The following is a 54,627-nucleotide window of genomic DNA, read 5'->3' as shown; positions in this document are numbered from 1 at the left end:
GACGCCGGCCGCGGTGCCGGCGTGGCTGTCCGGGGTGGCGTGCGCACTGGGCCCGGTGGCCGACGGGCTGGGGCGGGTGCCGGCCGCGGTGCGGGCGGCCGCGGCGGTGGCGGCGGTCCTGCCCGCGGACGCCGACGGCCCGATGCGCGCCGCGGATGTGTGGGGGCCGCTGTCAGCGGCCCGGCTCGGCGAACTGTCCGGCGTGGTCGCGGACGACGTCCTGCACGCGCTGCACGCGCTGCCCGGCCACGAGCGGGAGCGCCTGGTGGAGACGTTCCTCGTCTACGCGAGGGCGGGGTCGGTGGCCGAGACCGCGGGGGCGCTGTACTGCCACCGCAACACCGTGCTCAACCGGCTGGCCCGGCTGGAGGAGCTCACCGGCCGCCGCCCGGCCCGCCCGGCCGACGCCGCCGTCCTCCTCCTCGCCCTGGCCTGCGACGCAACCTGAGACGTCCGCGGGGGCAGGCCCCTCCCCCGCCCGCGGCGCAGCAGTGGCGCCGCACTGTTCGGCCCGCCCCGCGGCTCGGGGCGCCCCGGCCGGCAGTGCCGATCGCCAGAGCTCAGCCCCCGGCCCTGACCCCCGACAACGCACGGAGGCCGCGGATGGACGCAGCCCCGCTCGCGCTGCGGACGGAGCAGCAGAGGCTCCGGGCCGCCCGGCCGGGCCGCGCGCGGGAGGCCCATCCCGCGTGCGGAGCGTCCCGCGCCGCGGGGAGATGCCGCCTGGCCGCCCTCCCCACCGCCTGCGCGGAGAAGCGGCTGCACCGTCCAGCCCGCCCCTGGCGGCAGGGTTCCCTCGGCCAGCGGCGCCTGGCCCGCACCGCGGCACCTCCCGGTTCTGGGCTGCGAAGACCCCTGCGGCGCGCCCGGCGCACGCTGGCCGGCGCTTCTCCCCGGGCCCGTGCGGCGGCGGCCCCTTCGGGCTAGGCCGTTCAGTCGGCAGACGTCCCCGCGGACGCGCCGGTGCGGTCGGCCTCCGCAATGAGCCGGTCCATCACGCCGTGCAGGACGTCGGTCTGCGGGGTGGGGAGGCCGGCGATGGCCGAGAGGTAGAGGCCGTCGCCCACCAGGCGGATCGTCTCGGCAAGGACCGGGTCGCCGATCTCGTCGTGCAGCATCCGCGACCACTCGGCGAAGATCCGGACCACCAGGGCGCGCGCCTCGTCGGTGATCCCCTCCTCGCTGCGCAGCGCGGCGATCACTGCCCAGTAGACCTCGGCCTCGTCCGGGGAGGACGGCAGCGACGTGCGGAGGAAGGTGCGCACGATGCCGTCGGGTCCGGAGCGGGCCTCCTCGAACTCCGCGTCCGCCGCCGCGGACAGGCGCCGGATCAGCCCGTCCATCAGCGCGGACTTGTTCGGGAAGTGGTAGAGCAGGCCGCCCTTGGAGACCCCGGCTGCGGCGGCCACGCCCTCCAGGGTGACCGCGGAGAAGCCGTCCTCGATCAGGATCGCCTGCAGTGCGTCGAGGATGCGGTCGCGAGTGGTGGTGGCGTTCACGTTGCCTACTGTACCGGCCGGACGGTACTGTACCGTCTGGACGGTTCAGTAGACAGAGCGTCCACCGGCGGGAATCCCGAATGCCGCCGCGCCGTTCCATCGGCGGCCCCCGCACGGGGGCGGGGCACCCGGAGCACGCAGGGCCTGCGTTGAGCAGGCGGCCCGCTGCTCCCGGCGGATGCACCGCAGGGCCGGCGGCCGCCATCTGCGCGGCAGCGGCCAGTCCGCACGCGCAGCGCCCGCCGGCCGGACAACCCGAAACGACCCGAAGCAGAGGGACCATGACTTCCGCAGTGGCGCACACCGCCGACGCACCCCCGAAGGCGGGGGCCCGCGCCTGGGCCGGGCTGGGCGTCCTTGTCCTGCCCGTGCTGCTGATCGCGATCGACATGACCGTGCTCGGCTTCGCGGTGCCCTATCTCAGCGAAGACCTGGCGCCCTCCGGCGGCCAGCTGCTGTGGATCATCGACATCTACGGCTTCGTCCTCGCCGGCCTGCTCATCACGATGGGCGCGCTCGGCGACCGCATCGGCCGGCGGAGGCTGCTGCTGCTCGGCGCGGCCGGCTTCGGCGGCGCCTCGCTGATCGCGGCGTTCGCGCCCACGCCGGAGATCCTGATCGTGGCGCGTGCCCTGCTCGGCCTGGCCGGGGCGACGCTGATGCCGTCGACGCTGTCACTGCTGCGCAACCTCTTCCTGGACGACCGGCAGCGCATGATCGCCGTCGCCGTGTGGGCGTCGGGGTTCTCCGCGGGCAGCGCGCTCGGCCCGATCGTCGGCGGCTGGCTCCTGGAGCACTTCCACTGGGGCTCGGTGTTCCTCATCAACATCCCGGTGATGGTGCTGCTGCTGGTCCTGCTGCCGCTGCTGGTCCCGGAGTCGCGCGACCCCGCGCCGGGCCGGCTCGACCTGGTCAGCGCCGCGCTGTCGATGGCGGCCATGCTCCCTGCCGTGTACGGCGTGAAGAAGATCGCCGAGCACGGCTTCGCGCCGCTGCCGCTGGCACTGCTGGCGTTCGGTGTCGCGATCGGCGCGCTCTTCATCCGCCGCCAGCTGCGCCTGGAGCACCCGCTGATCGACGTCCGGCTGTTCCGCATCCGCCGGTTCAGCGTCGCCGTCGCCACCAACCTCATGCTGGTGTTCTCGATGGTGTCGTCGCTGTTCTTCCTCACCCAGTACCTGCAGCTGGTGCTGGGGCTCAGCCCGATCACCGCGGGGTTCGCGCTGGTTCCGGGGCTGCTGCTGTCGATCGTGGCGGGCTTCGTCGCGGTGTCGGTGGCCCGCCGGCTCAGCCTCGGCTCGGTGCTGGTGATCGGCCTGGCGCTGGTGGCGGCCGGCTTCGCGCTGGTCACACAGGCGCCGACCGAGGGCGGCGCGGTGCTCATCGCCGTGGCGTTCCTGCTGATCGGCGGCGGGATCGGGCTGGCGGAGACGCTCACCAACGACGCGATCCTCTCCGCGGCTCCGCCCGCGCGGGCCGGCGCGGCGTCGGCGATCTCGGAGACCGCCTACGAGCTGGGCGGTGCGCTGGGCGTGGCGCTGCTGGGCAGCGTGGTGACGGCCGCCTACCGGATCGGGCTGTCCGACGTGCCGGGCGTGTCCGGTGCCGACATGGCCGCGGCCCGGGAAACGCTGGGCGGCGCGGTGTCGGTGGCCGAGCAGCTGCCCGCAGAGGCGGGCGCGGCTCTGCTGTCCGGCGCGAAGACGGCCTTCACCGACGGCATGCACCTGACCAGCGCCATCGCCGTGGCCATCGTGGTGGCGGCCGCGGTCCAAGCGGCCTACTTCCTGCGCCGCGACCGCGGGGCGGCCACGGCGCCCAGCCGCACCTATGAGGACGCGGCGGCTCCGGCGGGCCGCGCTGGCGCCGACGGGCAGCCGGCGGCGGAGCCGCGGCGGACGGCGAGGCCGCAGCGGACTCCCCCGCCGCGCAGGCCGCGGCCGCGCCGAGCAGGTCCGGCAGTCCCGGCGGAAGCGGCGGGGCCGGCTCCGAGAGCTGATCGGCCGCCGCGCCGGACCGAACCCCCTGACCGGAATGCCCCTCCGGCCAGGGGGTTCTTCTCTGCGGGGGGCAGGGCAGCCGGCGCGGCGCCACCGGGGCCCGCGGGGCGGCGGGGAACTCCGCCAGCGGGCCGAGCGCCCCCACACGGGCGCTGACCGGTGCGACCCCGACCAGCCCGGACGGTTTCCGCTGCCGTCGCGGGCCGGTGTCCCGGCACGTTGATCACAACCGACACGCCCTGACAAGGCCTTCGATAGTACGAGGGCCTTCTGGTTCCGGTGCGGGCTGCGAGATCAACACCGACCCCGGGAGCCCCTCGTGCCCCGCCGAAACGCGCCCCTGAACCCCCACCGGGCGGCTGGGATTCGCCCGCTGCATCCTCCGGGACGGATGGACCCGTCGCCTGCTGCAAACAGGTCCGCCGCCGCGGGGCCAGGCGACGGCATGCAGGACCGGTCCCCTCGGCCGCACCGCAAACCCGCCCGCACCAGACCGAGACCGACAGCACGTGGTCCGGCCGCGCCAGGAGCACCGCCCGGGCCCGGCCCGTCTGGCCGCCCGAACCTGCCGGGCCGCCTCCACCGCCCACCGCATCCCGGACCGCCACCGTCCGGGGCACCGTCGGGTCGGCGTGCCGCTCCGAGCGCGACCGCCCCGGCGCGCTGGCCCACACCGGCGTCAAGAGCCCGCCCGCATCCCCAGCGGCGGACGGCGCGCTCCGGCCGGGCCGCCTACCCGGCATCCCCGGACCGGTACAACCACCGCCGGCCCCGCACCGGGATCGGCGGCCGAACACGCGGCGAGCGCGCATGGGGTTCTGCGGCCGATCGGGCCGGCGGTGCAGGCGAGCGCCGGGGGCCGCGCCAGGCGCCGGCTGGCCGCGGCGCCCTTGGCTGCGACCGCTCAACTACGGTGTGCGGACGCCGGCCGGCCGGTGCTGCCGGAGCCGGCACCGGGGTCAGAGCGGCGCCGTCGGAGCCGGCAGGAGCGCGTCGATACGGCCCTGCAGGTCGAGCGTGCGCGCGAACGCCGACAGCTCGCGCGCAAGGGCGGCCTCGACGGCGCGCTCCCCCGCGGCCAGCCCGATCCGGCGCCCGGCCGGGGCGTCGCTCACCCCGAGGATGCGCACGCCCGGCGGCAGCGCCGCACCGGCGAGCCAGCTCTGGGCGAGCACCGCGCACCGGTCGCCGGCGGCGGCGTAGGCCAGCAGGGCGGGCAGCGAGTCGGTGGCGACCTGCGGCTCGGCGGCGGCCGCGGCGCAGTCCGGCGCGCCTTCCAGCACCCGTGCGCCCGCGGCGTCGGTGGTGAGCCGGCACAGCGGCGCCCCGGCCAGCTCGCCCGCGGAGACCCGGCCGCGTCCCTCGAACCGGCCGGGCCCGGCCAGCACCACCGGGCGCTCGGTGTAGAGCGGCACCGCGGATCGGGCGCTCCCGCGGTGCACCAGCAGAACGGCGCAGTCCAGGCTGCCGTCGGTGAGGCCGGCCTCCAGTTCGGCGGCGGGCCGGGTGCCCAGGCTCAGGCCGACGCGCGGGTGGCGGCGGCGGAACTCCGCGGTGAGCAGCGCGGCCGCCGGTGCGGCGCTGGGCAGCGCGCCGATGCGCAGCAGGCCGCTGCGGCCCTTGCGCATGGCACCGACGTCGGCATCGAGGAGGTCGCGCTCGCGCAGGATCCGGTAGGCCCAGCGGAGGACGCGCTCGCCTTCGGGGGTGAAGCCCTCGAAGCGGTGGCCGCGGCGGACGATGCGGATGTCGAGCTCGGCTTCGAGCTTGCGCACGCCGGCGGACAGGGCGGGCTGGGAAACGTGGCAGGCGCCGGCGGCTCGGGCGAAGTGCCGCTCCCGGTCCAGCGCAGCGAGATACTCCAGCTGCCGAATCAGCATCGCCGCTCCCGGGGCCGCCGCGGAGCACCGGGGCCGGAGCCAGGGGTGATCCGGCCCCGGTGCGGGGCGGGCGTCCGTGGGCCGACCGCTGCGGGTTCAGCGCGGCCGCCCGCCGGCCTTTCGGAATGAGAGGCCGGTCACATTCTGGCGCCTGCCGCCGCCGTGCGCCAGCGGTTGATCCGCTTTGCCCGCCGCACCCGGGATCGCGGCGCTACTCGGCGTCGGCGGGCTCCTGGGTCTGGGAGATCTCGTGGTAAAGGCGGCGCGTGGTGTCGGTGTGCTCGCGCATGAGCCGGGCGGCTTCGTCGCCGTCCCCCGCCTCGATGGCGTCGACGATGCGGGCGTGCTCGCGCCAGGAGTCGCGGCCGCGCTGCACGGCGACGAGCCCGTGGTACCAGCGCACCCGGCCGGCAACCTGGGCGGCCAGGTCGGAGAGCACCGCGTTGCCGGACAGCTCGGTGATCTCGCGGTGCAGTTCGGCGTTGAGGGTCACCAGCTGCTCGGCGTCGCCGGCGCTCCGGCTCGCCTCACCCTGGGCGCACAGCGAACGCAGCTGCGCCACGCCCTGCTCGCCGGCGTTCGCCGCGGCCAGCCGCGCCGACTCGCCCTCCAGCAGGCCGCGGACCGCGAGCAGCTGCTCGGCCTCGTCCTCACTGGGGTGGTGGACGAAGGCGCCGTAGCCGGGGCGCAGGTCCACCCAGCCCTCGTTGCTGAGCCGCTGCAGCGCCTCGCGGATCGGCTGGCGGGACACGCCCAACCGCTCGGCCAGTTCGTTCTCGACCAGGTGCTGGCCCGGGGGGAGCCGCCGCAGCGTGATGAGTTCGAGCAGCGTCTCGTAGACGCTCTCGCGGAGCGGCACGGGCCGGCGGACCGGATTGGGCAGCAGGTTCTTGTCGAGCGGACTTGGCGCCATCGTGGTGGGGTTTCCGTCTTCCTCGGCGGTGGGTCGGGCGGCCGGAGCACCGGCGTGCTCGCCGCTGCGGTCGCGTGGGGAGCAGTCTATTGGCGCGGTGCGGCCACGGCGTGCGCCCTGGCGCGCCCGCCGTTTCCGCACACGTGTGCGCAACTCTCAGCGAGGCAGCCGCAACAGCCCGACATCGGGCCCGCTCCAGCCGGGCGGCAGGACCGCGTAGGCGTCCGCAGCGGCCGGCGCGCGCAGGCTTCCGGGCCGATCACGGCCGACGGGGACGGCACGGTCCCCCTCCAGCCGCACGGCCACCAGGCGGGTGTCTCGGGGGTGGGCGCACACGCTGGCGTCCTCGGCCGCGGCGCCGTCCCAGCGGGCCCGGGCGGGAGCCGCGATGGCCGGGTCCGGCCGCCCGCCGAGCGCGCACAGCACCGGCACCAGAAGGGTCAGCGCGGCGGCGAGCGCCGCGTTCGGATTGCCGGGCAGCCCGATGACGGGGGTGCCGCCGGCGTGTCCGGGCAGCCGGGCGAGAAGCTGCGGGTGGCCGGGGCGGCAGGCCACGCCGTCGACGTCGGTCTCGGCCCCGAGGCGGACGAGCGCGGCACGCAGGTGGTCGGCGGGCCCCCGGGAGGACGCACCGCACACGGCGACCGCGTCGGCGGTGGCCGCGGCCTCGGCCAGCGCCCCGGCGGTCCCTGCGAGACCGTCGCGGAGCCGGACCGGGGGCAGTGCCCGGGCGCCGGCCCACGCGGCGAGGCCGGGCAGGATCGGCCCGATGGCGTCGCGGACCCGGCCCGGCTCCGGCACTCCGGTGGCGACCACCTCGTCCCCGGTGACCAGCACGGCGACGCGCGGGCGGCGCACCGTGAGCGTGTCGTGGCCCAGCCCGGCGGCCAGGCCGAGCACCGCGGGGGTGACGGGTGTGCCCTGCTTGAGCACGACGTCGCCGGGGCCGGTGTCCTCGCCGGCGCGGCGGATGTGCCGGCCGGGAGCGACACTGCCGGAGACGGCGGGTGCGCCCGGCGGCGCGCCTCCGGCCGCACCGGCGGCCCGGGCGTCTTCGACCGGCAGCACGGCATCGGCACCGGGCGGCACCGGCGCGCCGGTGGCGATCTCGACCGCGGTGCCCGGCGCGAGGCCCTCGGCCGCAGGGCGCGCTCCAGCGAGGATCCGGCCGGCGACCCGCCACGGGCCGGGGCCGGCCACTGCGTAGCCGTCCATCGCGGCGGTGTCGCAGTCCGGGATGCCGACCAGGGCGGGGACGTCGGCAGCCAGCGTGGCCCCGAGGGCGTCGGCGAGCGGCACCGCGGCCGCCTCCGGCGGGCACCGCCGCTGCCCGACCGCGCGGGCGAGGGTGCGCGCCCGGTCCCACGGTGTCGGCGTCTGCTCACTCCGGCCCATCGCCGCTCCCTGTACCGCGCCTGCTTCCGTCGGCGCCGTGCACGGCGGGCGCCCAGCGCCGTCGCCCCCTGTATATCTCTGCGCCGGTCCGCGCGCCCGGCGACCCGCCCGCACCGCCCGGCGGTGCCGGACGGGCGCAGCCGCGCCGATCGGCGCATATTGCATACAGAATACTCCGCACCCGCCGACCTGTCGACGGCCCCGCCACCGCCAATTTGCCACCTGCGGAGATTCCGCTAAAGTTCTAACCGCAGCACGGCAGCGGGAACCGCGAGAACCACGGCGCCCGCACCGGCAGCGCGGACGTGGCTCAGCTGGTAGAGCATCACCTTGCCAAGGTGAGGGTCGCGGGTTCGAATCCCGTCGTCCGCTCGGAGATCAGGCGGCTTCTGGCCCGCGGCGGAGTGGCCGAGTGGCTTAGGCAAGGGACTGCAAATCCCTGTACACGGGTTCGAATCCCGTCTCCACCTCGCAGCACCCGGGCGGTTAGCTCAGTTGGTTAGAGCGCTACCTTGACACGGTAGAGGTCACAGGTTCGAATCCTGTATCGCCCACCCCGTACGACCAGTTCAGGGCATGTACCGGAAACTTCCGGCACATGCCCTTCGCTGTGTCTGACCATCGGTTGGCACTGGCGGCGGACGTCACCAAACGGCCCTGACCGTCCAGATGCGGCACCACATGGCCTGCACCCCGAGGGCTGGCCAACGTGCGTGGAACGCGGTGGCTCGGCGGTCACGAACCGGCCCAGAGCACCGATGCGCCCGACGTGCACGGGGAACCCGGCGGTGCGGGCGGGTTCTCATCCCTGATCATCCTGGCCGCAGCAGCAGTCGAGGGTCTCCGCGCATTTCCTGGTTGCCGCGGTCACCGTGCGAGTGGGCGGCTCCGCTGGCCCGGAGGCGACTACCAGAACGCCGAGGCACGGGGATGCCGACCCGCGCGGGCGGCCGGCCCGTCCCCCTCATACGCAGCGCAGCGGGGTTCCGCGGCGAGATCGGACCGGTCGCGGTGCGCGATCGACTCGGTCCACATGCGCGCCTTCAAATAGGGGGCCCGGCCGACCCGAAAGTGACCGATCCGGGAAAGGACGGGTCGAAGGTCCGTCCGTTCACCGATCGGAGCGGATTGCCGCTTTCGATGGCAATCTCGGGTGCGGACCGGCACGACAGCCAGTGCCCCGTGCGACTATCGTTGGCGCCCGAAGACGGGCCCGCGCGGGAGAGCGATCGCATGACCCAGGACGAGCACCCGGAACACGGTACGCCTGAGCAGTCCTCGGCACGCGTGCTGGACATGCTCTTCGCCGTTGATCTGAAACGCCTGGTACGCGCCTCGCAGGACAACGATCACGACACCGTTTCCGAACTCAGAGAACGCTACGTTTCGGAGTAACCGAATACGGTCATTCCCTGGGAAAGAAAACCCCTGCGTGTTACCGTAAGCAATCCAGTCCCGCATCATTTGTTGGACAGGAGAATCGTGAGGCTCACGTTACTCGACAAGGACGGCAAGTCCGTCGACAAGCAGTGCCCTTCTGTCTATCTCGCCGATTCCGGGGAGTTCGTCATCCAGGGAGCCGAGGTGACCGGCGAGGACACGTCCGCCCTGCAGAACCCCCTGCCCGGAGAGACCGCGGTCCGGATCAGCCCCGAGATCGTTCTTCGTGCAGTCGAGAAGTACCAACAGGGCGGAGCTTCGTGACCGAATCCCCCAAAGGTCGCCCTGCTGACTGGAATGAAGTCGAACAGCTGTTCCGTGGTTTCCGCTACACGGCATTCCGGTTGGAAACGCTGCAGACATACGCAGCCGCGTATGAAACAGCGGCATTTCGCGCGTTTCTCGCTCTCGACGAGGGTGCGATGCCGAAGAAGCAGACCGGTTGGGAAGCTGAGGTCAGAGCCGGCATCGCCGCGGGGCGGCGCTATGACCGGGTGCACGTGGTCACCGAGCCGCTGTCGGACTACATACGCTTCGCGTGCGCGTGGGGGTACCGCCGCAACGTCACCGCGGGCGAGAACATCGGCATCCTGGCTGTGCCTGAGGGAGACTGGCCCCACGGATTGCCGCAGCTGGACTACTGGCTGTTCGACTCGCACCGCCTGGTAGTGATGCGCTACGCCGACGACGGCGCGCTCAGTACCGAACTCGTCGAGGACCCGGAATGGGTCGTGGCGGCCAACATGTGGCGCGACCACGCGATCCAGCGGTCGATCCCGTTCGGCGAGTACGAGACCAGGTTCGACACCTACATGCGTCCCCGCTGACGCGCGGACATGCCCGGTAGCAACGAGTGTGCGGATGGCTCCCCCACCGGGGGAGGCACCCGCAACTACGCGCAGGGGAGTCCCGAGACCGTCGTGCAGGCAGGCGCCATCCACGGCGACGTGCACGTGAGCGCCGCCGCGGCAGCGCAGGCCCCGGTTCCCCGGCAGCTTCCCCTGGCGGTCTCGGGCTTCGTGAACCGCGCCGCCGAACTCGCCGGTCTCGACGCCCTGGTGTCCGAGGACGCCCCAGCTCGGCACTCCAGTGGCGCGGTGGTCATTTCCGCGATCGGAGGCGCGCCCGGCATCGGGAAGACCGCGCTGGCGCTGCACTGGGCGCACCGGGTGCGTTCCCGCTATGTCGATGGGGACTTGTATGTCAACTTGCACGGCCACGGGCCCGGTCCGCGGCTGGACGCCTCCCACGCCCTCGACTCGCTCCTCCGGGCCCTGGACGTGGCTCCCAACCGGATTCCCGATGACCTCGACAGCAGGGCGGCGCTCTACCGGTCCCGCCTCGACGGCAAACGCGTACTCGTTCTCATCGACGACGCGGTCTCCCCCGAGCAGGTGCGTCCGCTCCTGCCCGCTTCGCCCACGTGCCTGGTGCTCATCACCAGCCGCAGCGCCCTTGGCGGACTCGTTGCGCGCGAAGGCGCCCAACGCATATCCCTGGACACACTCACCACCGAGGAGTCGCTCAGCCTGCTGCGGGGCCAGCTGGGCCAGCAGCGCGTCGACGCCGAGCCCGGGGCGGCCCGCTCGCTGGTGGCACACTGCGCCCATCTCCCGCTGGCGCTGCGCATTCTGTCTGAACGGCTCATCGCCCGTCCCGGCTCCGCGCTCAGTGACGCCGCCGCCGAACTGGACTCCGAGAACGAACGGCTCGACGCGCTGGGCACCACCGATGATGAGCTCAGCAACGCCCGAGCGGTCTTCGCCTCCTCCTACACCGCCCTCCCCGCTGAGGTGGCGCGGATGTTTCGCATCCTCGGTGTGCACCCGGGATCCGATCTGGGAGCAGCCTCCTGCGCCGCGGCCGCGGGCATGCCCGTGAAGCAGACCCGTGCGCTGCTGGACCAGCTCGCCGGGGCACACCTGCTGCACCGCCTCGGCCACGACCGTTTCCGACTGCACGACCTGTTGCGGCTGTATGCGGCCGAACGCTTCCACGCCGAGGAGCCCGCCCAACGCCACACCGAGGTCATCAAGCAGCTCGCCCGCTGGTACCTGGCCAGCGCGCGCAACGCCGTTGACCTGGTCTTCCCCCACTTCCGCAGCGTCTGGATCCCCGACGTTCCCGCGCCTCCCCCCGCTTTCGCCACCGCCCAGGCCGCCCTGGCATGGTTCGACCGGGAGCGCCCGACTCTGCTCGCCACCCTGCGCGCCGCCGCCGACCATGAGCTCTATGATCTGGCGTGGCGCCTCCCCGCCACCGCCTACGGCTTCTTCGTGCGCCGCCGGCACTGGCACGAATGGCGCGAACTCCACTTGATCGGACTCGACTCGGCCCGCGCGCTGGGCCATCGCCACGGCCAAGCACGCAACCTCCTCGGGCTGGCCGACGCCGAGTCCCTGCTCGACAACACCGAACAAGCCCGCCAGCACTACACGGCGGCGCTGGAGGCAGCCCGCGAGGTCGGGGACGACTGGACCCAGGGCTTCGCGCTGCGCCAGCTCGGCGAACTGCGCTGGGAGCAGGAACACGGCAGCGCGGCCACGGCACTTCTCGGCCAGGCGATCGAGGCGTTCGACGCAGCCGGCGAGCGCCGCGGTGCAGGCATGGCCCTGCTCAGCCTGAGCGACTACGAGTGCCGCCTCGGCCACCACGACACCGCCGCGGAGCACTGCGCCAGGGCGCTGGCACTCTTCACCGACATCGCCGATACCTGGTCAGTGGCCTGGGCGCGGTGCTACCGCGCGAACACCTTGAGCGCGGCGGGCCGGCACCGCGAGGCCATCGAGGATTACCAGAGGGCGCTGCCTGTCTTCATCGATCTGGCCGACCTCGACACCGAAGCCATCACTCGTATCAGCCTCGCCCGAACCCACCGCTCGCTCGGCGAGACCGGCCAGGCACGCACCCACCTCGGCGCCGCCCTCGACCTGCTGCGCTCCGTCCACGACCCCCGCGCCGCCGGCATCGAATCCGAACTGGCCCACCTGGCATGAGCCGCGCGGGGCGGCCATCGTGCGTGCCACACCCTGCGGAGGACCTGCCGCGCACCGCCGCCCTCGGCTGCCCCGGCGGGCAGTTGCCGCCCGCCGGCTCCGGAACCGTCCAGGCGCGGGTATGCCGTTCTGTTCTGCGATGAGGTGAAGGGCTGCTCCCCCAGCGCTGCTGGATCCTTCGTCCCTGCCAACGGGCTGCTCACCGTATGCGTACGCGCTGCCGACGCCCTCATCGGCGCTCCGGAGTCCGCGCATCAGCAGCTCATAAGCCCCGATCAGCGCGAACGGGGGCCGGGCGTGGATGATCCGCGACCGCGCAGCGGGGCCGGCGACTGCGATGGTGGCGGGCAGTGAGGTGACGGAGCCGAGGATGAGCAGGCTCCACGGCAGCATCCCGCCCCTGCTCCCCCGGCGGGCGTCGCCGAGCAGGGGCATCGACGCACCGACGACCATGCCGTCGGCCGAAAGGGGGAACAGGGCGGCGTGCCGCTCGGGTTCGCCGTGGCGCAGGGCGAGGTCGTACATGCGGCTGTGGCTGACGACTGCGGCGATACCGGCGAGCATCGGCACGGCGGCAGAGCGGGACGGTCTGCGCCCTTCGGCATGCGGTGCTCAGGCGTGCCCTCCGGGTTCACTGGCGCTGCACGGTGTGCACGCGGAGGGCGGCCAGGGCGCCGGCTGCGGCGGTGGCAGCGGTCCCGCCGGAGAGGGTGAGCCAAGCGGCTGCCTGCCCGGGGTGCCCGGGCAGGGCGAGCAGCGGCCACGCGGGCGGGAGTGCGAGCAGCGCCGGTGTCCAGGCCGCGGGCATCGCCCACGCCGCCACCGGGAGCAGGACCGAGACGGCACCGGCGGCCTTGATCACCACTAGGGCTTCGACCTTGTTTCCTGCCAGCGCTGCTGTGGTGAGGACGATCAGCGGCGCCTGGGCCGCCGCGAGCAGTACCGCGGCCAGGGCCTGCGGCAGCGGCCACGGGTCCGGTGCGAGGCCCGAGAGCGGGACCGCGGCGGCCAAGCCGAGCAGTGCGAGCGCGGCCGCGCTCGCTGCGCGCAGGCCGAGGTAGGCGCCCGCGGGAAGCGGGGAGACGCGCAGCACGGCGAGCGTGTGCTCGTCGGCATCGTCGATGACGCGGAGCGCCGTCGCGGCTCCGGCCATGACGGGGACGTGCAGCAGCACGACGGCGGCGAACACCGCTGGTGCCGCGGGGGCGGGGTCGAGGCCCCATGCGGCTTCGGCGAAGGCGGCGGCCGGCGGGTAGCCGAGGCGCAGCAGCAGCGCCAGCAGCAGGGGCCCCACCGCGATGGCGGCCAGCAGCGGGTCGCGTGCGGCGCCCAGCAGATCGAACCGGGCGAATGCCGCGACCGCTCCACCGCGCCGGCGCCGGGGTGCCGCCGGGCCGCGCACGGCCCTGCAGCGCCGGTGCGCGGAGACCGCCGTCCCCGCACGCGCCTGCTCTGCGGGCACGGTCCGGTAGGCGGCCCAGGCACATGCCGCGGCGGCGCAGACCAGTGTCCAGGCCGCGGCCGGCGCGGCCGCAGGCGGGGGCGGCTCCCCTGCGGCGCCGATCCGGATCAGCTCGGCTGCGCCGGTGGTGGGAACCGCGGAGACCAGCCACCCGGGGGCGGCGCCGGCCAAGTGCAGCGCAGGCAGGGCGACCAGCGGGACGACCCATGGCACCGCGGCGAAGGCACCGCCCAGCAGCGTGCGGGAACGGGAGCCGGCGCCCAGGCACACCGCCACCAGGATGACCGAGGCCAGCGCCACTCCTGTACCGACCAGCGCGGCGGAGCCGAAACGTTCTCCGGCAGTTCCAGCAGGCGCGGCGGCCGCCGCGATCGGCAGTGCCATCGCGCACGCAAGCGCGGTGAGGACGCCGACCCGCGCCGCCACCGCCTCGGCGGGGTGCAGCGGCGCCGCTGAGCGCGCCCCCTCCGTCCCTTCGATGCGTTCGAAGAGCGTGAGCGCGACCGCGATGAGCGCGCCGAACCCCGCGGTGTCCAGGAACAGCACGAACGGGGCCGCTGCGCGGGCAGCCGGGTCGGGAAGCACCGCCAGGCCCACCGACCACAGCGCTGCGAGCGCCGCCGCCAGAAGCACGACCCGGTAGCGCAGCGCGATGCGCGCCTCCAGTGCTGCAGCGGCACCGAACCGCTTGAGCGGCCCCGCCGCGTTCACAGCCGGACCCGGGTGACCTCGGCGAAGACCTCGTCCAGGCCGACTTCGCGGGTGTGCAGGGACAGCAGCGCCCCGGCAGCGATGATGCGGGCCAGCTCGGCGGCATCGCCTGAGCGGGCGGGGTCGAAGACCCGGCTGCGCCGGACGCCGCGCTCGGAGTAGTCGGCCTCGATACCGGGGCTGCCGTAGCGCAGCTTGAAGGCGGCCGGGGTGTCGACTGCGGCGATGCGGCCGCCGGCGACGAAGGCCACGCGGTCGCAGAGCCGCTCGGCAGTGGCCATGTCGTGGGTGCTCAGCAGCACCGCGGCTCCGCGGTCGGCCTCCGCGCGCACGACCGCCCGCATCCGGGCGGCGCGGACCGGGTCCTGCCCCGAGGTGGGCTCGTCGAGCAGGAGGAGGCGCGGCCGGTTGATCAGGGCGCGCGCGAGGTTCAGCCGCATCCGCATGCCCTTGGAGAGGTCCGCTGCGCGGCGGTCCGCCTCGGCGCCGAGGTCCAGCCTGTCCAGGAGTTCGCCGGGGTCCCGCACTGCTCCGCGGTACAGGGCGGCGAAGGCGGCCAGGTTCTCCCGGGCGGTCAGCCGGGAGTAGGCCGCCGGCAGCTCGAAGCCCACGCCGACGTCTTCGAAGTAGCCGCTTCCCCAGTCGGGCAGGGGGCGGCCCAGGACCTCCACTGTGCCGCGGTAGGCCCGGATCAGCCGGGTCAGGACCCTCTGCACGGTCGACTTGCCCGCCCCGGAAGGGCCCAGCAGGCCGAACACCTCCCCGGGTTCCACCCGGAAGGCCATGTCCCGCACAGCCGGGCCGGACGCGCGCCGGTAGCGCACCTCCAGGCCGGCCACACGGACCGCGTCACCGTCCACTGCCGGTCCCCGGGGCGTCGAGAGCGGCGAGTGCCTCGTCGGCCAGATCGGGAAGGTAGGCGGTGCCGCCGTCGTGGGCCCAGGCGGTGATGGCCTCGGCCAGGGCGGCGGTGCAGGCGGCCGCCGCGGCGCGCGCCGCCAGCGGAGGGCCCGCCGGCGCGTCCGGGGCCAGGCCGCTGGCCAGGGCGGCCTGGGACCCGCGCATGCTGTCGCCCATGCGGCGGCGCAGTGCCGGGGTGTCCAGGATGAGGCGGGTGCGCAGCAGCAGGCTCTCCCGCTCGCGGGCATAGACCTCGGGCAGCGCGACCGCCAGAGCGGCCCGGATGCGCGCCACGGGCGGCTCGGTATCGGGGCGCTCCCGGACCAGCCGCTCCAGCAGCGAATCATAGTCGTCGCTCAGGACCACGTCTTCCTTGGTGGGGAAATGGCGGAAGAAGGTCATGTGCGAGACCCCCGCCTCGGACGCGATCAGGGCTACCGGCGTCTTCTCGTAGCCGTGCTCAAGGAAGAGCCGGTAGGCGGCGGACCGCAGCGCCCGGCGGGTCCGCTCTCCCCGTGCTCGGCTGCTCTCCACCACGGACACCTCCGAATGTTAGTCAATAACATGTTAGTGAGTAACACTCTGAGGTGTCCACCGGGACGGCTCACTCGGACGGAACTGCCCCGCGCCCCTCCGGCTTTCCGCCGCCGGCCGCTTCGGCCGCATCCAGCAGCACCGTGCCGGCGGTGCCGTCGATGGTGATCAGGTCGCCGTCCGCGATGCGCCGGGTGGCCCGGGGCAGGCAGATCACGGCGGGGATGCCGTACTCGCGCGCCACCGTCGGTCCGTGCGCGATCGGCGATCCGGTCTCGGTGACCAGCCCCGCCGCGGTCATGAACAGCGGCGTCCAGCCGGGATCGGTGGTGGGGGCGACCAGGATCTCGCCCGGCTCCAGGCGGGCTCCGACCGGATCGCGCACGATCCGCGCCCTGCCGGTGGCCCGGCCCGCCGCCGCCGGCTTGCCCGCCATCGCGCCCTCGGCCGCCGGGAGCGCCGGAAGCAGCGCCTCCACGTCGGTCCCGTCCGACAGCAGCACCGCGGGCACCTGCGCGCGGCGCAGTTCGCGCCGGTAGAACTCACGGCGCTGAGCCACAGCCTCCCGGTGGTCCGCCCCCTGCTCCACCGCGGTGCGCACTTCGGCCAGTCCCAGGAACATGACGTCGCTGGAGTGCTCCAGCAGCCCGCGTGCGGCCTCACCGGCCGCGCTGCGCCGCTGATCGGCTACGGCGCGCTGGCCGTCGCCCTCGCCGTCGAATTCGGCCAGCACGTGGGGTGGCCGGCGTGGCTGTTCCAGGCGTTCTCACCGTTCGCCCACGTCATGCCGTTCTCCGGCGTCCCCGGTGCCGTTCCCCTGATCGCCCTCACCGTGCTGGCGGCCGCGCTGTGCGCCCTCGGGCTCACCGCCCTGAGCCGGCGCGATCTGGGCGCCTAAGACCCGGTCGCCCGTTGGCGCGGCGCGCCCGGCCGCACGGCCGCACGGCCGGGAAGAGGTGGCCGGTACCGCCCCGGGTTGAGTGTGCCGTAGCGGCACACCGTATTTTCTGGTGTCCTCCGGCGAGAGAAGGAGCGGGGCCATGGGGGCGGGGGACGGCTCACCCCGCGGGCGGTTGCGGCCGCTCCGGCGGTGGGAAGTGCTGCATCGCGCGCTGTACACGGTGGAACTGGGGCAGGTCGCCTACACCGCGGAGGTCGACCTGGGGCGCGACGACGGGAAGGCCGTGCTCTACGCCGACGGGGTGGAGCAGGCCGCGGCGGACATGCCGGCGGCGTTTCCGGTCCCGGGCGGGACCATCGAGGTGGACACCGGGCTGTACGGGGTGCGCCGGGTGCACCTGGTGCTCGGCGGCGGACGCGAAGAGCGGCTCCGCCCCGTGGCCGGGACGCTGGAGGACCGGCGGGCGCGGCTGGACCGGCGGCGGCCCGGGGTGAGCCGCGCGATCGCGTGGACGGCGGCGGGTGTCCTCGCCGCCAACCTCGTGCTGGCGCTGCCCCAGGCGGTCGAGCTGGTGACAGCGCTGCCGAAGGTCGCCGCAGCGGTCGGCACGTTCACGTCGCCGGTCAACCTGCCCGCCTGGCTGAACTTCACCCTGGTCCTGGCCGGAGCGCTGGCCGCCGCGGAGCGGCTGCTGACGCTGCGCCAGCACCGGGTGCTCGACGCCGAGACGATCTGGACGAATCTCTGACCGCGGACCACCGCCGCAGGTTTCGGGCACCCGCCGGGGGTGACTCTGTGGACAGGGCCGGCCGCGCCGCGGACCGGCGGCCGACGAGGAGGGGGAGGATGGGCTGGAGCACCCGCCAGCTGGCCGAGCTGGCCGGAACGAGCCTGCGGACCGTGCGGCACTACCACGACATCGGGCTACTGGAGGAGCCGGCGCGGCGCGCCAACGGCTACAAGAGCTACGGCGTGCAGCACCTGAGCCGGGTGATCCGCATCCGGCGCCTCTCTGATCTGGGGTTTTCCCTGTCCCAGATCGCCGAGATGGGCGACGCGGACGTGCATCCGGCCCAGGAGGAGCTGCGCACCCTGGACGCGGAGCTCGCCGCGACCATCGAGCGGCTCCAGCAGACACGCGTCGAGCTGGCGCTGGCGATGCGCCGCAACAGCGCCACCGACCTCCCCGACGAGCTCGGCGCGGCCGCGGCGGGCGCGGACCTCTCAGAGAGCGCCCGCGGACTCTTCGTGGTCTGGAGCCGCCTGATGGGCCCGGAGGGGCTCGCCACCGCGGCCGCGATCCTGCGCAACCCGCCGTCCTCCGCCGACCGGGACTTCGACCGCCTGCCGCCGGGTGCGGACGAGGCGGCCCGCCGCGACGTCGTCGAGCGAATGGTGCCGGAGACGCGGCAGCTCCTCGACGCCCATCCGGAGCTGCGGGACCCGCGGGTCGTCGCACCGCGGGGCAAGCCGGCGGCGAAGGCGGCGGTGGACACCGCCATCGACGACCTCTTCAACCCGGCCCAGCGCGACGTCCTGGACCGTGTCATCCGCGCCGTGGCCGACCCCGGCGGGCCCTGACCCGGCGCCGGGCCAACGACCGCCCCCACTCGGGCACGAATGCGAGACCTCCCATGGACTTCACCCTTCCGCAGCGCCTCTACCTGCTCAACTTCGACCTGGAGAAGAACAAGCCCGACTCCAACACCGCCCTGGTCCGCGGCAACCTGATGCGCGGGGCCGCCGTGGCGCACCTGGTGCTCGCGGGGCTGCTGCGCGACGCGGACGGCAAGGCCGCACGCACCGGCGGCGCCGCACCGGACGATCCGTTCCTGGCCGAGGTCCTGGACGCGGTGCCGCCGGACGAGCCGCGGCGCTGGTTCTGGGTCGTGGACCACCACTGGCACAAGGCCGAAGCGGCCGTGCGCGACGGACTGGAGGAGCGCGGAGCGGTCCGGGTCGACCGCGGCCGGGCACTGGGGATCTTCCCGACGGCCCGCCCCTCCCTCACCGACCCGGGCCCGGTGGCCGGCCTGCGCGACACCGTGCGGGAGGCCGCGTTCGCGGGCCGTGATCCGGCGGGCATCCCCGACGACGTGGCGGTGCTCGCCGCGCTCGCCGCCGACGGCGACGTCTGCTGCACCATCGCCCGCAAGGAGCGGCGCGCCCACAAGTCCGAGATCGCCCTCGTGCACGACCACGTGGACACGCTCATGCCCGGAGTCCGCAAGGCGACCGGGCTGTCGATGACGGCCCGGCGCACCGGCGCCGGCTGAGCGCACCGGTGCCGGCGCACCCGTGCGAGAGGGTCCGGGACGCCCCGCCCCCTGGTCCTTCCGGGGCGGCCGGCACCTGACCCGACGTCCGCGGTTCGGCGGCGCAACGGCCCCGCGTGCCGGCCCGGTGCGCCGGTTCGCTCCCGCCCGTCAGCGCCCGCCCGGTGGCCCGGCCGCGGCGAGCAGCGCGTCGGCGACGGCGATGAGGCGGGGCGGGTCGACGCTGACTCCGGCGATGACCCGGTAGAGGGCGGCGCCGATCAGGGCGTCCGCCGCGGCTTCGGGGAGAGGGTGGCCCGCCGCGGCGAAGCGGGCCGCCATGGCGGCGTGGAACGGGCCGGTGAAGCGCGCGTAGAGCCGCTCCGCGTCGCTGGACCGGTCGGCGGCCGCAGCGGCGAGGGCGCGGACCAGCGGAGCGCCGTCCGGGCGCGCCATGGATTCGGCGTAGCGCCGCGCCCAGTCGTGCAGGTCCGCCCGGAGGTCGCCGCTGTCCGCGATCTCCCTGCCGTGCCCGCCGACCGTGCCGTCAAGCACGCATTCGGCGATGATCGCGCCCTTGGACGGCCACCACCGGTACACCGTCTGCCGCCCGACGCCGGCCCGCTCGGCCACGGCCTCGATGGTCAGCCCCTCGTACCCTTCCTCGGGCAGCAGCGCGGCCGCCGCGTCGAGGACGGCGCGGCGCTTCGCTTCGCTGCGGGGCCGCCCGCGGCGGGGTTCCGGCACGGGGCAAAAGTACCAACGCAGCGCGGGCAGTGCCGGCGTCCGCGCTGCACGTACTATTTACGAGACACTCTGCCTCGGAAATAGGGGCGCAGCCGCCAGCGGGGAGGAACCATGGCCGAGCAGATCGTTGCGGTGATCGGCGTCGGAGGGATGGGCGAGCTCATCGCCCAGCGCCAGGGGGCGGGAAAGACCCTGCTGCTCGCCGACTTCAACGAGGAGGCCCTGGCCGGCGCGGCGGACCGGCTGCGCGGCGGCGGCTTCACCGTGCGCACGCACCCGGTGGATGTCGGCGACCCGGACTCGGTGGCGGCGCTGGCTGCCGCGGCGGGCGCGGCCGGCGATGTCGTCCAGGTCGTGCACACCGCGGGCCTGTCGCCGGTCCAGGCGCCGGTCGAGGCGATCCTCCGCGTCGACCTGCTCGGCGTCGCCCTGGTTCTGGAGGAGTTCGCGCCGGTCCTGGCGCCGGGCGCGGCGGGCCTGGTCATCGCCAGCATGGCGGGCCACTTCGCGGCGGGCCGGTTCCCCGCCGAGGCCGAGCAGGCCCTGGCGGCCGCCCCGGCGCGGGAGCTGCTGGAACTGCCGGTGGCACAGCCGGGTGCACTGCCCGACGCGGGCGCGGCGTACTCCCTGGCGAAGCGGGCCAACCAGCTCCGCGTCGCCGCGGCCAGCACGGCCTGGGGCGCGCGCGGAGCGCGGGTCAACTCGATCAGCCCGGGCGTGGTCGCCACCCCGATGGGGCAGGAGGAGCTGGCCGGCGAGAGCGGCGCGGGGATGCGGGCGATGATCGCCGCATCGGGGACCGGCCGCGTCGGCACCCCGAGCGACATCGCCGACGCCGCCGCGTTCCTGCTCGGCCCCGCGGCCTCCTTCATCACCGGCACCGACCTGCTGGTCGACGGCGGCGTGGTGGCCGCCGTCCGCAGCGGCGCCCTCGGCTGAGCCGGCGCCCCCGGCGCTGCCGGCCGCGCCGCTGCTACTCCCCCGCGTCGACGGCCGGCGCGTAGGCCTCCAGCAGCGCGGTGAAGGCCGCGGTGCCGGCGTCGAAGGCGGCGAAGTCGCGGGCGACAAGGAGCGCCCGCCGCCAGGCCCACGCCTCGTCGAGCGGGTGGATCCCGGAAGCGGGCACCCCGTGCCGCCGGGCCGCGCCGAGCGGGACGACGGCCCGACCGACTCCGGTGCCAGCGACGGCGCAGACGGCCGCGAGCGAGGGCAGGCGGACGCGGTAGGCGGGGACGAGGCCGCGGTCGCGGGCCCGCTGCTCGATCCGCTCCTGCAGCGGGACCCCGGGCAGCAGGCCGACCACGGGCTCACGGAGGACGTCGTCGAGGCGCAGCGGCGCCGGAGTTCCGGACGAAGCCGCCCCGACCGCGACGAGGGGGTCGTCCCAGAGCGGACGGGCCGCGCAGGGCGCGATCGGCGCCCGGTCCTGCGCCACGACGGAGACGACGGCGAGATCGGCGCGGCCCTCCCGGACCGCATCGACCGCTTCGTCGCTGCCGAGCTCGGCGAGGGTGACCGCGAGCGACGGCAGCCGGTTGAGCGTCGCGGCGAGGAACTCGGTGAGCGCATCGACCGCCGAGCTGTTGGCCGCCAGCGCGATGCTGCCCCGCAGGCCGCGGGCGCGCCCGGCCATCTGGGACTCCAGGTCCGCCACCCCGGAGACGACGCGGCGCCCCCGGGCAGCCAGTTCCTCCCCGGCCGGAGTGGGGCGCACCCCCCCGGCGGCCGCGCTCCAGCAGCCGCAGGCCGAAGCGCCGCTCCAGGGCGGTGATCCGCACGCTGGCCGCCGAGAGCGAGAGGCGGCACTGCTCAGCTCCGGCCGTAATCGAGCCGCCGTCCACCACCGCGGTGAACAGCGCCAGATCGCGCACCTCGACCCCGCCGTATCCATCCGCCTTCACTGTTGCCCGTCTCCCTTCGCGAAACTGCAAGCCAGATCGCCCGGCCGCCCCCTCAGAATCCTCCCTAGGCGCCCGGCGACGGCGGGCGGGAGGGGAGTTCATCCATGCGCGGCGCACGTCGAACCATCCGGGGCCTTGCCCGGTTCCTACTCCGGTCAGCGGCGATGCGCGCGGCTCGCGAGCAGCACTTGGCACCCGCTGGCGCCTCCCCGGCGGGGTACCCCGATGCGATGCCCCCGGAACGGGAGCGCGCCGTCCGCAGCCAGCTCCACGTCATCGTGTGGCTCCTGGAAGACGGAAGGGTCATCGAGGCGCAGGAGGTCGCTTCCGCGGGGCCGTGGCGGTGCGCCGACGCAGAGGCCGGCCGGGGCGCCGGCGGCGTCCCGGGCCCGGACAGCGCGGCTGCCGCGGGCGGTGCACCGGTCGAGGACCGCGTGCGGCGGTCCGGTCGGCCGCGGTGACACCGCCCGGTGCAGCGACCCGGACGCCCCCGCGCAGTCCGCGTGCGGCAGCAACCGCCCTGGACGGTCAGGAGGGGCAGCGCTCCGCGGGGGGTATAGAGGAACGCGCGCCGCCGCCCGGCTACGGCATGCCGCCGCGAACTCGGCAGGTCTGCGGCGGCTGCACCGCGGCCGCCCCGCATGCCGGCCGTTCCGGTGCGGCCCGGCAGTGACGGGGCGCGGCACGGCCCCGCCGGCAGGCGTACAGCCCGCCCGCTCCGCTGCGGAGCCGGCACCTCCGGAGGGCGCGCGCAGCGCGCGGCACCGGAAACGGCCGGCGTCCGGCTCCCTCCGGGTCAGCGGCGCCGCAGCCGCTGCGGTGGGCGCATCACCGGACGCAGTGACCGGAGCCCGCCGCTGCGGAGCGCGGTCCGCGACCGCGTTCGCGCTCTGCCGAGCGCCGGCGGTGGCCGGGACCGGGCCCCGGCCACGGCCGGCTCCGGCGGCGGTCAGTCTCCCTGCTGCTCCGCGGTGCGGCGCAGGTCGCCGCGGAGGATCCGGGCGACGAGGTCGGAGCGGAGGGTGCCGAAGCCGGTGGCGGACCAGACACTCTGTTCGGCCGGCACGGTGTAGTAGGGGACGTCGCGGCCGTCGTGCTCGACGAGGAGGGCGGCCGGGGCGGCGAAGTTGCGGACGGCGCGGGAGCAGTCGGCGCAGAGCGGGACGCGGACGGAGCGGGCGCTGCCGAGCGCGCGCCAGTCGCGGTCGGCGGTCCCGGTGCCGTGCAGCGGGTTGGCGTAGCAGTGCCGGGGGCGCTTGCCGGAGCGGCGGCCGGAGACCGCGCGCTGCAGGTCGAACTCGGCGAGGTCGATCAGGACGAGCGCGCCGGCCGCGTCGGCGAGGTCCGCGATACCGTCGCCGGCCATCTCGTGCGCCTTGGCGGCCGCAGCGCGGGCCTCCAGGGCGGACTCCAGGGCCGCCGCGGCATCGGCGTCGCCGGGACGCGGCCGGGCCTCGGCGATCTGCATGCCGAGGGTGCTCAGCGCGTCGTCGGCGAGCCGGGACAGCTCATCGAGGTGGGCTGAGTCGGCGTTGGCGAGCTTGGTGCGCAGCGGCGCGGTGCGCAGCTCGGCCCGGCGGTCGGCCGCCCGGCGGCGCCGCCGCAGCAGCACGGCCAGGAACACGCCGCCGCCGGCGAGCAGGAGGAGCGCCGCCCCGCCGGCGATCCAGGGCAGGGGGCCGTAGAGGTAGGGCGAGCTGCCGTACTCCTCCATCGCCTCCTGGTGGGCGGCCTCGGGGTCCTCGTCGACCAGGATGTCCACGGCGAGGGCGGCTCCGGTGGCGATCGGGGTGTCGTATTCGGTCTGGTAGGAGGCTGCGCTCGCCGCGTAGTAGGCGGGGCCCGTCCCTTCGGGTTCGGATCCGGGCCCGAAGTCGTAGCCGCCCAGCAGCGAGCCGTCGGAGACGAGGTAGTGGGCGGCGCCGCCGTCGAGGGCGCTGTCGGGCATGCGGCTGTGGACGGCGGCGGCGAGCGCGCGGCGGTCGCCGCCCCAGGCGTCGCCGGCGATCAGCGGCACCACGATGACGTAGAGGGGGCGGTCGTACTCGGCGATGCGCGCGCTCAGGTCAGCGGCCTGGTCACCGGTGAAGACGGAGGCGTAGGCGGGCGCGGCGTAGACGGGGTCCTCGGCCAGGGCATCGGCGATCTCCTGCGTGCCCGGGGCCTCGCCGGGATCGGCCCCCTGCCCCTCCGCTGCGGTTGCGGCGCCGGCGGCCGGCTCCGCGATCGCCGGGGCGGCCGCCAGGGCTGCTCCGGCCGGGCCGGCAGCGGCGCCGAGCAGGGCCAGGGAGCACAGCGCAGTGCAGGCGGCGCGGGCGAGGTGCGGGAGCGCGGTCATCGGGAGACCCCCAGTCGGGCGCGGACGGCCTGTGCCGTGGCGGAGATGTCGGTGCCGTAGGAGTACCGCGTCCAGAACTCCAGGGACCCGCGGTCTCCGGACAGCTCCAGGCGGCTCGGCGTCCCGTCCTTGCAGGCCGGGCACACCTTCGCGGCGGCCTTCCGGCCCGCCGCCGGGTGCACCGCCCCGTGCAGCGGATTCGCACTGCAGACCGCGGCGGTTGCTGCCGGGTCGCCGCCGGCGGCGAGCACACCGCGCCGCGCCAGCAGGACCAGCCCCACCAGGTCGTCGGTGTCGGGCTCGGCCGCGGCGAGCAGCAGTACGGCGTCGAGGGCGTCGGCGGCGCGGGCGCGGCGCTTGTCGGGCGCCTCCTCGACGGCGGTGCGCAGCCGTTCGAGTTCGGTGTCGAGCATCCGCTCCAGCGCGCGCCGGCCGGGCGTGCGCGGGGCCGGACCGCCGAGCGGGTTCTCCCCCGCGCCGGGAGCGTTCCGGCCCAGGAGCTTGCTCCCGGCGGCCGCCGCTGCTGCCGCGACTGCACCGCCGAATACCAGGGCGCCCAGCGCGGCGAGGGCGTAGGCGCCGGTGGAGTCGGTGTCCAGGTCGGGCTCCAGCGGTTCCGGCAGGGTCGGCGGATCAGCGGTGTCGTAGCCGCCGGGGATGTCCGCGGCCGCGTCGAGGCCGGCCGATGCCGCTGCAGCGGCATCGCTGGCCTCGATCTCCCAGAGGACGTCGCGGAACTCCCAGGAGTCGTACTCGGATCCGAACACCTCGCCGTCGATCCGGGCAGTGCCGGAGTCCGGGCGCACCACCAGGTAGGTGCCGTCCTGGCCGTGCACGGCGTGCAGTGCGTGCAGGTACAGCTCGGGGTCGCCGCCGGACTCGTTGACCGGGTCCACCGGGGAGACGACGACGAACGCGCCGGCTTCGGCGGCGCTCGCGGCGAGGCCGGCGGCCTCGTCTGCGGTCAGCGTCCCGGCCGCCGCGGGAGCCACGTGGATCCGGGACGCGGCGAGGTCTGCGGCGGCCGCATCGAGGCGCGCGGTGTCGGGAACGTAGGGCGGATCGTCGGTGTAGCCGGGGTCGAGTCCGCGGTAGACCGGGTCCTCCTCCGACGCGGCGAACACCGCCGCGTCCGCCTCGGCCTGCGCGGTGTCGGCCTTGTACACGAGGACCGCCCCGCCCGCGGCCAGCGCCACCGGGACCGCGCCCAGCACGCAGAACAGCACCGTCCGGCGGGACCGCAGAAAGCCCAGGAAGGCGCCGACGGCCGCGACCCCGGCCACGGCGCCCACGACTCTGCCGAACCGCTCGGCGTCGCCCTCATAGGAGAGGTCCAGGCGCAGCGGCCCGGGCAGCAGATACGTCCATTCACTCCCGTGGGCAGCCGGTGCGGCGCCGTCCGCCCCGGCGGCGCCGCCGTCGAGCTCCGCGGCGAACACGTCGACGAGGGCGGTGGCGCGCCGGTCCCCGGTCGGCACCTGCTCGCTCGCGGCGCGGGCGGCATCCTCCGCGCCGGCGGAGACGCCGCGCTCGTGCGCCTCGATCCAGCCGTGGTCGAGCAGCACGTACAGCGCATCGCGGTCCACCCGGTCGGCGACGACGGCGAGGTCGACGCGCCGCCAGTCGGCCGCGACCACCTGGTAGTCGACGCCGAGCGGGGCGAAGCGCTCGTGCAGCTGCTCCTCCAGCGCCGCCGTGTCGTAGCTGCCGCCGAGCTCGCCGCCGACGACGACGGCGCCGTCGGCGGGCTGGGCGGAGAGCTCCTCGGCCAGGTACTCCTCGTAGGACTCCGGAGCGTGGCCGACGGCCTGCCGCGCGGCCTCCGCCGCGTCCCGCGGATCCTGCACCTGGGCGGCGGGCTCAGCCGCCGCAGGCGCCGCCGCGCCGCACACCGCGATGAGCGCACCGCACAGTGCCGCCCTCCACCGCCCCGTTCGCACCGGTAGTCCCCTTTCGCACCGCACACCGCGGATCAGACGACGGTAGAGGACCGACCGTTCCACCGTGGTCGCAGCAAGGACACGGTTCGGCTGGGGCGCCCGCACCCGGGGAGGCCGCCCTCCGGTGCACGGTGCCCCGGTCGGCCGCGCCGTACGGGGGGGGCGGCCGGCTCTGGTGCGGTACGGCCCGGCGCCGCCTCAGGCCTTGCGGAGCAGGAGAACCCCGCTGATGATGCGGTACGCGCCGTACACGACGGGCCCCCACGCGAGGAGGTAGACGCCGCCGTCGGCCGCGGCCGCATAGGTGGTGAAGCTGACGCCGAGCCCGCCCAGCGCCCAGGCGATGCCGAAACCGACGGCGCGCTGGCCCTTCGTCTCCCAGATCTCCTTCTGCTCGGGCGTTGCGACCTGGTAGGGCGGGGGCTCCTCGGCCGCCTCCGCACGGCAGTCCCCGGCACCACCGGGTCCGGGTGGGTGCTGGGCGCCTCCGGGTGCTCCGGCTCCGGCGCCTCCGTCCCCGGCCGGGGAGGGAGGCGCCGGAGCCGGAGAGGGGGTGGCGGGGTCCTGGGGGCGGGGGTCTCCGGGCAGTGGCCGGTCCGCATTCATGGTGTGCTCCTGACGGGGGCGCCGCGGGCTCGCGGCGGCGGCCCGAAATCGGTGGCGTGTTCGGTGGCATATGCGCGGGCGCTCTGCCGCCGCCCGGGTGGCGGGCGCCCAGGGCAGGGTGGACAGGTGTCCACCTACGCCCTAGCGGATCGGGCGCCCGCGGGTGCGGAGCTCGGCCGCGATCCGGTCGACCAGCGCGTCGCGCTCACCCGTGAGCACGAGCGGCACCAGCACCGGTTCCCCTGATCGGGGGAACACCTGGTAGCCGGCGACCTTCCCCTCGGAGCCCTGGCCCTTGTCCAGCACGGCTTCCATTCGGTCGACGTCGTCCCAGGCGTGCGCGGCGATCCGGCGCCCCTTCGCGGAGACCAGCCCGCCGTCGTGCAGGTAGACGGTGCGGGTGGCGATGAACGGCGCCTTCAGTCCCCACACGCCCAGCGCCAACGCGGCGAAGAGCAGCGCTGTGACGAGCGCGCGGAGCAGGCTGTGGCCCAGGGAGAAGTCGTCGACGCCGTCGAACCAGCTCGCGACGGCCCCCATCCCGACCAGGCAGGCAACTGCCCCACCGCACCCGGTGAGGGTCCTACTGCCCTTCCCCGCCCCGCGGCGCTCGGCCACGTGCTCCCCCAGCCCGTGCTCGACCGCCGCGGTGGTGACCGCCGCGGGCAGCTGCTGCTCCATTCGCACCTCCGTCTCCGCACGGCTCCGCGAAGCAGGGCCGCGCCGCTCAGATGAGGGGAACGTAGCCTTCTGACCAGGACCGGGAGGGAGCTTCTCGCTCGCTGGCCGACTGCGGTCGGGTTTCCGCAAACCGCTTGCGGCCGGCCCGGGGCCGCTGCCCGCCGCTCCACCCGGCGGGCGGGCCGGCCGGCAGCGCGGTGCAGCGAGCGGGCGGGCCCGCTGCACCGCGACGCACCGGGAATTCCCGGTGCACGGGTGCGAGCGGGGGCAGCGCATCGGCAGCGCCGGGGCGCGGCGCGGTGGGTGTACTCGGCCGGGCGGGTGCCCTCACGACGCGGGCCCGCCGCAGCCTCCGGCCGCCGCGTTCGCGCGCGGGGCGCTCCGGATTCCGTGCAGTACGGCTCGGCACGCGCCGGCCCGGGGCCGGCCCGCCGCTACTTCTGCGGCGGGCGCGGGTGCGGCGTCTCGCCGCGCAGCAGGCGGTCGACCAGGCGCTCGGCGCGGGCGGTCCGGACCTCAGGGCGCACCGCGGTCTGGACCCGGTGGATGAAGGCGTACCGGTTGGTGGCGTCGAGGCCGTCGAAGAGCGGTCCTGCCGCCGGCGCGGCGGCGAGCGCGTCGGCGAGCTCCGGCGGGATCTCCGCGGTTGCGGAGCCGCCGTAGGCGCGCTCCCAGCGGCCGTCGGCCTTGGCGCGGTCGACCTCCGCCTGGCCGCGCGCCCGGATCCGGCCCTCGGCGGCCAGCCGCGCGATGATCTCGGTGTTGCGCTGCGACCAGACCGACGCGCGGCGCCGCGGGGTGAACCGCTGGTGGAAGGTGCCGGAGTCGCCGCGGCGCTTCTGCCCGTCGATCCAGCCGCTGCACAGCGCCTCGTCGAGCGCCTGGGCGTAGGTCAGCGTTGTGGGCGCCGTGGTGCCCTTCTTCGCCAGCACCAGCCAGACCCCGTCGGATCCGTCCTCGTTGGCGTCCAGCCACGCCCGCCACTCCGCCGTGTCCGCCACGACGAGCGGCTCCTCGTCAGCCATTCCGCCTCCTCCGCACCCCGGCACCGCGCCGGTACCGCCATTCTCCCGCGGAGCACCGACACCCCGCGGCGGCGGGCACCGCTCACACGGCCGGCTCCGCGTCACCGGCGGCGATTGCGGCGAGTTCGTCCGCGACGCGCAGCGCGGCGTAGTGGTTGGAGGCGCCCCAGACGTCGTAGTCGGCGGCGTAGATGCGGTCGTCCTGTACGGCTCCGAGCTGGTCCCAGACGCCGCCGGTGAAGGTGTCGGGGGCGTCGGGGTAGCCGCTGCCGGACATGGCGACGACGGCGTCGGCGTCCGCGCGCTCCAGGTTCTCGTAGCTTTCGGTGATGAAGTCCGGGCCGCCTTCGGGCTTGGCGTGCCCGTCGGGGCGGGCCAGCCCGATGTCGTCGGCGATGCCGCCGGAGAACGAATCGGGGGTCTCGATCCGGATCTCCTGGGCGCTCTGCAGGCGCAGCAGGGACAGCTCCGTCTCCGACGGCGCGGAACCGGACTCCTCGATGCGCTCCTGCGCCGCGGCGACCGCGCCGGTGTACTCCTCCTCGGCTTCGGCGGCCTCCTCCTCGGTGCCGAGCACCTCGGCGACCTCGGCCAGGTGGCCGCGCCAGGACTGCGTCCCGGTCCATTCGAGCAGGACGGTGGGGGCGATCGCCTCCAGCTCGGGCAGCAGGTCGGCCTGCGCGCCGCTCTCGGTCTGCACGCCGATGATGACATCGGGCCGCGCGGCGCCGACCAGCTCCAGGTCGATCTCGTCCTCGGCCGCTGAGGCGGAGACGACCGGGTAGGCGGACGGGTCGGCGTCCTCGGGCAGGAACGGGGCGAGGCCGCCGTCGCCGCCGGGCTCGCCGGCGGTCCCGACCACCTCGGCGCCGAGCCGGACCGCTGCCGAGAGGGTGGGCCGCCACAGCACGGCGACGCGCTCCGGGGCCGCGGGGACGTCGACGGCGCCGTTGGCGCCCTCGACCGTGCGCACCTCCCCCTCCGCGTCGGGGTCGGCAGTGCCGGACGTGCAGGCGCCCAGCGCTGCGGCCGGCAGCAGGGCGCAGGCGAGGACGGCGGCGCGGCGGAGGAGGGGCACGGCAACTCCTTGGAGCAGGGGGTGGGAGGGAGCGCGGCCAACCGGCCGGGGTTCAACTTAGGCAACGCTAACCTAACCATCGCCTCCGTGAACAGTCCGCGCCGGCACCGTCCGGGGTGTCGCCGGCCGACACCGGCCGCGGCGGCCGGGAATAGCCGGGCCGGCGGCGCAGCTGGTGGTCCATAGGCACGGTGCGCGTCAGGGCGCAGACGAGGAGGGTGCACATGCTCATCGGGGAGCTCGCCGAACAGGTCGGTGTCAGTCCGCGGTCCCTGCGCCACTACGAGAAGGCCGGCCTCCTCTCACCCGAGCGGGACGGCAGCGGCTACCGCCGCTACGACGAGCGCGCCGCCGTCCGCGCGGCCAACATCCGCGACCTGCTCGACGTCGGCCTCACCCTGGACGGCATCCGCGGCTATGCCGCCGACGGCTGCCTGGACGCTCCGCTGGACGAGGGCCCCCGCTGCGCGGCCGAGCTGGACACCGCACACCACCGCCTCGCCGCCGTCGAAGAGCGCCTGGCCCGGCTCCAGCGGGTCCGCGACCGGCTGGCCCGGCACACCGCCGAGGTGGCCCGCTCCGTCGCGCCCTGACGCGGGCGCTGCTCCGGCGCCGCGCGTACGCTCCCCAGAACGGGGGGCAGTCGACACGCCGACGAGGCTCCCGCCGATCGGGCGGGCGGCACTCGGCGCGGCGCAGGCGCAATCAGGAGGAAGCGGGTCCGGTCCATCCCGGCGGGAGCAGAGGCAGAGAGCGGACCGCGCAATGCGCCGCTCGATTGTGTGCGGCCGGCTCCTGGCCGTCCTCCTCAGCGCGGCCCGGGGAGTCCTCGGCCGGGCGGCTCTGAGGCCGCTGGGAGTACTGCTGCACGGGGTGCCCGACCGCTCGGCTGGGCCCGGCCGACATCTTCCGGGACGGGGTGCTGGTCCCCGTCGCCAGCGCGGTGTTCCTCCGGCTGCTCTTTCGCGTTCCGGCGTTCACGCGCAACCGGCTGCTGCTGCGGCGCTACGGGATACCGAGGCGCCTCTGCCGCTGGGGGCGGCCAGCCTACTGCTGATGCCGTCCGCGGGGATGGGCGCGGTGTAGGCCGGGACGCTTTCCGGTGGCGAGAGCAACGATTCGGCATGTCGGGCAGGGGCGTCCCCCACTGCGTGGGAGGTGGGCGCGCCCGCCGCGCCCGCCTTCCGAACACGAGCCGGCCGGTCGCGGCTTCCGTGCAGGTCGGCGCGGGACCAAGCCCGATCCCGCCCGTCTGTCGCCGCAGCACGTCACGCGCCCGCACTTGACCTTGCCACCCGTGTCAGGCCCCTAGCGTCCCGCCATGGCTGACAACGACACGGCCCGCGCCCCTCTCGGCGCGGTTCCCCCTCCAGATGCGACCGCGCGGCCCGGCTGGCTGCTCTGCCTCCTCGCCGCGGCGTTCGTGATCGGCACCGACGACTTCCTGGTGGCCGGCCTGCTGCCGGAGATCGCCGGCGACCTGCGGGTGGGCGAAGGAGCAGCCGGCCAGCTGGTGACGGTCTTCTCGCTGACCTACGCGGCCGCCGCGCCGGCCGCCGCGGTACTCACCGCCCGGCTGCCGCGCCGCCGCGTCCTCATCTCCGGCATGCTGCTCTTCGCCGCCGCCAACGCCGCGGTGCTCGCCGCACCCGGGTACGCTGCGGTGCTCGGTCTGCGGGTGCTGGCCGCGGCGTCCGCGGCCGCGGTCACGCCCGCGCTGTTCGGCACGGCCGAGCGCCTGTCGGCGCCGGAGCGGACCGGACGCGCCATCGCGGCCGTCGGCGCCGGGCTGACCATCGCCCTGCTCGCCGGGGTCCCGGCGGGCACGCTGATCGGCGGCGCCTTCGGCTGGCGGGCGGCCTTCGGCGCGGTGGCGCTCGCCGCCCTCGCGGTGGCCGCCGGCCTCGCCCTGCTCCTTCCGCCCCTTCCGGCGCCCCCGGGCGCGTCCGGGACGGCGGCGCGGCTCCGCATCCTCGCGCAGCCCGCCGTGCTGAGCTGCGCGGCGGGCACCGCGGTCGGAGCGACCGGGGGCCTGCTCACCTTCACCTACATCGCGCCGATCGTGCGCGACCTGAGCGGCGCCGGCGGGCCCGCGCTGGCCGGCTTCATCGCCCTCGCCGGCGCGGCCGCCGCGGCGGGCACGTTCGCCGGCGGGGCGGCGACCGACCGCTGGGGCGCCGACCGGGCGCTGCTCGCCGCCTTCGGCGTGCTGCTGGCGGCAACGCTCGGGCTGCTCGGCATCGGGCTCGCCGGCGGCGGCGCGGCCCCCGCGGGCGCGGTCGCGGCGGTGCTCGCGGTGTGGGGGTTCGGCGGCTGGGCGTTCAACCCGCCGATGAACACGCGGGCGCTGCGGCTGGCCGGGGACGCCGGCACGGAGGCGGTCGCGCTCACCACCAGCGCGCTCTACATCGGCGTGGCCGCGGCGGGAGCCCTCGGCGGGGCGGCCGTCGCCTATGGCGGCGGGGTCGCCGCACTGGCCGTCGCCGGAACGGCCGTCGTGGCGGCGCTCGGGGTGATGGCGGTGTCGGTGCACCGGTATCCGGCCGCATCGGGCCGGGGCAGCGGGGATTGACCTGCCGAGCCCCGCGGGGGAGCGTGCTGCCATGGCAGCACAGAGCGGGCGGCAGCGGCACCGGACGGCGCTGGTCACCGGCGGTTCGCGCGGGATCGGGCGGGCGGTGGTGGAGCGGATGGCGGGCGAAGGGGCCAGCGTGGTCTTCTGCTTCCGCAGCGGCGCCGAAGCCGCGGCGGACGTCGAGGCGTCAACCGCCGCCGCGGGAGCGCCGGCCCGCGGGATCCGCACCGACCTGGCGCGGCGGGGCGCGGGCACCGAGCTGTTCGCGGCCGCGGAGGAGCACCTGGGCGGCGTCGACATCCTCGTCAACAACGCGGGCTCAGACACCGTGCCCCGCCCGATCGGGTCCCTCTCCGACGCCGGCTACGACGCGATCATGGACGTCAATGCGCGCGCGGTGTTCGAGCTGATGCGTGCGGCGGCCGGGCGGCTGCGCGACGGCGGGCGGATCGTCAACGTCTCGACGCTCAACACCTCCGCGGCGACCGCCGCGGCGGCCGTGCACGCCGCGAGCAAGTCCGCGGTGGAGCAGTTCGCGGCGGGCGCCGCGCACGAGCTCGGCCCGCGCGGCATCACGGTGAACTGCGTCGCCCCGGGCGCCACCGACACCGCGCTGCTGCACGGCAACAACCCGGGCGTCGACGTGGCCGCCGCCGTCGTGCCGCGCACCCCGCTGGGCCGGCTGGGCACGCCGGACGACATCGCGGCCGTGGTCGTCTTCCTGGCCGGCCCGGACGCCGGCTGGGTCACCGGCCAGACCATCCGGGTGGCCGGCGGCCTGGGCTGACGGCGCTCAGCGCACGTCGAGGACGAGCCGGGCGCCGAGGGCGCCGAAGACCGCGGCGGAGGCGCGGTCCATCCAGGCGCGGAAGCCCGGCCGGGCGGCGATGCGCTCGGAGAGCGTCCCGGAGAGCAGGCCGGCGGTGCCGTCGACGGCCAGCGCCAGCACCACGAAGAGCAGGCCGAGGACCAGCATCTGGACCGTCATCGGCCAGGCGTGCGACCCGGTGGTGGCGAACTGCGGCATGAAGGCGAGGAAGAACAGGATCACCTTCGGGTTGGCCAGGTTGGTCAGCAGCGCGAGGACGAAAGTGCGCCGCAGGGAGCGGCGCGGCAGCGCCGGCGCCGCGGCCGCTGCACCGCCGGCCGGGCGCTCCCGGATGTGCTGGCGCGCGCCGCGCCACGTCGTGACCGCCATGAACAGGAGGACGACGGCGCCGGCGATGCGGACCACCGTCAGCGCGCCGGGAGCGGCCTGGACGAGCAGGCCCAGCCCGAACGCGGCGGCGACGCTGTGCACGAGCAGCCCGGCCGACATGCCCAGTGCGGCCACCACGCCCGCCCGGCGCCCGCCGCTGACCCCGTTCGCCAGGACGAACAGCAGGTCGGGGCCTGGAGCAATGCTGATCAGCAGGGTCGCCGTCACAGCGGCGAGGAGGAGGTGGGGATCCATACCGGACATCCTATGAGCCGACAGCGGCCGGCCCGGCTCCACCGGACCGGTCTCCGCGCCCTCCCGCGGGAGGCCCTGAGGACACTGAGGAGACGTGCGGCGGCGCGCAGCGGGGGGCGCTGCCGCAGCCCTGCGCCGCGCGCCGGTGCGGCACCGGAGCCGGCACCCCTCCCGGCCCCTTCGGAGCACCGGTCGCCATCCTGCCCGGGCCCCCGCGGCCTCTCCTGACTGTGCCGCCGGATCTCCGCACGTGCACCGGAGGGCGCCGGCACGGGCGGAGACCGCCTCGCGGCCGCAGACCCGGGCCGGCCCGGCACGCGCCGGACCGGTCCCGTCCGCCGGGCTCCGGACCGGCGGCAGGCTCAGCTCCCGGCGGACCGGGTGCGGATGCACGTCCGGTCCGGCGCGGCCCCGCTGCTCCGCCGCAGATCGCGGTCGGCCCAGGCGCGAACGCTGCGGTGCGGACCCGCCGGGGCAGCGGCCCGCCGCCCTCCGGCCGGAGCGGCCCCTGTGCGGCGCAGCCCCGGCCGGAGGGCGGCTAGGCGTCGGCCGGCTTGGTGGCGCCGCGCGGCGAGCGGACCGATTCGAGCCAGCGGAGCGCCTGGTCCGAGCCCGGTTCGAGGGGGCCGGGGAGGTCGTCGAGGAAGGTCTGGTCGCCGTGCCGGGCGAGTTCGCCGCGGACGGCGGCCGGGTCGCCCTGCTCGATGACGCGGAGCAGCCGGCGGTGGCGCAGGACGTTGGCGGCCAGTGTCTCGTTGCGGTGCGCCCGCGCCTGCCGGTTGAGCGCCATGCATAGCTGCATCTGCAACTGCAGCGACGCATACGTCTCCTCCAGCCGCCGGTGCCCGGCCAGGCCCACGACGGCGGTGTGGAACGCCAGCTTGTGCTCGCTCAGCCCGGCCTCATCGCGGTCGTCGGCGGCCCGCTCCATGCCGCGCAGGGCGTCCCAGCAGCGCTCCAGCCGCTCCGGCTCGGTGACCGGGACACCGAGCCCGACGGCCATGTCCTCCAGGTGGTGGCGCAGCGTCATGATCTCGTACACGTCGTGCAGGGTGAGCGGCGTGACGATGGCGCCCTTGTGCGGCGTCTGGCGGATCAGGCCCTCGTGCTCGAGGCGGCGCAGCGCCTCGCGCAGCGGCGGCCGGCTGATACCGAGCTGCTGGGTGAGCCGGTTCTCCACCACGCGGTCACCCGGGCAGAGCTCGCCGCCGAGGATCATCCGGCGCACCGAGCGCGCGGCAAGCTCCACCATGCTCGGCGGCTTGACGATCCGGTCCACTGCCCCTCCTCCGCTGGCGGCGCGTCCACTGCGCCCTTGCGCCCCATTCTCGCCGCTGCGCCCGGAGGTCACGACCGGCCCCCGGCGGGCGCGGCGCAGGCGGCGACCAGTTCCACCGGGTGCCAGGAGCGGCGCTCGGTGCCGTGCCCGATCTGCTGCCGGCAGGAGACTCCGGTCGCGGCGACGACGGTGTCTTCGGGCTCCGCTTCGATCGCGGGGAACAGCCGGTCGGCGCCGACCTGCATGGACGTCGCATAGTGCTCGGCCTCGAAGCCGAACGAGCCGGCCATGCCGCAGCAGCCCGCGTCGAGCTCCACGACCTCGGCGCCGGGGATGCGGCGCAGCAGGGCGACGGTCGCCGCAGTGCCGACCTCGGCCTTCTGGTGGCAGTGGCCGTGGAAGAGGATGCGGCGCCCGGCCGGCCAGCCGGCGTCGGACAGGGTGAGCCGTCCGCTGTCGATCGCCTCGGTGAGCAGCTCCTCGACCTGCTGGACGCGGTCGGCGACGCCGGCCACCCGGTCGTCACCGGGCAGCAGCGAGTCGGCCTCGTCGGCGAGCGTCAGCACGCAGGACGGTTCGCATCCGACGATCGGCCCCTGCGCGGCGGGGCCTTCGGAGAGCAGCCCCACGAGGTGGCCGGCCTTCTTCTTCGCGTCGTCGACCAGCCCCTTGGACAGGCTGGAGCGGCCGCAGCAGCCGCGGCTCTCCAGCCGCACGTCCCAGCCGGCCCGCTCCAGCAGGCCGATGGCCGCGCGGCCGATGCCGGGCTCGGTGTAGGTCGCGAAGGAGTCGGCGAGGAAGGTCAGCGTGCCGGCCGGCGCCGCACTCCCGGGCTCGGGGGCGCCGCGGCGGCGGAACCAGCGGACGAGGTTGGCGCGGGTGAAGGTGGGCAGCGGGCGCTGCGCGGTGATGCCCACGGTGCGCTCGACCAGCCGGCGCAGCAGCGGGATCCGGTTGGGCAGGCCGCTCAGCGGCGCGGTGGCCGAGCCCAGCCGGTACAGGGCGCGCACCGACCCGAAGATGCGGGAGCGCAGCGGCACCCCGTGCACGTCGTGGTGGTGGGACAGGGCCTCGCTCTTCAGCTTCGCCATGTCCACGCCGAGCGGGCACTCGCTCTTGCACGCCTTGCACATCAGGCACAGGTCGAGCGACTCGTGCAGCCGCTCCTCGCCCAGCGCGGCCTTCGGGTCGGCCGAGGACAGCGCCTGCACCAGGGCGTTCGCCCGGCCGCGGGTGGCGTGCTCCTCGTCGCGGGTGGCGATGTAGGAGGGGCACATCGTGCCGCTCTGGCTCTTCCGGCACAGGCCGATGTTCATGCACCGGTCGGCGGCGCCGCGCATGCCGCCCACCACCTCGAAGGAGAGGCGGGTGCGGAGCGGTCCGGGCTCGACCGGCTCGGCGTCGCGCAGGTGCTCGGTCATCGGCGGGGCGTCGACGATCTTGCCGGGGTTGAGCGTGCCGTCCGGGTCGAAGAGCTGCTTGACCCGCTGCATGGCGGCGTACAGGTCGGGGCCGAACAGGTCGCGGTTGAACTCGCTGCGCGCCAGCCCGTCGCCGTGCTCGGAGGAGTTGACGCCGCCGTACTCGGCGACGAGGTCCTTCACCTCTTCGGCGACCGCGCGCATCTTCTCCGCCTCCCCGGGCTGGGCCAGGTCGACGAAGGGCCGGATGTGCAGGCAGCCGACCGAGCAGTGGCCGTAGAAGCCGGCCTCCATGCCGTGCTTGTCGAGGATGCCGGCGAACCGGCCGGTGTACTCGGCGAGGTGCTCGGGGGCCACCGCGGTGTCCTCGACGAAGGCGAGCGGGCGGCGGGTGCCGCTGCCGGCCGCCATCAGCAGGCCGAGGCTGGACTTGCGGACCTTCAGCAGCGCCGACTGCTCGGCCGGGGTGACGGCCTGCAGTGTGTGGTAGCCGTGCCCGGCGGACTTCCAGGCGGCGGCGAGGCGCTGCAGCCGGTCGGCGAGCTCGGCGCGGTCGCCGCCGCGGAAGGACACGAAGAGGAGGGCGTCCGGGTCCCCTTCGAGGATGTCGCCGAGCGAGGCGTACTCGATCCGCTGCCGGGACAGGTCGAGGATGGTGCGGTCCATCAGCTCGACCGCGTCCGGGTCGAAGGCGAGCGCGTCGGTGGTGGCGGCGATGGCGTCGGCGGTCGAGGTGAAGTGGCCGACCGCGATGACGGTGTGCGCGGGTTTGGCGACCAGGTCCACCTCGGCCTCGGTGGTGAGCACCAGGGTGCCCTCCGCGCCGACGGTGAACTTGGCGAGGTCCATACCGGGGCCGCCGGCGGCGAGCCGGTCCAGCCGGTAGCCGCCGGCCCGGCGCCAGAACTCGGGGAAGCCGGTGGCGATGGCATCGGCGTCCTCGGCGAGGATGCGCTCCAGGCCCCGGTAGATCTCCCCCTCGCGGCCGGGCGCCGCGGCCTTGGCGGCGCGCGCCGCGGCGTCGAGCGGCTCCAGCCGCGCGCGCGAGGCGTCCGACAGGACCGCATCGAGCGCGCGGACGTGGTCGATGGTCATGCCGTAGCGCAGCGACCCGCTGCCCGCGGAGTTGTTGCCGATCATGCCGCCGACGGTGGCGCGGTTGCTGGTGGAGGTGTCCGGCCCGAACATCAGGCCGTGCTCGGCGGCAGCCGCGTTGAGCTGGTCCTGCACCACGCCCGGCTGGACGACGGCGGTGCGCGCCTCCGGGTCGAGCGAGCGGATCGCGCTCATGTACCGGGACATGTCGACGACGAGGCCGGCGCCGATGGTCTGACCGGCGAGGCTGGTGCCGGCGCCGCGGGCGGTGACGGTGGCGCCGACCGCGCGCGCCGCCTCGACGGCGGCCGCGACCTCGTCGGCGTCCCGCGGCAGCACCACGCCCAGCGGCGGGATGGTGTACATGCTGGCGTCGCGCGAATAGAGGTGCCGGGTCTGCGCGTCGAACCGGGTGTCGGCGACGCCGGAGCGGCGGAGCAGCTCGCGCACTTCGCCGGCGCGCTCGGCGTCCTCGGCCGCGGCGAACCCGCCCGGCGCGAATCCGGCGCGCTCGGCGCCGGGGGCCTCGGTTCCGATAGACAGGGTCATGGGGTGGGCCCTCCTGGGGTCGCTCCTGGTCGCCTCGGCGCGGGCTGGGGCGAAGGTCAGTGCCGGTCGAGCTCGTCCAGCGCCGCCGCGAGGCCGTCGCCGTCCGTGGTGACGCCGGCGCGGGCAAGGCCCATCTGGACCCCGGCGAGCGCCCCGGCGATGGTGAGGTCGTTGGTGTGGCCCAGGTGGCCGATGCGGAAGACCCGGCCGGCCAGCCGGCCCAGGCCCGCACCGAGCGACATGTCGTAGCGGTCGAGGATGACGGCGCGCACCCGGTCGGCGTCGTCGGCCTCGTCCAGCAGCACGGCGGTGAGCACGCCGGAGTACTCGCGCTCGTCGGCGCAGAGGACCTCCAGCCCCCAGGCGCGCACGGCGGCGCGGACGGCGCGGCCGTAGCGCTGGTGCCGCTCGAAGACCGCCGGAAGGCCCTCGGCGTTGAGGATGTCCAGCGACTCGCGCAGGCCGTAGAGCAGGTTGGTGGCGGGGGTGTAGGGGGTGAACCCGGTGGCGTTGGCCTCCAGGTGCGGCCGCCAGTCCCAGAACGACCGGGGCAGCTGCGCCGTGGCGGACGCCTCCAGCGCCTTGGGGCTGACGGCGTTGAAGCCCAGGCCCGGCGGGAGCATCAGGCCCTTCTGCGAACAGGAGACGGTGACGTCGACGCCCCACTCGTCGTGCCGGTAGTCCAGCGAGCCCAGCGAGGAGATGGTGTCGACGAGCAGCAGCGCGGGGTGGCCGGCCGCGTCCATCGCGGCGCGGACGTCGGCGATGCGCGACACGGCGCCGGTGGAGGTCTCGTTGTGCACGACGCAGACCGCCTTGATGCGGTGGCCCGTGTCGGCGGCGAGCCGGTCGGCGATCCGCTCGGGTTCGGCGCCCCGGCGCCAGTCGCCCGGGATGAGCTCGGCGTCCAGGCCCAGCCGGGTGGCCATCGCGTGCCACAGGGTGGCGAAGTGGCCGGTCTCGCTGCACACGACGGCGTCGCCCGGGGAGAGCGTGTTGGCGAGCGCCGCCTCCCATGCGCCGGTCCCCGAGGACGGGTAGACGACGACCGGGCCGGTGGTGCCGAACAGCGGCGGCAGGTCGGCGAGGAGCCCGCTGAGGAGCTCGGCGAAGGCGGGGCCGCGGTGGTCGATCGTCGGCGCGGCCATGGCGCGGAGCACGGAGTCGGGCACTGCGGAGGGGCCGGGGATCTGGAGGAAGTGGCGGCCGGTGGCGGCGTCCATGGCAAACCTCTCGGATATCCGCTATGCGGAAGATCGTTTTCGCTTTATGAATCTCTTCGGACCATAGACATCGAACGAGAGCCTCACAACCCCCTGGCGAATCCCAGAATCCCACTTTACTGTGACTCGCATCTCAAGCAATGCTTGACTGTGCCAAAGCGGATGCGGATACTTCTGCTAGACAGAATTATCTTTCCAATATATGGAAAGGTTCGGACGCACCCCCCGAGACGCTCCGACAGCACCCCCCGTGGCGCCCGTCCGCCATCCCCCAGCCCGCCCCCGCGGCCGGCGGACCACGCGCCCTGCAGCCGACTCCCGCCGACGACCCTTTTCCAGGGGGCCTCGTGCCAGCAGAAGTCATCTCGATCCTCGTCCTCGTCCTCGTCTTCCTCATCGCCACCCTGACCAGCGCGCATATGGGCGCCCTGGCCCTCGTCGCCGCCTTCATCGTTGGGCTCGCCGTCGCCGGCGAGTCGACCGACGACATCTTCGGCGGATTCCCCGGCGACCTGTTCGTGATCCTGGTCGGGGTCACCTACCTCTTCGCGATCGCCAAGAACAACGGCACCGTCGACTGGCTGGTGCAGGCTGCGGTCCGGCTGGTGGGCGGGCGCATCGCGCTCATCCCCTGGGTGATGTTCGGCGTGACCGCCGTGCTCACCGCCGCGGGCTCGGTGGTCCCGGCCGCGGTCGCGATCATCGCGCCGATCGGCCTGGGCTTCGCCCGCCGCTATGGCATCAACCCGGTGCTCATGGGCCTGCTCATCGTCAACGGCGCCAGCGCCGGCGGGTTCTCGCCGGTCAGCATCTTCGGCACCATCACCAACGGCGTCGTGGACCGCAGCGGCCTGGAGGGTTCGCCGCTGCTGCTCTTCGCGGCCTCGTTCTTCTTCAACCTGCTGCTGAGCATCGCCGTCTTCTTCATGTTCGGCGGCCGCGCGCTCCTCGGCCGCCGCGACGGCGACGGGCTCGGCTCCACCGGCGCCGCCCCCTCCGGTGGCACCCCCGCCGGCGGCGGGAGCGGCGGCGCCCCGGCCTCCGGCGACACCCTCCCCGCGGGCGCGGCGACCGCGACCGCAGCACCAGCGAAGGACCCCGACGACGCCCCGTTCAGCCTCAACGTGGGCCTCACCCTGATCGGCCTCGTCGTGCTGGCGGTGGGTGCGCTGGCGTTCGAGCTCGACGTGGGCCTGATGGCGATCAGCGTGGCGGTGGTCCTCACCCTCGTCTCGCCGCGCGGGGTGAAGGGCGCGGTCGACGCCGTCGCGTGGCCGACGGTGCTGCTGATCTGCGGGATCGTCACCTATGTGAGCCTGATGGAGCGCATGGGCACGATCGACTTCCTCGGCGACAGCGTCGCCTCGATCGGCGTCCCGCTGCTGGCCGCGTTCGTGATCTGCCTGATCGGCGGCGCCGTCTCGGCGTTCGCGTCCACCACGGGCATCCTCGGCGCGCTCATCCCGCTGGCCGTGCCGTTCCTGCTCACCGGCGACGTCGGCGCGATCGGGCTGATCACCGCACTGGCGATCTCCTCCTCGGTGGTCGACACCTCGCCGTTCTCCACCAGCGGCGCCCTGGTCGTCGCCAACTCCCAGCCGGAGGAGCGCGACCTGGTGTTCCGCCGGCTGATGCAGTGGGGCATGAGCATGATCATCGTGGCCCCGCTCATCGCCTGGGGCGTGTTCGTCGTTCCCGGCTGGCTGTGAGTGCCCGGCCCGCACCCTGACCGGCCGGCCCTCCGGCGCCGCTGCGGCGGGAGTCGCCCCTCCCGCCGCGGCGGTCAGCCGCGGCGCCAGGCGCCGCGGCGTCAGGCCGCCCCGTCGGGCACGCCGAACCACTCCCGCGCCGTCCCGCCGGCGGCGCCGGCCCGCACATGCGGCGAGGCGCCCGCCGCCGCCACCGCGGCCCGCAGCGCGCCCCACGCCTGCGCGTGGCTGGCGGCGGCGCGGATGACCGGCCAGTTCCCGGCGAGCATGCACCGGTGGGCACCGAACGCGTCGAAGGCGTCGCGCACCCAGGGCCGCAGTTCCGCGGCGCTCCACTCCCAGCCGGCCAGGGCATCGCGGCCCACCGACACCTTCACCGCGGTACCGGGCAGAGCGGCCAGCCGCGCCATGGCCGCCCGCCAGGGTGCGGGATCGCCGCCGGCGAGCGGCGGAGTGCCGAGATGGTCGATGACGACGGGCAGGTCGGGCAGTGCCTGGGCCACCTCGGCCGCGAGGGCGGCGTGCTCCGGGCGGGCGAGGACGACCTCCCAGACCAGGCCGGCGCGGGCCACCCGGGTCAGCGCCGGGATCAGATCGGCGGCGGTGGCGTCCGCGGGCAGCGCGGTCCGCACGCCGCGCAGCAGCGGCACCGCGGAGCGGATCCGGGCGAGCTCCTCGCGCGCCGGGCGCGGCTCCAGCAGCGGCAGCCAGGCCACCACCGCACCCACCGGGAGGAACACTGCGGCGTACCGCGCCAGCCGGTCGTTCTCGGCGCTGCCGGCGGTGCACTGCACCAGCACCGTCCGGCCGATCTCACTGCCCTCCAGCTCCGCGGCCAGGTGCCCGGGGGCGAACTCGCCGTCGAGCTCCGGCGCGGCGGGGTCGGGCCGGCGGGTCCCGGCCGGCCAGAAGTGCTGGTGGGCGTCGACGGCGGCCGCCGAGGACCCGAGGTCGGCGACTGACAGCGCGGCGCCGGCGGCGTCAGCGTCGGCCTCGGCGGCACTGTCCGAAAAGCGTGCAGATCGCATGGCGGCTCCCGGGGGGGTGCGGCAGGCGCCGCCGGAGCAAGCCCCGGGCGGCGCCGCGGAGAACAGATTGTAGACAATAGATCACTAGCTCATAGGCAGGATAGGGAGGCGGACGCCGATGGTGCAGCGCACCGAACCGGAACAGGACCCGCGGCCGGGGGCGGCCCTGGAGGGGGTGACCGTGCTCGAGGTCGGCGTGTTCATGGCGGCGCCGTTCGCCGCCATGCAGCTGGCCGACCTGGGAGCGCGGGTGATCAAGGTGGAGCCGCCCGCCGGCGACCCGGTCCGCGAGACCGGTCCGCACCTGGACGGGGAGAGCTCTCCGTTCCTGCGGCTGAACCGGAACAAGGAGTCGGTGGTCCTGGACCTGAAGTCGGCGGAGGGCAGCGCGGCGTTCCGCGCGCTGGCGCGCCGCGCCGACGTCGTCCTGGAGAACCTGCGGCCGGGCGCGATGGTCCGCCTCGGCCTCGGCCCCGAGGAGCTGTGGGCGGAGAACCCGGAGCTGGTGTACGCCTCCGGATCGGGCTGGGGCCAGGACGGCCCGCTCGCCGACCGGCCCGGGCTGGACATCATGGCCCAGGCGCGGTCCGGGCTGATGGCCGTCACCGGCACACCGGAGTCGGGGCCGGTCAAGGTGGGCGTACCGATCTGCGACCTGACCTGCGGCCTCTACCTCGCGCTGGGCGTGATGGCGGCACTGCGGCACCGCGACTCCGGCGGCGGCGGGCAGCGCGTCGACGTGTCGCTGCTGGAGGCCGGCCTGTCCTACTCGGTCTGGGAGGCCGGACGCTACTTCGGCAGCGGCGAGGTGGGCGCCCGCAGCGGGTCGGCGCACCAGAGCCAGGCGCCCTACCAGGCGCTGCGTGCGCGGGACGGCTGGGTGACGGCGGGCGCCATCACTCCGGCCACATGGACGGGGTTCTGCGCGGCGCTGGACCGGCCCGACCTGGCGGCCGACGACCGGTACGCCACCAGCGGCTCCCGGTTCGCCCTGCGCGCGGAGCTGATCGCCGACATCGAGCGGACCACGGAGCAGTGGAGCCGGGCCGAGCTGGTCGCCGCCTGGACCGAGCACGGCGTCCCCTGCGCGCCGATCCTCGACCACGGGCAGGCGTTCACCGACCCGGCGGTGGCCGAGCGCGGGTTCGTGTGGGAGGCCGAGGACCCCGCGCTGGGCGGGGTGCGCCAGCTGGGGTCGCCGATGCGGCTCTCGGCCACCCCGGCCCGGCGGGACACGCCCGGCCCGCGGCTCGGGCGGGACACCGATGCGGTGCTGAGTGAGCTCGGGCCGCTCCCCGGCACTCCGGCCGGCGGGGTACCGCAGCAGCAGGCCGGCGCGAACGGAGAGGGGAACTGATGGGCGGGCAGACAGAGGCGGACGGCCCCGACCTGATCACCGGGGTCGAGGGCGGCGTGCTCACCGTGGTGTTCAACCGGCCCCGGGCCCGCAACGCCATGACCCCCGAGATGTACGAAGGGCTGTACCAGGCGTGCGAGCGGGCCGACGCCGACCCCGAGGTCAGGGCGGTGGTGCTGCGCGGCGCGGGCGACCGGGCCTTCGTCGCCGGCACCGACATCGGCGGGTTCGCGGACTTCTCCTCGCCCCAGGACGGGGTGGACTACGAGGCCGGCGTGACCCGGGTTGTCAACCGGATCGAGGATCTGGACGTGCCGTCGGTGGCGGTGGTCCGCGGCTACTGCGTCGGCGGCGGCCTGGCGATTGCGGCAGCGTGCGACCTGCGGCTGGCCGACGACACGGCCCGGTTCGGCGTACCGATCGCCCGCACCCTGGGCAACTGCCTGTCGGCGAACACGCTGTCGCTGCTGCACCAGCGGCTCGGCGCGGCGCGCACGACCGACCTGCTGCTCCGCGCCGGCTTCCTGTCGGCCGCCGAGGCGCACACGGCGGGGTTCGCGGCCGAGGTCTGCGCACCGGAGGAGCTTGCGGCGCTGGCGGAGGAGACCGTCGGCCGGTTCCTCTCGCAGGCGCCGATCACCATGTGGGCGGCGAAGGAGCTCACCCGGCGCATGCGCCGCGCCGCGCTGCCCGAGGACGCCGACGTCGTGGGCACCGCCTTCGGCTCGGCCGACTTCGCCGGTGCCGTCCGCGCCTTCACCGACGGCACCCGGCCCACCTGGACCGGCCGCTGACCAGCGGACGCCGCGCCTCTGCCCGGGCCGGCCGGCAGAGGTGCGGCGGGCGGCCGCCCGCACGCGGCGGCTGAGCGCGGTGCCGGGGCCGCGGTCCCGCTGCCGCGCGGGATAGAGGGCCCTCCCAGGCGGACCGCCGCGCGAACCCGGCCGCGCCTGGAGGTCTCCCGGGCCCGCACGGAGGGCCGCCCACTGCACGGGCTTCCCGCGGAGCCCCGGTCCTGCCGCCCGGGCCGGGGCGGGGCCGGAGGGCGGCCGCGCCCGCGTGCCGACGGCAGCGCGCCCCGGCGGATCCGGGCCCGCGCTCCAGACCTCCCCCGGCGCGGCGGCCCGGTCGCAGCCGCCGGTTGGCCGCAGCGGGCCGCGGCGCGGTAGACCTGGACCGGAGCCGGACGGCGCCGCCGGTCCCGCGCCGGCCGCCCGTTCCGGCTCCAGGACCCTGACGAGCTCTGCCAAGGAGGCACACTGTGGCCGCGTCCCAGCCCCCGTCCCCGTACGACTTCCTGCCCGAGGTCCCGTCCTTCACCCTCACCAGCGAGTCGGTGGCCGACGGGGCTCCCCTGCCCACCGCGCAGGTCAGCGGCATCATGGGCGCCGGCGGAGAGGATGTCTCGCCGCAGCTGTCCTGGAGCGGCTTCCCCGCCGGGACGCAGAGCTTCGCCGTGACCTGCTTCGACCCCGACGCGCCCACGGCCAGCGGGTTCTGGCACTGGGCGGTGGCGAACATCCCGGCGTCGGTGACGGCGCTGCCCGCCGGCGCGGGCGGCGAGGACGGCGCCGGGCTGCCCGCGGGCGCGGTGACCCTGCGCAACGACGCCGGGGCGCACCGGTACCTCGGCGCCGCCCCGCCGGCCGGGCACGGCCCGCACCGGTACATGTTCGCGGTGCACGCCGTGCAGGTGCCCGCCCTCGACGTCGACGCGTCGGCGACCCCGGCGTTCCTCGGCTTCAACCTGTTCTCCACCGCACTCGCCCGCGCGATCGTCACCCCGGTCTTCGAAGTGAAGTGACCCCCCGGCCCCGCCGCCGGCCGCGGTCGGCGGTGGGGCCGGTTCGGGGCCCGCCGGAATGCGGGATCGCACGCCGTCCCGGTCCGGGCCCCGCGCGGGGCTCGTGCCCCGGGGCGGATGCGCGCTTTAGGGTGTGTGCGATCGCACTCGCAGTCGCGGTGAACGGAGTCCCCATGGTGCATGACCGCCCGCTGCCCGCCCTCATCGTGGACTACGGAGAGGTCGTCTCGCTGCCGCAGCCGGTCGCCGACCGGGCCGCGATGGAGGCGGCCGCCGGCGTCGATCCGGCCGGGTTCTGGGCGGCCTACTGGGCCGAGCGGAGCGGCTACGACCGCGGCCGCAGCGGCGGCGAATACTGGCGCCGCGTCGCCGACCGCTGCGGCGCCCGCTGGTCGGCCGCGCAGGTGCAGCAGCTGTGGAGCGCCGACGTCGCCTCCTGGCTGCGCCCCGACCCCGAGGTGGTCGACCTGCTCGGCGCACTCGCGGCGCGCGGCGTCCGCCTCGGCCTGCTGTCCAACGCGCCGCACGGCATCGCCGGCGCACTGCGCGCGTCGCCGCTGCTCGCGCCGTTCGCGGCCGCGGTATTCAGCTGCGACATCGGCGCCTGCAAGCCCGAGCCCGCCGCCTACACGCGCGCTCTGGAGGCGGTCGGCGCCGGGCCCGGCGGGGCGCTGTTCGTCGACGACCGCGCCGAGAACGTGCAGGCGGCCGAGGTGGCCGGTCTGACCGCGCTGCACTACACCGGCCCCGCTGGCCTGCGCGCCTTTGCCGCCGAGCACCTGGGCCCCGAACCGCGGGAGGCGTCCGCAGCCCGCTGACCGCACCCGCGGCCGCACCGTCCGGGCGCCCGGCGGAGGCGGTGCCGGAGCGCGCCGCCGCAGCACGTCGATCCCGTACCCGCGGTTGTCCTGGAAACCGGAACCGGCCAACGGGCAGCACCCCCGGACGGCGCCGTCCTACGCTCGGTGCGCAAGGGATCGACCGCCCGCCGGGACCGGGCCCCGCCGCAGCCCCCTCCCCGGGGAGGAGCCTCGGTCGCCGAGGCGCCGCCTTCGGTCCGAACACAGCGAGGTTCCGTGCCATCCGAAGGCACAGCACCCGTAGGAGAGCACCGAGCGGAGAGGGTTCACCGGTGACCGCTGAACAGGCTTCCGAGCGGCCGACCGTGGTGGTTACGACCGCGGGGTCGGCGGCGACGTCGAGCACCATCGTCCATCTGCGGCGGCAGGGCTTCCGAGTCGTCGCCACCGACATCGACTCCTCGGCACCCGGCCTCTACCTGGCCGATTCCAGCCATCTCATCCCGCCGGGGGGCAGCCCGGACTTCGCCGGGGCGCTGGCGGCGGTCTGCGCGCAGGAGCACGCGGACGCCCTGATCCCGCTGGTCGACGAGGAGCTGGTGGCCGCCGCCGGCCTCGACCGCCCCGGCCTCCGGGTCCTGCTGCCGCGGCCCGCGTTCATCCGCACCTGCCTGGATAAGTACGCGCTCACCCGCCGGCTGGCCGCCGCCGGGCTGCCGGTACCGGCCACCAGCCTCGCCTCCGAGTGGGACGGCACGCCGGAACCGCCGGTGGTGGTCAAGCCGCGCTCGGGGCGCGGCAGCCGCGGCGTCGCGGTGTGCCGCACCGCCGAGGAGCTGGGCGGAGTCATCACCGACAGCGGCTACGCCTCCGAGGACCTCATCGTGCAGGAGCTGGCGCCGGGCCAGGAGTACACGGTCTCGGTGGTGGTGTGGCGCGACGGCTCCGTGCAGGCGGTGGTGCCCAAGGAGGTGGTGCTCAAGCGGGGCGTCACCAAGTTCGCGATCACCCGCCGCCACCAGCGCGTCGCCGACGTGTGTGCCGCGGTGCAGGAGCGGCTCGGCGCCGACGGCCCGTTCAACGTGCAGCTCGCGCTGGACGAGGCGGGCGAGCCGCGCATCTTCGAGATCAACCCGCGCTTCTCCTCGACGGCACCGCTGACCGTCGAGTCGGGCGTGGACGAGGTCGCCGGCCTGGTGCGGCAGGCCGTGCTGGACGGGCCGCCGCTGGCCGACGAGTGGCGGGAGGGCGTGGTGATGGTGCGCCGCTGGACCGACGAGTTCATCGACGAGTCGACGTTCGCGTCGTTCTCGGTGGCGCCGGAGCGGTCGGTGCCGATGCGCGAGTGCGAGCCGCCGGTGATCGCGCAGGTGGTGCGGTGAACCTCGGTCCCTACCCGGCGGATGCGCTGCTCCCGGCCGCGGTCCAGGCAGCCCTGGAAGTCGGGGTGCTGCTGCGGGAGTGGCGCTCCGACTCCGGCGCCGTCAGCGGCGTCTGGGAGGGCGCCCAGTTCAAGGCGCGGGCCGACGCGCTGGCGCACACCGCGCTCAGCGAGCGGCTCACCGCGGCGGCGCCGGGGGTTCCGGTGCTCAGCGAGGAGGACCCGGACGCGCTGCCGGAGCTGCGGCCCGAGCGGTACTGGATGATCGATCCGATCGACGGCACCGCCTCCTACGTGCACGGCTTCCCCGGCTATGTCACCCAGGCCGCGCTGGTGGAGCGGGGGCGCCCGGTACTGGCGGTGGTCTACGCGCCGGAGAACGACGTCATGTACACGGCGGTGCGCGGCATGGGCGCCGAGCGCAACGGACGCCGGCTCGCCCCGCTGGCGGCCGCCCCGCCGGGCGCCGGAGCGCTCATCGACAACACGCCGGAGCCGCGCGGGATCGCCCGGGCCGCCTACGACCGCTTCGGGTTCGCCGAGTACCAGGAGTGCGGCAGCATCGCGCTGAAGCTGTGCCGGATCGCGGAGGGGGTGGCGCAGCTGTTCGTCAAGGACGTACCCGTGCGCGACTGGGACATCGCCGCACCGCAGCTGCTGCTGGCCGAGACCGGCGGCGGCCTGCTCCGGCTCGACGGTGCGCCGTTCACCCATTCCGGGGGCTACGAGGCCACCGGGCTGGTCGGCGCCACCAGCCCGGGCACGTGCGCCGAGGTGGCGCGGTGGGCGCGGGAGGCGGGCATGGCGGGCGGGGATCCCGGGGCGCCCTGAGGCGGCGGGCGGTGTCACCCGTTCGGAGGACGCCGCCCCCTCCGCTCGGACCTTGCCGGAACCCGCGGACCGGGCCTAGCGTCGGAGGAGGCGGATTCGGCCGCGGGGGCGGCCGAGGGCCCGTGCCGAGGAGGCTCCCCGTGACCAGTGACCCAGCAGGCGCAGGCGGGCTGCGCGCTTCCGATGCGGAGCGCAGCGCTGTCGCCGACCGGCTCTCTGCAGCGCTCGCCGACGGACGCCTCGACCTGGACGAGTACCAGGAGCGGCTGGACTCGGCCATGCGGTCCACCACCACCGGCCAGCTCGTCCCGCTCACCGCCGACCTGCCGGACGCCCCCGTCGGGGCGGACGGACACGCTGCGGGGCCCGTCGACCTGGGCGCCCGGGAGGACGGGCCGCGGAAGCGGCCGTGGGACCGGATCGACGACGACTGGCGGAACTGGCTCGGCGCGGCGGTCATCATGACCGCGATCTGGGCGGTCACCGGCATCACCTCCGGGTTCGGCACCTTCTGGCCGCTGATCCCGCTCGGGATCTGGGCCGCGGTCCTCGTGGCGGGCCGCCTCACCTCGTCCTGCGACTGACCGGCCGCAGCTGACCGCGGCCGGGCCCGGCCGCGGCGGGCGCAGCACGGCCGCAGGGGCCGTTGCGGTACCCCGGGCCCTGCGGCCGAGCCTTTCCTCGCGCCGCTCCTCCGCGTATCGTGAGGTGCCCCACATCTCGGCAGGGGGTGGCGCCGGTGGAGGACGAGCGTGGCCCGGACGGCGGTATGCGCGCTTCGGATGCAGACCGGGACGCCGCCGCCGAACGCCTCGCCGCCGCACTTGCTGAAGGCCGCCTCACCCTGGCCGAATACGACGAGCGCCTGCACGCCGCGATGGCCGCCGTGCACCGCGCCGACCTCGCGGCGCTCACCGCCGACCTCCCCGAGCCGCCCGCCGCGCCCGCGGACCCGGTCCGCACCGGCGCCGCGGACGGGGACCGCCACCCGGCCGGCGCCGCGATCGGGCCGGCGCCGTCGCGCTGGCGGGAGTGGGGCGAAGAGTGGCGGTGGTGGCTGGGCGGCGCAGTGATCATGGCCGGGATCTGGGGCGTCACCAGCATCATGAGCGGCACCCTGGTGACCTTCTGGCCGCTGGTGCCGCTCGGGATCTGGGCCGCGATCCTGCTCGCGGCCGCCATCTGGCCGGACGAGGACCCGGGGGCGCACAGCTGAGCCCCGGGGCGAGGAGGGTGACACGGATGGGGAGCCACGAAACGCCTGCGGACACCGGTGTCCCGAATCTGCGGCCGGACGCGGGGGTGCCGCCCGCGCGGATGCGGGTGGGCGACGCCGAGCGCGATGCGGTTGCCCGCCGCCTGGCGACCGCCCTCCAGGAGGGGCGGCTGACGCTCGCGGAGTACCACGAGCGCCTCGACCTGGCGCTGGCCGCCGTCGTCGCGGGCGACCTGGAGGGAATCACCTCCGACCTGCCCGAACCCCCGGAGCCGCCGCCGGACGCCGGCACCGACGGCGCCGAGGCCGCCGCCGAGCGCGCCCGCCGGGCGCGGCACCGCCGCTTGGACCCGTGGCGCGGCCTGACCGCGGTCTCGATCGTGCTGCTCGCGATCTGGGCGGTCACCAGCGTGATGGCCGACCGGATCCTGCCCTTCTGGCCCCTGGTGCCGATCGGCTTCATGTTCGTCTTCACCCTCGCCGCGACGGTCGGCGCCCTTCCGTTCGAGGACGAGGAGGAGCCCCGCTAGGTCGTGCCGGGCGGGCGGATGTCCTGCTGCGCGGCGCGGCGGGCGCGGTGGTTGGCGACGTTGACCCGGTTCCCGCACAGGCCGGGCATGCAGTAGCGCCGCCGGCCGGGACGGGTCGCGTCGATGAACACCCCCTGGCAGCCGGGCGCGGCGCAGGGCCGGAACCGCTCCGTGCCGAGGGCGTGCAGCACGCCGAGGACGCCCACACCGCAGACGAGTGAGAGTCGGTCGGCGACGTCCGCCGCAGGCGCGGGCTCCAGCGCCCACCGGGTGCGGCCGGGGCGCGCGGGGTCGGGAGCAAGGGTCGCCCCGCGGGCGGTCCCGGTGAGCGCAGTTGCGCCGCCGATCAGGCGGTCCCGCTCGGGGCTGCCGATCAGGTCGCGCACGGTGGCGCGCAGGGCGTGCACGGCGCTCAGTCCGGCCGCGTCCGCACGGCGCGCCGCCGCGCCCAGCGGGGCTCCGCCGCCGGGCGGATCATCGTGCAGGTCGGCGAATGCGGCGAGGGCCGCCAGGTCGGCGAGGTGGTCGTCGCCGCGCCAGACGTCCGCTCCGGTGTTGGCCAGATCGGTCGCCACCCCCGCCGCCCATACGTAATCCCCTAAAGCGACTTGCATCCCTTACCCACTTCGGTCTAGCTTCACTGAAGCGTCACTTTACCCCTTACCGGGCGCGGGCTCCGGGGCGCGCACCCGCACCACGCGCCGCTCCCCCGCACCTTGGAGGCACCGTGCCGGAAACGGCGATCGACACCCTGGTCTTCGACGTGCTCGGCACGCTCGTCGACGAACCGTCCGGCCTGCGGGCCGGCATCCTCCGACTGGCGCCGGAGTCCGGCCGCACCGAAGCCGACCGGCTGCTCGCGCTCTGGACAGGCCACATCGAACGCGAGCAGCAGCGCGTTCTCGACGGCGGCCGGTCCTATCCGCCGGGGGGCGCCCTGGACCGGGAGGCCGCGCAGATCGTCGCGCGCGCGGCCGGTGCGGCCCATCCGGAGGCGGCGGAGCTCGCGCGCTCGGCCCGCCGGCTCCCCGCCTGGCCCGACTCCGCTTCGGGCCTGGCGCGGCTCGCCGAGGGCTTCCCGGTCGTCGGCCTCTCCAACGCCGGCCGGGCGGCACTGCTGGAGATCAGCGCGCACGCCGGTCTGCGCTGGCACCAGGCGCTCTCGGCGGAGGAGGTCCGGAGCTACAAGCCCGACCCCGCGGTCTACCGGCTCGCCGCAGAAGCCGCCGGCCGGCCCCCGGAGCGGCTGCTCATGGTGGCGGCCCACGCGTGGGACCTGCGAGCGGCGCGGGCAGCGGGCCTGCGCACCGCCTATGTCCGCCGCCCCGCGGGAGACCCGCCGTCCCCGTCCGACCGCTTCGACCTGCACGCCGGCGGACTGGATGATCTCGCCGGCCAGCTGGCCGGAGGTGCCGCCGGGCTCCGCTGAGCCGCGGCCCCCGAACCGGGCCGCCCTGCCGCCGGCGAGCAGGGGTTGCGGACAGGCCGGCAGTGGCGGGCCGGACCGGCTGGATCCGAGGGCGGTGCGTCCGTATCCGGCCAGACCGCCGTCAGCCGGCGGCGTGCAGCCAGCGGACCGGGGCGCCGTCGCCGGCGTAGCGGAACGGCTCGAGCTCCTCGTCCCAGACCCGGCCGGTGAGCCGGTCCAGCTCCGCGTCGAGCTCGATCTCCCCTGCCGCGGCGCGCTCCAGGGCGGCGCGGATGCGCGCCTCGGGCACCAGGACCTCGCCCGCCGCGCTCATCACCGAGGTGAACACGCCGAGGGCGGGCGTGTAGCTGTAGCGCACGCCGTCGCAGCCGGGCGACCCTTCCTCGGTCACCTCGTAGCGCAGGCGCTGCCACCCGTTGAGGGCGGAGGCCAGCGCGCCGGACGTCCCCGGCGCGCCCGCCCAGTTGAGCTCAGCACGGTGTGCCCCGGGAGCTGCGGGCTGATCGCCCCATTCCAGCTTTACGGGTACACCGACGACGCCCGCGACCGCCCACTCGACATGTGGGCACAGCGCCGCGGGCGCGGAGTGGACATACAAGACGCCACGTGCGGACACCGAACCTCCTGATGTGAACGAGTGCGCTTCCCCGACGCCCTCGTTCACCGCGGAGGAACCGTCCGTTCGAGAGTTCTCCGGTGGCCATTGTGCCCCATCGACCCCCGGGGCACCAGGGCGCCCGTGACCGGATCCGGTATTCCCGCCCGCAGGGGGCGTGTCGCGGCTAGCGTTGTCGGCAAAGGGTCCGCGAGTCTACTCGGGGTGCCATTGGGAGACCAGACCTGTCAGAGCGTCCAGCCCGAAGTCCTACTGCTGCGCGCACGCGCCGGAGACGCCGATGCGTTCGCCGCCCTCATGCAGCGCTACCGGGCGATGGTGGGCTCCATCGTCGCCCTCTACCGACTCACCCACGCCGACGCCGACGATGCCAAGCAGACGGTCTGGTGCCTGCTCGCCGAGCACCTCGACCGGATCCGGGAGCCGGCCGCGATCGGCCGGTGGATCGCCCGGACCACCCACGACGCCGCCGTCCGCCAGCGCCGGCGGGCGAGCCGCACGGCGCCGACCGACCCCTCGGAACTGCACGCCGTCGACCACCGCGACCCCGAGACCCAGACGCTCGCCGAAGAGCGCGACCGGCGCGTGCACGCCGCCATCGCCGCCCTGCCCGAGCCCGACCGGACCCTGCTCGCCCTCGACCTGTACCGGCCCCGGACGTCGGCCGCCGAAGCCGCGGAGTGCACCGGCCTGCCGAAGAGCGAGATCGAGGTGGCCCGCAAACGCGCGCGCCGCCACCTCCGCAGCCGGCTGCGCCGCGACCCCCGCGCTTTCGGCATCCCGGCCCTGGACGACCGCCCAGAGCCCCGGCCCGCCCCGTCCGAACCACGCTGGACCCTGTGATGTCTGCCCCCTGCAACGGCCCGGCCGGCGACGGCCGGGCCGCCGCTGCTGAGGGCGCCGGCGGCCCCGGCAGCGGCTCTGCGGACGCCGAAGCGTTCCTGCACCGCGGCACTCCCGAGCCCGGACCAGCGGACGGCGCCGAGCCCGCCCGCTCGCACGGCGAGCCCGCGCCCGCGCCGCCTTCCGGCGAGGCCGACGAGCGCTTCATCGCGGCGCTCCGCAGCCAGCTGGCCGCAGACCGCGGCGCTTCCGGGCCCGGCGGGGCCGAGAGTGCGGGGCCCGCCAGCGAACTGGCGCCGGTGGTTGCGGCGGCCTTCCGCCGCCGACGCCCGGATGCCGCGATCGCGGCCCTCTCGGGCGACTCCGCGGTGGCACCGATCCCCGGAACGGCCACGGTCCGCTCGGGGCCCGGTGCGCCGCGCTTCCTCGTCTTCACCGCCCCGCCGCCCGACCGGTCTGTACGGGTCCAGATCACCGAGGACGGTGGCCTCCGCCACCTCGCCGGCCGCCTCGACCCGCCGTCCCCGGGCCGCGCCGTCCTCGACCACGCCGCCGGCACCACTACCGCCGAACTGGACCCGGACGGCGTCTTCGTCGCCCGCTCCCTCCCCCGCGGCCCGCTCCGGATCCTCTTCGAATCCGCCGGCCTCCCCCCGTTCACCACCGAGTGGACCGCCATCTGAGCCGCGCCGCGGCGGACACTGCCCCTCCAGCACGTCCGGCTGCACCCGCGGGCCGGCCCGGCACCCCGTTCTCGGCCGGGAGCCCGGCCAGCGGCCGCTGGACCGCGGACCTGCACCCGGTGTACCCGGCCGCCGGGGACGACCACCGCCGGCCAGGCGCCCTCCAGCGGTCCGGCACTCCCCCGCACCCCGGCGGCGCGGGGAGGGGTCGAGGGCCCTCGCCGCAAGCGCCGCTGACTCCAAACCCGCCTCCACAGCGGTGCGGCGCCCCCCGCGGTCGGAGCGGGGGATCGCGCCCCCGGCTGCGGGCCGGGGCCCGGTCCGCCACCGGGTCCGGCACCCGGCGCGCGGAGAGCCCTCAGCCGGTGTTTCCGCAAGCCCCTTGCAGGACGTAGGGCAGGGCCGGAAACCGGCGCCGGGCAGGGTCCTCCCGCGCCGGGAGGGACTTCCCCGGGGCGGATCCGGACAGCGCAGGCGAGCAGGTCTGCGGGGCCCGCAACACCGTGCGGGCCGCCGCCGCGGGGGCGGTTCGGCCGGATTTCCGGTCAGTCGGCGACCGGGAGGTCGCGGCCCCCGGTCAGCGCAAGGAGGTCGGCGCGGGTGGTCGCGAAGACGGTGTTCGGGGTGCCGGCAGCCGCCCAGACGCGGTCGTAGGCGCCCAGGGCCGGGTCGACGACGGTGAGCAGCGGCGCGGGGTGGCCGACCGGGGCGACGCCGCCGATGGCCTGTCCGGTCGCGGCCCGGACCAGCGCGGGGTCGGCGCGGTCCAGCGACGGCAGTCCGAGGCGTCCGGCCAGCGCCTTCGTCGCGACGCGGTGCGCGCCGCTGGTCAGCACGAGGACCGGGGTTCCGGCCGCGGAGAAGACCAGTGAATTGGCGATCGCGCCGACCGGGCAGCCCAGTGCCTCCGCTGCCAGCGCCGCGGTCCGCGCGTCGGAGGACAGCACCCGGACCGACACCGGGTGGCCGGCGGCCGCGAGTACCGCGGCGACCTTCCTGCTGCGCTCCGGCAGCGCCTCTTCCGCCACGGCTTGCGCCCTCTCGTCCGCCACCGGTCCTCCCATCGCCGTTTCCGGGCCCGGGCGGGCCCGAAAGCCACCGTAGCTGCGCTCTCGCCCGGTCGGCCAGAGTGGCAGTTCCTCTGCCCCACTGGACACCGGGACCGCGGTGTGCGGTGCTTCTGTTACGCACCGCGAGCACTCGGCCGCGGCGCCGGACGGAGGGGCAGCGTATGGCGAAACCGCAGTGGGCCGCGGGACGCGGCGGAGCAGGGCGCGCAGCGGCGGTCCCGGACACGGCCGGCCTGCTCGCCGCGGACCCGGTGCGGGCGGCGGCGCACGCCCGCGGCGTCCGGGAGTCCCCGGGGGCGAGCGGCGGCGAGCGCGCCGAAGCCGAGCGGCTGCTGGGGCTCTGCCTCTACGAACAGGGCAGCACCGAGGCCGCGGTGAGCGCCCTGCGGCACGCGGGACAGGCGGCCGCGGCGGCCGGCCATCCCGGCACCGCGGACCGGGCCCGCGCCGACCTGATGGCCATCCGCGCCCAGGACGGAGCCGACGGGACCGACGGGACCGCCGGCGCCGCCGGGCGCCGGGTGGCGCAGCGG

General features: G+C 75.6%; 50 protein-coding genes, 3 tRNA genes and 5 pseudogenes. 32 read left to right on the top strand and 26 right to left on the bottom strand.

The genetic code is table 11. The features are described from left to right. The coding region (locus tag ACYVGT_RS22900) for a helix-turn-helix domain-containing protein (protein WP_460862052.1) at positions 1-448 on the top strand (448 nt) is incomplete at its 5' end. Between the two features lie 484 nt (positions 449-932). Here ACYVGT_RS22900 and ACYVGT_RS22895 read toward each other — a convergent pair. Beyond that, a complete protein-coding gene (locus ACYVGT_RS22895) occupies positions 933-1,499 on the bottom strand; it encodes a TetR/AcrR family transcriptional regulator (protein ID WP_460862050.1) in 567 nt (188 codons plus the stop codon). 281 nt (positions 1,500-1,780) lie between these two features. Between ACYVGT_RS22895 and ACYVGT_RS22890 the strand changes: the two are divergent. Next, positions 1,781-3,277 (top strand): annotated as a pseudogene (locus tag ACYVGT_RS22890) (MFS transporter); the annotation flags it as partial. 1,181 nt (positions 3,278-4,458) lie between these two features. Here the strand turns inward: ACYVGT_RS22890 and ACYVGT_RS22885 are convergent. The 3 genes from ACYVGT_RS22885 to ACYVGT_RS22875 all read right to left on the bottom strand — a co-directional run bounded on the left by ACYVGT_RS22885 (position 4,459) and on the right by ACYVGT_RS22875 (position 7,687). Then, positions 4,459-5,379: a LysR family transcriptional regulator gene (locus ACYVGT_RS22885; RefSeq protein WP_460862047.1), complete on the bottom strand. Its 921-nt coding sequence runs from the start codon at positions 5,377-5,379 to the stop codon at positions 4,459-4,461. 211 nt (positions 5,380-5,590) lie between these two features. Beyond that, positions 5,591-6,292, bottom strand: coding sequence for a GntR family transcriptional regulator (locus ACYVGT_RS22880; protein WP_460862044.1), 702 nt, complete (start codon positions 6,290-6,292; stop codon positions 5,591-5,593). Between the two features lie 156 nt (positions 6,293-6,448). Continuing rightward, positions 6,449-7,687, bottom strand: coding sequence for a molybdopterin molybdotransferase MoeA (locus ACYVGT_RS22875; RefSeq protein ID WP_460862042.1), 1,239 nt, complete (start codon positions 7,685-7,687; stop codon positions 6,449-6,451). Positions 7,688-7,986: 299 nt separating this feature from the next. Here ACYVGT_RS22875 and ACYVGT_RS22870 point away from each other — a divergent pair. The 7 genes from ACYVGT_RS22870 (at position 7,987) to ACYVGT_RS22840 (ending at position 12,123) form a co-directional block, all read left to right on the top strand. Beyond that, a tRNA-Gly gene (locus ACYVGT_RS22870) sits at positions 7,987-8,059 on the top strand. 26 nt (positions 8,060-8,085) lie between these two features. Continuing rightward, positions 8,086-8,157: transfer RNA gene (locus ACYVGT_RS22865), tRNA-Cys, on the top strand. Positions 8,158-8,167: 10 nt separating this feature from the next. Then, positions 8,168-8,241, top strand: a tRNA-Val gene (locus ACYVGT_RS22860). Positions 8,242-8,920: 679 nt separating this feature from the next. Beyond that, positions 8,921-9,082, top strand: coding sequence for a hypothetical protein (locus tag ACYVGT_RS22855; protein WP_460862040.1), 162 nt, complete (start codon positions 8,921-8,923; stop codon positions 9,080-9,082). Between the two features lie 87 nt (positions 9,083-9,169). Continuing rightward, the gene (locus ACYVGT_RS22850) at positions 9,170-9,391 is read left to right on the top strand and encodes a hypothetical protein (RefSeq protein WP_460862037.1); all 222 of its coding nucleotides are present in this window, start codon (positions 9,170-9,172) and stop codon (positions 9,389-9,391) included. Continuing rightward, entirely contained in the window at positions 9,388-9,954 is a 567-nt protein-coding gene (locus ACYVGT_RS22845; protein ID WP_460862035.1) for a DUF6879 family protein, read from the top strand. Before ACYVGT_RS22850 ends, ACYVGT_RS22845 begins: the two co-directional genes overlap by 4 nt. 9 nt (positions 9,955-9,963) lie before the next feature. Continuing rightward, positions 9,964-12,123 (top strand): ATP-binding protein, encoded by a 2,160-nt coding sequence (locus tag ACYVGT_RS22840; protein ID WP_460862033.1) that lies wholly within the window; start codon positions 9,964-9,966, stop codon positions 12,121-12,123. Positions 12,124-12,420: 297 nt separating this feature from the next. Here the strand turns inward: ACYVGT_RS22840 and ACYVGT_RS22835 are convergent. The 5 genes and pseudogenes from ACYVGT_RS22835 to ACYVGT_RS22815 all read right to left on the bottom strand — a co-directional run. Next, a pseudogene (locus ACYVGT_RS22835) lies at positions 12,421-12,648 on the bottom strand (DUF2637 domain-containing protein); the annotation flags it as partial. A 106-nt stretch (positions 12,649-12,754) separates the two neighbouring features. After that, on the bottom strand, positions 12,755-14,296 hold the full coding sequence (locus tag ACYVGT_RS22830; RefSeq protein ID WP_460862029.1) for a hypothetical protein: 1,542 nt from the start codon (positions 14,294-14,296) through the stop codon (positions 12,755-12,757). Then, positions 14,293-15,156: an ABC transporter ATP-binding protein gene (locus tag ACYVGT_RS22825; RefSeq protein WP_460862027.1), complete on the bottom strand. Its 864-nt coding sequence runs from the start codon at positions 15,154-15,156 to the stop codon at positions 14,293-14,295. Before ACYVGT_RS22825 ends, ACYVGT_RS22830 begins: the two co-directional genes overlap by 4 nt. Then, positions 15,146-15,739 carry a TetR/AcrR family transcriptional regulator gene (locus tag ACYVGT_RS22820; RefSeq protein ID WP_460862025.1) on the bottom strand — a complete coding sequence of 198 codons (594 nt, stop codon included), beginning with the start codon at positions 15,737-15,739 and terminating at the stop codon, positions 15,146-15,148. The genes ACYVGT_RS22825 and ACYVGT_RS22820 overlap by 11 nt, the downstream gene beginning before the upstream one ends. 61 nt (positions 15,740-15,800) lie before the next feature. Further along, positions 15,801-16,388 (bottom strand): annotated as a pseudogene (locus tag ACYVGT_RS22815) (PEP-utilizing enzyme); the annotation flags it as partial. Between ACYVGT_RS22815 and ACYVGT_RS22810 the strand changes: the two are divergent. The 4 genes from ACYVGT_RS22810 to ACYVGT_RS22795 all read left to right on the top strand — a co-directional run bounded on the left by ACYVGT_RS22810 (position 16,365) and on the right by ACYVGT_RS22795 (position 18,907). Next, entirely contained in the window at positions 16,365-16,628 is a 264-nt protein-coding gene (locus ACYVGT_RS22810; protein ID WP_460862060.1) for a hypothetical protein, read from the top strand. The pseudogene ACYVGT_RS22815 and the gene ACYVGT_RS22810 sit on opposite strands and share 24 nt — an antisense overlap. Positions 16,629-16,827: 199 nt before the next feature. Beyond that, positions 16,828-17,379, top strand: a complete 552-nt coding sequence (locus tag ACYVGT_RS22805) for a hypothetical protein (RefSeq protein WP_460862023.1) — start codon at positions 16,828-16,830, stop codon at positions 17,377-17,379. Between the two features lie 98 nt (positions 17,380-17,477). Further along, the gene (locus ACYVGT_RS22800) at positions 17,478-18,212 is read left to right on the top strand and encodes a MerR family transcriptional regulator (RefSeq protein WP_460862021.1); all 735 of its coding nucleotides are present in this window, start codon (positions 17,478-17,480) and stop codon (positions 18,210-18,212) included. Between the two features lie 53 nt (positions 18,213-18,265). Continuing rightward, positions 18,266-18,907: a GOLPH3/VPS74 family protein gene (locus ACYVGT_RS22795; protein WP_460862019.1), complete on the top strand. Its 642-nt coding sequence runs from the start codon at positions 18,266-18,268 to the stop codon at positions 18,905-18,907. Positions 18,908-19,057: 150 nt separating this feature from the next. On the opposite strand, the gene ACYVGT_RS22790 is transcribed toward ACYVGT_RS22795, so the two are convergent. Then, the gene (locus ACYVGT_RS22790) at positions 19,058-19,633 is read right to left on the bottom strand and encodes a TetR/AcrR family transcriptional regulator (RefSeq protein ID WP_460862017.1); all 576 of its coding nucleotides are present in this window, start codon (positions 19,631-19,633) and stop codon (positions 19,058-19,060) included. A 111-nt stretch (positions 19,634-19,744) separates the two neighbouring features. Here ACYVGT_RS22790 and ACYVGT_RS22785 point away from each other — a divergent pair, with 111 nt between their 5' ends. Further along, positions 19,745-20,572: an SDR family oxidoreductase gene (locus tag ACYVGT_RS22785; RefSeq protein ID WP_460862014.1), complete on the top strand. Its 828-nt coding sequence runs from the start codon at positions 19,745-19,747 to the stop codon at positions 20,570-20,572. A gap of 34 nt (positions 20,573-20,606) precedes the next feature. On the opposite strand, the gene ACYVGT_RS22780 is transcribed toward ACYVGT_RS22785, so the two are convergent. Together ACYVGT_RS22780 and ACYVGT_RS22775 are read right to left on the bottom strand one after the other, a co-directional pair. Next, complete coding sequence (locus tag ACYVGT_RS22780) at positions 20,607-21,287, bottom strand: LysR substrate-binding domain-containing protein (RefSeq protein WP_460862013.1); 681 nt, start codon at positions 21,285-21,287, stop codon at positions 20,607-20,609. Between the two features lie 73 nt (positions 21,288-21,360). Continuing rightward, positions 21,361-21,636: pseudogene (locus ACYVGT_RS22775) on the bottom strand (helix-turn-helix domain-containing protein); the annotation flags it as partial. 128 nt (positions 21,637-21,764) lie between these two features. Between ACYVGT_RS22775 and ACYVGT_RS22770 the strand changes: the two are divergent. After that, positions 21,765-21,995 carry a hypothetical protein gene (locus ACYVGT_RS22770; protein WP_460862011.1) on the top strand — a complete coding sequence of 77 codons (231 nt, stop codon included), beginning with the start codon at positions 21,765-21,767 and terminating at the stop codon, positions 21,993-21,995. 488 nt (positions 21,996-22,483) lie between these two features. Here ACYVGT_RS22770 and ACYVGT_RS22765 read toward each other — a convergent pair whose 3' ends face one another. The 6 genes from ACYVGT_RS22765 to ACYVGT_RS22740 form a co-directional block, all read right to left on the bottom strand. Then, entirely contained in the window at positions 22,484-23,872 is a 1,389-nt protein-coding gene (locus ACYVGT_RS22765) for a hypothetical protein (protein WP_460862008.1), read from the bottom strand. After that, complete coding sequence (locus ACYVGT_RS22760; protein ID WP_460862005.1) at positions 23,869-25,812, bottom strand: hypothetical protein; 1,944 nt, start codon at positions 25,810-25,812, stop codon at positions 23,869-23,871. Before ACYVGT_RS22760 ends, ACYVGT_RS22765 begins: the two co-directional genes overlap by 4 nt. Before the next feature lie 198 nt (positions 25,813-26,010). Continuing rightward, positions 26,011-26,418 carry a hypothetical protein gene (locus ACYVGT_RS22755; protein WP_460862002.1) on the bottom strand — a complete coding sequence of 136 codons (408 nt, stop codon included), beginning with the start codon at positions 26,416-26,418 and terminating at the stop codon, positions 26,011-26,013. A 141-nt stretch (positions 26,419-26,559) separates the two neighbouring features. Further along, on the bottom strand, positions 26,560-27,099 hold the full coding sequence (locus ACYVGT_RS22750) for a hypothetical protein (protein ID WP_460861998.1): 540 nt from the start codon (positions 27,097-27,099) through the stop codon (positions 26,560-26,562). 434 nt (positions 27,100-27,533) lie between these two features. After that, a complete protein-coding gene (locus tag ACYVGT_RS22745; protein WP_460861996.1) occupies positions 27,534-28,124 on the bottom strand; it encodes a YdeI/OmpD-associated family protein in 591 nt (196 codons plus the stop codon). An 82-nt stretch (positions 28,125-28,206) separates the two neighbouring features. Next, positions 28,207-29,202 (bottom strand): ABC transporter substrate-binding protein, encoded by a 996-nt coding sequence (locus tag ACYVGT_RS22740; protein ID WP_460861992.1) that lies wholly within the window; start codon positions 29,200-29,202, stop codon positions 28,207-28,209. Between the two features lie 224 nt (positions 29,203-29,426). Between ACYVGT_RS22740 and ACYVGT_RS22735 the strand changes: the two genes are divergently transcribed. From ACYVGT_RS22735 to ACYVGT_RS22725, 3 genes are all read left to right on the top strand, one after another. Continuing rightward, a complete protein-coding gene (locus ACYVGT_RS22735; protein WP_460861989.1) occupies positions 29,427-29,795 on the top strand; it encodes a MerR family transcriptional regulator in 369 nt (122 codons plus the stop codon). A gap of 728 nt (positions 29,796-30,523) precedes the next feature. Then, a complete protein-coding gene (locus tag ACYVGT_RS22730) occupies positions 30,524-31,774 on the top strand; it encodes an MFS transporter (RefSeq protein WP_460861987.1) in 1,251 nt (416 codons plus the stop codon). A gap of 31 nt (positions 31,775-31,805) precedes the next feature. Then, positions 31,806-32,564 (top strand): SDR family NAD(P)-dependent oxidoreductase, encoded by a 759-nt coding sequence (locus tag ACYVGT_RS22725; protein ID WP_460861984.1) that lies wholly within the window; start codon positions 31,806-31,808, stop codon positions 32,562-32,564. Positions 32,565-32,570: 6 nt separating this feature from the next. Here ACYVGT_RS22725 and ACYVGT_RS22720 read toward each other — a convergent pair whose 3' ends face one another. From ACYVGT_RS22720 to ACYVGT_RS22705, 4 genes are all read right to left on the bottom strand, one after another. Then, positions 32,571-33,230: a LysE family translocator gene (locus ACYVGT_RS22720; RefSeq protein ID WP_460861981.1), complete on the bottom strand. Its 660-nt coding sequence runs from the start codon at positions 33,228-33,230 to the stop codon at positions 32,571-32,573. 538 nt (positions 33,231-33,768) lie between these two features. Then, positions 33,769-34,509 carry a GntR family transcriptional regulator gene (locus ACYVGT_RS22715; RefSeq protein WP_460861978.1) on the bottom strand — a complete coding sequence of 247 codons (741 nt, stop codon included), beginning with the start codon at positions 34,507-34,509 and terminating at the stop codon, positions 33,769-33,771. A 68-nt stretch (positions 34,510-34,577) separates the two neighbouring features. Then, positions 34,578-37,574, bottom strand: a complete 2,997-nt coding sequence (locus ACYVGT_RS22710) for an FAD-binding and (Fe-S)-binding domain-containing protein (RefSeq protein WP_460861974.1) — start codon at positions 37,572-37,574, stop codon at positions 34,578-34,580. A gap of 56 nt (positions 37,575-37,630) precedes the next feature. Further along, entirely contained in the window at positions 37,631-38,797 is a 1,167-nt protein-coding gene (locus ACYVGT_RS22705; RefSeq protein ID WP_460861971.1) for a pyridoxal-phosphate-dependent aminotransferase family protein, read from the bottom strand. Positions 38,798-39,144: 347 nt separating this feature from the next. Here ACYVGT_RS22705 and ACYVGT_RS22700 point away from each other — a divergent pair, with 347 nt between their 5' ends. Next, positions 39,145-40,506, top strand: coding sequence for an SLC13 family permease (locus tag ACYVGT_RS22700; RefSeq protein WP_460861969.1), 1,362 nt, complete (start codon positions 39,145-39,147; stop codon positions 40,504-40,506). A 101-nt stretch (positions 40,507-40,607) separates the two neighbouring features. Here the strand turns inward: ACYVGT_RS22700 and ACYVGT_RS22695 are convergent, their stop codons facing one another. Further along, entirely contained in the window at positions 40,608-41,534 is a 927-nt protein-coding gene (locus ACYVGT_RS22695) for an amidohydrolase family protein (protein ID WP_460861965.1), read from the bottom strand. A gap of 118 nt (positions 41,535-41,652) precedes the next feature. Here ACYVGT_RS22695 and ACYVGT_RS22690 point away from each other — a divergent pair, with 118 nt between their 5' ends. From ACYVGT_RS22690 to ACYVGT_RS22650, 9 genes are all read left to right on the top strand, one after another. Continuing rightward, positions 41,653-42,891 carry a CaiB/BaiF CoA transferase family protein gene (locus ACYVGT_RS22690; RefSeq protein WP_460861960.1) on the top strand — a complete coding sequence of 413 codons (1,239 nt, stop codon included), beginning with the start codon at positions 41,653-41,655 and terminating at the stop codon, positions 42,889-42,891. Continuing rightward, entirely contained in the window at positions 42,891-43,685 is a 795-nt protein-coding gene (locus ACYVGT_RS22685) for an enoyl-CoA hydratase (protein ID WP_460861957.1), read from the top strand. Before ACYVGT_RS22690 ends, ACYVGT_RS22685 begins: the two co-directional genes overlap by 1 nt. A 467-nt stretch (positions 43,686-44,152) precedes the next feature. Beyond that, entirely contained in the window at positions 44,153-44,695 is a 543-nt protein-coding gene (locus ACYVGT_RS22680) for a YbhB/YbcL family Raf kinase inhibitor-like protein (RefSeq protein ID WP_460861953.1), read from the top strand. A 173-nt stretch (positions 44,696-44,868) separates the two neighbouring features. Beyond that, positions 44,869-45,513 (top strand): HAD family hydrolase, encoded by a 645-nt coding sequence (locus tag ACYVGT_RS22675; RefSeq protein WP_460861951.1) that lies wholly within the window; start codon positions 44,869-44,871, stop codon positions 45,511-45,513. A 350-nt stretch (positions 45,514-45,863) separates the two neighbouring features. Next, positions 45,864-46,877 carry an ATP-grasp domain-containing protein gene (locus ACYVGT_RS22670; RefSeq protein ID WP_460862058.1) on the top strand — a complete coding sequence of 338 codons (1,014 nt, stop codon included), beginning with the start codon at positions 45,864-45,866 and terminating at the stop codon, positions 46,875-46,877. Next, a complete protein-coding gene (locus ACYVGT_RS22665) occupies positions 46,874-47,707 on the top strand; it encodes a 3'(2'),5'-bisphosphate nucleotidase CysQ (protein ID WP_460861949.1) in 834 nt (277 codons plus the stop codon). Before ACYVGT_RS22670 ends, ACYVGT_RS22665 begins: the two co-directional genes overlap by 4 nt. Positions 47,708-47,847: 140 nt before the next feature. After that, positions 47,848-48,291 carry a DUF1707 SHOCT-like domain-containing protein gene (locus ACYVGT_RS22660; RefSeq protein ID WP_460861946.1) on the top strand — a complete coding sequence of 148 codons (444 nt, stop codon included), beginning with the start codon at positions 47,848-47,850 and terminating at the stop codon, positions 48,289-48,291. Positions 48,292-48,476: 185 nt separating this feature from the next. Then, a complete protein-coding gene (locus ACYVGT_RS22655; protein ID WP_460862055.1) occupies positions 48,477-48,923 on the top strand; it encodes a DUF1707 SHOCT-like domain-containing protein in 447 nt (148 codons plus the stop codon). A gap of 26 nt (positions 48,924-48,949) precedes the next feature. Continuing rightward, on the top strand, positions 48,950-49,453 hold the full coding sequence (locus ACYVGT_RS22650) for a DUF1707 SHOCT-like domain-containing protein (protein ID WP_460861944.1): 504 nt from the start codon (positions 48,950-48,952) through the stop codon (positions 49,451-49,453). On the opposite strand, the gene ACYVGT_RS22645 is transcribed toward ACYVGT_RS22650, so the two are convergent. Next, positions 49,450-50,028 carry a CGNR zinc finger domain-containing protein gene (locus tag ACYVGT_RS22645; RefSeq protein WP_460861940.1) on the bottom strand — a complete coding sequence of 193 codons (579 nt, stop codon included), beginning with the start codon at positions 50,026-50,028 and terminating at the stop codon, positions 49,450-49,452. The genes ACYVGT_RS22650 and ACYVGT_RS22645 overlap by 4 nt on opposite strands. Before the next feature lie 152 nt (positions 50,029-50,180). Here ACYVGT_RS22645 and ACYVGT_RS22640 point away from each other — a divergent pair, with 152 nt between their 5' ends. Continuing rightward, on the top strand, positions 50,181-50,882 hold the full coding sequence (locus ACYVGT_RS22640) for a haloacid dehalogenase type II (RefSeq protein ID WP_460861937.1): 702 nt from the start codon (positions 50,181-50,183) through the stop codon (positions 50,880-50,882). A 121-nt stretch (positions 50,883-51,003) separates the two neighbouring features. Here ACYVGT_RS22640 and ACYVGT_RS22635 read toward each other — a convergent pair whose 3' ends face one another. Then, positions 51,004-51,498: a DUF3145 domain-containing protein gene (locus ACYVGT_RS22635; RefSeq protein WP_460861934.1), complete on the bottom strand. Its 495-nt coding sequence runs from the start codon at positions 51,496-51,498 to the stop codon at positions 51,004-51,006. A gap of 204 nt (positions 51,499-51,702) precedes the next feature. Between ACYVGT_RS22635 and ACYVGT_RS22630 the strand changes: the two genes are divergently transcribed. Next, positions 51,703-52,341, top strand: a complete 639-nt coding sequence (locus tag ACYVGT_RS22630) for an RNA polymerase sigma factor (protein ID WP_460861932.1) — start codon at positions 51,703-51,705, stop codon at positions 52,339-52,341. Then, entirely contained in the window at positions 52,341-53,024 is a 684-nt protein-coding gene (locus tag ACYVGT_RS22625) for a hypothetical protein (RefSeq protein ID WP_460861930.1), read from the top strand. Before ACYVGT_RS22630 ends, ACYVGT_RS22625 begins: the two co-directional genes overlap by 1 nt. 545 nt (positions 53,025-53,569) lie before the next feature. Here ACYVGT_RS22625 and ACYVGT_RS22620 read toward each other — a convergent pair. Continuing rightward, positions 53,570-54,076, bottom strand: a complete 507-nt coding sequence (locus ACYVGT_RS22620) for a YbaK/EbsC family protein (protein ID WP_460861927.1) — start codon at positions 54,074-54,076, stop codon at positions 53,570-53,572. A gap of 179 nt (positions 54,077-54,255) precedes the next feature. Here ACYVGT_RS22620 and ACYVGT_RS22615 point away from each other — a divergent pair. Next, a pseudogene (locus ACYVGT_RS22615) lies at positions 54,256-54,627 on the top strand (hypothetical protein); the annotation flags it as partial.

It is taken from the genome of Nocardiopsis coralliicola (genome assembly GCF_054779695.1).
Note: the sequence above shows the minus strand (reverse complement) of the source record. Positions and strands in the feature narration are given on the sequence as shown.

Excerpts from the sequence above, each read along its gene's own strand:
- ACYVGT_RS22885 (WP_460862047.1), bottom strand. The coding sequence starts at position 5,379 with ATGCTGATTCGGCAGCTGGAGTATCTCGCTGCGCTGGACCGGGAGCGG.
- ACYVGT_RS22880 (WP_460862044.1), bottom strand. The coding sequence starts at position 6,292 with ATGGCGCCAAGTCCGCTCGACAAGAACCTGCTGCCCAATCCGGTCCGC.
- ACYVGT_RS22875 (WP_460862042.1), bottom strand. The coding sequence starts at position 7,687 with ATGGGCCGGAGTGAGCAGACGCCGACACCGTGGGACCGGGCGCGCACC.
- ACYVGT_RS22855 (WP_460862040.1), top strand. The coding sequence starts at position 8,921 with ATGACCCAGGACGAGCACCCGGAACACGGTACGCCTGAGCAGTCCTCG.
- ACYVGT_RS22840 (WP_460862033.1), top strand. The coding sequence starts at position 9,964 with ATGCCCGGTAGCAACGAGTGTGCGGATGGCTCCCCCACCGGGGGAGGC.
- ACYVGT_RS22800 (WP_460862021.1), top strand. The coding sequence starts at position 17,478 with ATGGGCTGGAGCACCCGCCAGCTGGCCGAGCTGGCCGGAACGAGCCTG.
- ACYVGT_RS22795 (WP_460862019.1), top strand. The coding sequence starts at position 18,266 with ATGGACTTCACCCTTCCGCAGCGCCTCTACCTGCTCAACTTCGACCTG.
- ACYVGT_RS22785 (WP_460862014.1), top strand. The coding sequence starts at position 19,745 with ATGGCCGAGCAGATCGTTGCGGTGATCGGCGTCGGAGGGATGGGCGAG.
- ACYVGT_RS22770 (WP_460862011.1), top strand. The coding sequence starts at position 21,765 with ATGCCCCCGGAACGGGAGCGCGCCGTCCGCAGCCAGCTCCACGTCATC.
- ACYVGT_RS22765 (WP_460862008.1), bottom strand. The coding sequence starts at position 23,872 with ATGACCGCGCTCCCGCACCTCGCCCGCGCCGCCTGCACTGCGCTGTGC.
- ACYVGT_RS22755 (WP_460862002.1), bottom strand. The coding sequence starts at position 26,418 with ATGAATGCGGACCGGCCACTGCCCGGAGACCCCCGCCCCCAGGACCCC.
- ACYVGT_RS22750 (WP_460861998.1), bottom strand. The coding sequence starts at position 27,099 with ATGGAGCAGCAGCTGCCCGCGGCGGTCACCACCGCGGCGGTCGAGCAC.
- ACYVGT_RS22745 (WP_460861996.1), bottom strand. The coding sequence starts at position 28,124 with ATGGCTGACGAGGAGCCGCTCGTCGTGGCGGACACGGCGGAGTGGCGG.
- ACYVGT_RS22735 (WP_460861989.1), top strand. The coding sequence starts at position 29,427 with ATGCTCATCGGGGAGCTCGCCGAACAGGTCGGTGTCAGTCCGCGGTCC.
- ACYVGT_RS22730 (WP_460861987.1), top strand. The coding sequence starts at position 30,524 with ATGGCTGACAACGACACGGCCCGCGCCCCTCTCGGCGCGGTTCCCCCT.
- ACYVGT_RS22725 (WP_460861984.1), top strand. The coding sequence starts at position 31,806 with ATGGCAGCACAGAGCGGGCGGCAGCGGCACCGGACGGCGCTGGTCACC.
- ACYVGT_RS22720 (WP_460861981.1), bottom strand. The coding sequence starts at position 33,230 with ATGGATCCCCACCTCCTCCTCGCCGCTGTGACGGCGACCCTGCTGATC.
- ACYVGT_RS22710 (WP_460861974.1), bottom strand. The coding sequence starts at position 37,574 with ATGACCCTGTCTATCGGAACCGAGGCCCCCGGCGCCGAGCGCGCCGGA.
- ACYVGT_RS22705 (WP_460861971.1), bottom strand. The coding sequence starts at position 38,797 with ATGGACGCCGCCACCGGCCGCCACTTCCTCCAGATCCCCGGCCCCTCC.
- ACYVGT_RS22695 (WP_460861965.1), bottom strand. The coding sequence starts at position 41,534 with ATGCGATCTGCACGCTTTTCGGACAGTGCCGCCGAGGCCGACGCTGAC.
- ACYVGT_RS22690 (WP_460861960.1), top strand. The coding sequence starts at position 41,653 with ATGGTGCAGCGCACCGAACCGGAACAGGACCCGCGGCCGGGGGCGGCC.
- ACYVGT_RS22685 (WP_460861957.1), top strand. The coding sequence starts at position 42,891 with ATGGGCGGGCAGACAGAGGCGGACGGCCCCGACCTGATCACCGGGGTC.
- ACYVGT_RS22675 (WP_460861951.1), top strand. The coding sequence starts at position 44,869 with ATGGTGCATGACCGCCCGCTGCCCGCCCTCATCGTGGACTACGGAGAG.
- ACYVGT_RS22655 (WP_460862055.1), top strand. The coding sequence starts at position 48,477 with ATGCGCGCTTCGGATGCAGACCGGGACGCCGCCGCCGAACGCCTCGCC.
- ACYVGT_RS22650 (WP_460861944.1), top strand. The coding sequence starts at position 48,950 with ATGGGGAGCCACGAAACGCCTGCGGACACCGGTGTCCCGAATCTGCGG.
- ACYVGT_RS22625 (WP_460861930.1), top strand. The coding sequence starts at position 52,341 with ATGTCTGCCCCCTGCAACGGCCCGGCCGGCGACGGCCGGGCCGCCGCT.